Below are 41060 nucleotides of genomic sequence, written 5' to 3'. Positions count from 1 at the left end.
TCCTTGAAAAAGAAAAGTCCTGCGGTGGAGATTCTTCTCTCCATCCGCAGGACTCGACCTTGTCAGGGCAGATTGGCTGCCGTTGTACATTTGCACGATAAGAAACGGCATCAGGGGCTTTGCATAAGTATGGCTTACGAAGTGTACGAAGAAAAATGTTGGGGTTATCCACCTGTCTGACCGATTATTGGCAAATGATTGCTCTCGATGAGCAGCACTATCGTACCTGTGAGTTCGGTGTAAAGACGGCCGTATTGCTCGTCAGAAGCAAATGTGTCCGTCAAACCGAATTTGTCGAATGTGGCTTGAATAGCCTTATTCGACAACAATATGGTTGCGAGTCTTTCAGGAAGCGATGCAGGCAGTTCCCTTTCAAACTCGTTTTCCAACACGGATACAAGCGTATCATACTTGGAAAAGTGCAAGCCTTGATACAAGACCTCGCTTGCCATGCTTTCCGCTTCGGGGTGCGTGAAACCTTGCGCCACGGCATCGCAGTAAACTGTGAGAGCCATATCTGCCCGTGCGGTGATAAACTCCGTATCTTTCAATCTCTCGGGGTGATGTTCACTCATATAACTTCTTAATTTCAATCGAAAGTAAGAAAGTTCCTGTTTGTTGTTCTTTTTCATAATCATTTGGTTTTCAATCGTGAATAATAAATGTTTGGTAATTACTTCCTTTTTATGCTTGTTGCAATGGAACGTTCTGCCGTGCTATAGACTCACAATAACCCTCAAACATAGAATGCTCCCTGTCTGTGAGTGCAGTCATATCCTCTTGTATCTTGTGGTCGGTTATCTTTCCGTAGATTTGTGTCGTACCGATATTGCTGTGCCCGAGCATCTTGCTGAGCGTTTCCATCGAAATACCATTGGAAAGACAAATCGTGGTCGAGAATGTGTGGCGAGCCATGTGAAAGGTCAAGCCTTTCTCTATCCGGCATATCTGCCCAATGTTCACACACGCAAAGGATGCTTTTCTTATTGTGAGATTAGGGAATATCAAGTCGTCCGCTTTCTTGTTCTTGATATAGAGCGAAAGGATTTGTTTGGCAATGGGCAGAAGTGGAATAATCGCCTCTACATCCGTTTTCTGCCTTTTGATGCGTATTTCCTCCGTGCCGTCAGCATTACGGATGATATGCTTCGGTTTGAGCCGTTGCATATCCACACGAGCCAGACCAGTAAAGGCGCAGAAAAGAAAGAGTTGCCTTGCCCGTTCAAACTGCTTGTCAATGATGGGTGTTTGCAGTATCCGCTGTAGTTCTTCCGTTGTGAGATAACGCCTTGTGCGGTGTGGCTGTTCTGCCTTATAGTCCGCAAACGGATCGATGCGGATATATTTCTTTTGCTGGCCGATGCCGATGAGTTTCCTAAGGAAGATGACCGCTACCTGAATAGTGGCAAGAGAAAGATTGCGCTCTGATTTAAGGTAGAAGTCCAGCCCCTCGATAAAACCATAGTCAAGCGATGAGTAGCGGATATCCTCCAGCCCTAAGCGTTCACGCAAATAAGCCTCAATGAGTTGTGTGGCATAGATGTAGTTGGCAAAGGTCGGCTTGGCTACCGTTATTCCTACGCAAGGACGCTTTTCCTCTATGAAAAGTCGTGCTTCCTCCATAAGAAAACCTTTGGGCTTGTCTTCTTCCATGAGTTCACATTTCAGTAGCTCGGCAGTGATATAGCCACGTTGCCAAACTAATTCTTGATACTTCGCTTTGGCTTGTTCCTCTTTGGTTTGCAAGTAGCGGTTGATTTCCTTTGTCTCTTCGCCTATACCCTTGCATCGTCCCTTACGACTGTCCCAAAGTTCAGGAGCAATCTCCTTGCCCGTGCTGTATTGTACTTGTTCTCCGTCTATGGTGATACGCCCCATAATTGGGCAGCTGCCGTTCTTTTTCTCTTTGGAGCGATTGATATAAAAGAGTGTCTTGAATGTACTTCGTGCCATAATGTCAAAGTTTTAAGGTGAATGTATCTTGTATTCGCTGCTGTATCGCTTGCATATCCCGATGGATTCTTTCGGAGGAAACCGCTGCATATACCTGTGTCGTTCTCAGGTTGGTGTGTCCGAGCATACGGCTCACCGTTTCGATAGGAACGCCTGCCGAGAGCGTGATAAGCGAAGCAAAGGTATGGCGAGCCATGTGGAAGGTTAGCGGAGTTTCCATGCCGATGTTTCTCTGTATGTAGTGCATACCATTGAGGATAATGTCGGTGGTCGGCACGTCAAAGACAAAGCCTGCACGCTTTCCCCTGTACCGCTCCATTATCGCCCAAGCAGGGGGAAGTACTTGTACACGATACGGGGTCTTGGTCTTCATGCGCCTGCCCTTGATGCAGAGTTCGCCCTCTTCAGTGACGATATTCTCCTCCCGAAGATTACGGACATCTGAGATTGCCAGACCTGTGAAGCAGGAAAAGACGAACAAATCACGGACAATGCGGTAGTTTTCCCACTCAATCTCCAAGTCAATTATCTTTTGTAGTTCGTCTTGCGTAATGCTTCTCGGTTCACCCTTTGGTCGCTCGTAACTGTAGCCCAAAAAAGGATAGAAGTCCAGCACACCTTTCTTTACCGTCATACGGACGATGGTCTGCAAGGTGGATAAGGCACTCGATATGCTGCTGCGTTTCAGTCTGCGGTCGATGGTGAGATAGTACTCAAAGCCCTCGATAAAGGCTTTGTCCAGTTGTGAAAGGGGAATGTCGCATACCTTGTGCTTCTTCTGCACATACTCACGGAGCAAGGATAGCTGATAGGTACGGAGTTTGAACGTCTTTAAGGCTCGGTCGATGCCTATACGCTCCTTAGTCTGTGTAAGATACTCCCCAAAACTCTCCAAGAGCAAGGCTTGACGGTGGATTTGCCCCTGATAGGCATCCCTCACATCGGTGGCGGTAAAGGCTTCTTCTCTTTCACTGAGCTCGTGAAAGCGTGCGTGGATAAGTGCGGTGCATTCACCAAGTTTCTGATTGACGGACACAGCCATGCTGCTCTTGCCGATAAGCCTTTGCTTACGACTGTCCCAAAGAGCAAGCGGAGTTTTGCATTTGGTGGAGAAGCCTGAATGGGTTCTGCCTACGGAGATGCGCCCGATAACAGGCACAAGTCCTTTCTTGTCGGTTCGTTTCGCCTGAACGAAGAACGATACTTTGAGTTTGTTTTCTTTCATTTTTCTGTCGTTTTTTCTAAATTTCCTTTGCTTGCAAAGGTACAGATGAACAAGTATTCCTGAGCGATGCAGAAAAATGAAAGATGAAGAATAAAAACCTATGACACAGTTGTTTACCTTCAATTCGTAACCCCTTTTTGCTTTTTCCTTGATGGGTTACGATTTGGTAACGGAACTCCTGCCGTTTGATGCTTCCTTTCGCCTAACTCGATAATGGCATAAAAATGCTAAATGATGATATTTCAAATAGTTACATTCCTTGCGTTTCCCCCTATTTCCCTTAATTCTTAATGACTGATTATGCCCGCAAGATGAGCTTAGATTTACGCATGATTGATGAAAATGGGTACTCAGACCATATCGACAACAAGGCAAGCCATTGTGCAAAGTTGCTCAACGACTATTATCAAAAGTACGATGCGCAAAAAGGAACACAGTTCGTTTTCTCTGATTTGGGGACTTACAAGCCTGGCGAATGGAACGTCTATTCTGAGATAAAGCGTAAGTTGGTAGAGGACTATCATATCCCGGCATACGAGATACGTTTTATTCAGGAGTGCAAGAACGAGAAAGCAAAGAAAGCAATGGTCGATGCCATGAACCGTGGCGACATTCGCATTATCTTCGGTTCTACCTCTATGTTGGGAACAGGTGTGAACGCACAGCAACGTGCCGTGGCGGTCCATCATTTGGACACTCCTTGGCGACCTTCGGACTTAGAGCAGCGCAACGGACGAGCTGTGCGCAAGGGAAACCTTATCGCCAAGGAGCTTGCGGACAACAAGGTCGATGTGATTATCTATGCCGTGGAACGATCGCTGGACAGCTACAAGTTCAACCTGCTGCACAACAAGCAGCTTTTCATCAACCAACTAAAGACAAACACGCTTGGTAGTCGTACCATTGATGAGGGTTCGATGGACGAGGACAGCGGTATGAACTTCTCAGAATATGTAGCAGTGCTTTCGGGCAATACCGACCTTTTGGAAAAAGCAAGACTTGACAAGAAGATTACCACCTTGGAATCCGAGCGCAAGAACTTTCTCCGTGAGCGTGATGCCGCAACGGGCAAGCTGGCAGAGATTGAGAGTTCCGTGTCCTTCCATTCCGACAAGATTAAGGAAGCTAAAGCTGACTTGGCTTGCTTTGAGCAGCGTGTGGAACGGGACAAGGAGGGACTGCCCGTCAATAAACTGACAATCAAAGGTGTAGAGGACAGCACCGACATAAAGGTCATCGCCGCCCGTCTGCATGAGATAGAGGAAAAGGCTCGTACCAAGAGCGAGTACAACAAGATTGGCGAGGTTTACGGCTTTTCCATCATGGTCAAGACGGAGAGCACTTCCAAGGACTTGTTCGACTGCTCGGTGAACCGCTTCTTTGTCAAGGGACAGGAAAGCATCTACTATACCTATAATAACGGTAAGTTAGCGGCAGACCCGAAACTTGCCTGCGAGAACTTCGTAAATGCCTTGGAGCGTATCCCTAAAGTGATAGAGTCGCATGAGAAGGAAATGGCAAAGGCAGCAGCCAACAAAGACGTTTACACCAATATTGCCAAGGGCTCATGGAAGAAAGAGAGCGAACTGCGTGTGCTCAAGGGGGAGGCAGCAGAATTGGACAGAAAGATTGCGCTTACGCTTGCACCGCCAGAGGAGGAAAAAGAAGAGACGGAGAAAGTAAACCAAGGAGAGAATTTGTCTAACAACAATCACTCAGCTGGAGTAAAGAACGAGAGTTATCCTACTCATGACAAGGAAGAAGACAATCGTTCACAAAACTTCAGACCCAAATGGAGACACTAAACGCATGTTTATTATCCAATGGAAGCAAAAATGTCTTACTTTCATTTTTTTTAGTAGACATAAATAAAGTACGGGAATATTGCAATTGAAATTCCCGTACAAAATTATTGCCAGATAGATTCCCTATTCCAATGGTCTGGAAAACCTATCTTATAAATAGGAATGTCCGGATTTTTCTCTATCAGTGAGATTGTCTTTCTCTTATATGTATCTCCAGCATTGATAGCATTGCACAAGTATAACATGGAAGTAATGATTAGAAATGGCTTCTTTTTAGAGAATTCCGAAAGAGGATGTTGCAGCCAAATGCCTCTTGGATTACTAATATCCATTGGACGTTTTACCATATTTCGACTCCATACTCTTGAATGATGGGCGACAATATTTCTCAAATAGGAGATGGCTTCAAGCCAGCTTGAGAGTTCTGTATGCATATTAAGTCCGAATTCATTGGCAATTCTTGCCTTTTCCGGTAACTGATGATTAAGATTCTTATATATCTTTGAAAGTGTTCCAAAAGTCGCAACTTCAAAAATAATCCATGCGTCAGGCTGTTGGGTAAGAGATATACATTTTCTGTCCTCCCACACTCCATATTTGCATTTGTAGTCTTTTATGAAAATCTCACTGCTACGCATAAACTCGCCCATCAGATCATGTATATGTTGCTGTTGGAGCTCTTCATTGTTGAAAAGTCCCTTATCCATATAGTACAGCCCACCGTATGATTGTGAAAGATGATAAATCATCTTCGTCCGCAACGCAATCTCTATGGCTTCAATGGCATCGAACAAGATAAGACGCAACTCCTTATCAAAGAAATATCGTGCGATAACGTCCTTAAAATTGGCGTCATTCTTGAATATATGCCGTTCTTTGTCTGTTTGCATATCCCACCAATACCCCTTCAAACGGTAGTAGCTGATATGACTTAAATGAAGATGGGCAAACTCCTCATCTTCTATAATCATGCCTCTATGCTTCAGTAAATCGATTTGTTCCTGAATGGAACGTGATTCTTTATTCGCCATAGTATCTATAAAAAAAATGACTCGCCAGCAGATCTTACGGTATGCCAAGCGAGTACTGTTATCTTTGAGTGTGGAAATCCACAACTAACTTTCTGATTGCAAAGGTAAGTATTTTTTTTGTTTCTGCAAAATAATTGCAGATATTTTTTTAAGTGATAAAAATTACCAATCATCTCGCTTCCGTACCATTTTATCTATCTCTTCCCGAAGAAAAAGTAACCTGCCATTGGCTTTAAGATAGGGAATTTTTCCTGCCCACACCCAATTATAGATGGTCTTTTGTTCTACTTTGAGTATCTTGGATACATCTATGATATCCAGATATTCCGGTTTCAGGGGAGGATGGACAGTTGTATCAACAGATTGCTCTTGCAGGATCAGCAGGCGGTCGAGTTTATCCTCGACGCTTATCAGCTTGTCGAACAGACGTTTTTGCCAAGTGTCTTCGGTTTTATAATCTATGTACGGCATAGTTCTCCTTTTTGATAGTTACCATTGGTATCCTGTATCAAGATGCGTTGTTCTTTCATATAGGCGATGTATTTCTTCGCGGTCCTGTCCTTAATTTCCATTGCTTGCATCAGAACCTCACAAAGTTCTTGATAAGTGAGCTTGAGGGAATTTCTGAAAGCCTCTCTGACGACGGCAATAAGTTCATCGGTCTTACGCTTTTCCTTGTCCTCCTTGGACTTCTCACCACGATAGACGTGCATATCCTCTGCCTTGTCCCATCCAAAAAGCATCATCGGCACATCCAATGGGCTGCCGTCACGGACTTTCAGGGCTTTCACCACAGAGTATTCAGGATTGTCATCTTTCTCTATGGAGAGAATGCCTGCCGCCTTGCGTTGAAGTTCGGAGCCAATATGCCCACGGAGTTTGATACCATTCGGCACGAAGTGCAGTACGCAGATGATGCAGGTGTTGTAAATCCCTGCCAGACGGTAAAGCTCATCCACAATGGCAATACTTTCCGTTTCATCGTTGGCGGAACGTATCAAGTCAGCTATGCCGTCAATCACCACAAGATGGATGCCCCCATGCTTGTGATGAAACAGGTCCATACTCTCACGGATAAGTTTCAACCGGTCTTTACGGGAAAGCGAAGCAAGATACAGAGAATGATAATATTCAGGTACTGCTGTCAGAGAAGCCCTGCGTAATGTCTTGCCCAAATTCTTGTGGAGTTGTGCCTCGGACTGTTCCGTGTCATAGTGTAGGACCGCCAAGCCTTTGGGATTGGGAGTAATCTCTAATCCCAAGGTCTTCTCTATCGGCAATCGTTTTTCTCCCAACGCTCCGGCAAGGATGGCACCCACATAGTTGCTCTTGCCTGTCCCCTCACCTCCAGTAATGCAGAACAGGTTATCCTGTGTGCCGAGTGGCACACCGTTTACTGCTACTACTGATTTGGAAATGTCTGGTGGATTCTCATAATCAATCTCACAGGAACGTAACATCATCATGGTTTGGCTATATAGATCTGAGAACATCTTGGCAAGCAACTCTTTCAGTTCCTTTGCCCCGTTGCCTAAGGCAAAGAAATCAGAAATGTCTTTTTCAGACTTCGTACCACTTAGCGGAAGTGAAAGGTTCAAGACCTTGTATTCCACCAGATGTTCAGACTGTTTATGTGCCTCCCGTACACCTGTTTCATCCGCATCATATAAGAGTATTATATGCCTAAAACGAAGCTGAAGGCTCGCAATGATACTTGTCGGTATCTGTGCGGTTTCACTGTTGAAACAAATTGCATTGAAGCCGTGTGCATACAATGAGAGTACATCCTTTTCTCCACCTGTAATGAAAAGCATATCTCCTTTGGCAGGAATCTGCTCCATTCCGAAGCAATATGTGGCAGGCATCCGTCCACCATAAAGAAAGCGGATTTTTGGACTGTGAGGTCGGTATATCTTTACATAGCCGTTTCCGATATAGGCAAACATAGGTTCCGTAGGTGAGCTATAAAGTTCAAACTTCTTGCCTTCAGCAGATACACTTTCATAGCGTTTAAGACTCCGTACACGAAAGCGACGGAGTGTATCCTCATGGATGCCATAATGTCCCCAATAGTTCAGCAGCCCATCGTCAAATGGCTGTATCTCAAAACTATATGGACGTTCTTCCGTCCACTTGGTTATATCAGCCTTAGGAGTGGGAACAATAGTTTTTTTATATGCTGACGTGATATGGCTGCTATGCTTTTCACCATCACATAAAGAATACAATCCAAGTTCTTGTACAATCGTTTCCAATACTTCGGGAAAACTTGTTTTCAGGTTCAAATTACGGAGGGTTGCCACAAACCAGAAGCAATCCCCAGAATAGGTGGTATCTCCATGATCATAGAATTTGTAAGAAGAAGTTTTCCTGTCGTAGTAGATATGGCAGGAAGCCCGCCTATCGTCATAGAAAGGGCTTCGGAAGTTGCGATGAAGGTTTACCTCAAAGCCAAGGAAATGTGAAAACACATTCAAACCTCCTTGTGTAAGTAAAAGAATCTGTTCCTTTTCTATCATAGTTGTCGGTTTTTAGGATTAATACATGAACTCATGATGAGATTGTCCTTGAAACGGTTGAGCCGACCAAGAATCTCGTCGTTTCTCATACCTGATACGCGGAGCCGGTTACACTTCGTGGCTATCACGATAGACTTGAAGAAGTAGCGTACATCGCCACCCTCCGTGTAGCGATACCGTACCAACTGCTTCTTGCGCCAGCGGTAAAGGGTGGACTCTGAAACATTCAGAGTCCCGATAAGGTCTTTCGTGGTCATCTCCAGCTCGTCGTCAATGTCTTGAATAAGACGGGAGGTGCGCTCAACATACTGCTCAATACGATTGAGCCTGTCTATCAGTTCTTGATAGGCTTGGCTTTCTACTGCTATTATTTCCATCAGCCTTTATAATTTGGTTTGTAAGATAATGTGCTGCGGTCCCAATTCCTTGGCGAGATCCATTATCTTTCCATAAGTCTCTTCGTCAAACACGTCTATGCCCAGTCGGATAAATGGGGGTGGTATTTCTCTTCTTCTCCTTGCAATAGATGCAAGCAGATCACTCTCATCCATTTCCAAAACTTTGGCATAACTGCAAATTTGTACTATACTCATGGATACGGATCCTGTTTCCCATCTTGAGATGGTACTTGAGCTAACTTTCAGTTTTTCAGCGATATACTCCTGTGAGTATCCTTCATGCTCTCGCTTTTCCTTTAGGGTTTTGTGCAACTGTTTCATATGTATAAAGTTACAAAGACACCTAAATTTGAGCAACCCGCCACATTCAAATGTTTGCATCCCATGCAAGGTGGCTTGCATTAGGTGCAGATGAATATGATGAGCGATGTCAACATGGGATGATTTAATTGGTTTGTTTTCTAGAATTCATAAACGAAAATACATTGTAATAACAATCATTCCAGAACAAAATCAAATAATTTTGAGAAAATCCCTCCAGTGCAAGGTGCAAGTCCCCTTATATATAGGGGCTTGCACCTTGCACTGGAAAGTGTAGCAGTAAAATATCTAAATCTTTATGGTACAAAGATTTGTAGGTTAGTACAATTTTATATACTTTTGTACCCAAGAAAAGAGAGCAGTTGTGCTTTCAACAGGTAGTCAGAATGGTAGTCATCAAGCGGTCAAAATACTGCTACAAAAATGCTACACTACCGATTTGTCAAAATTGATAGAACATTTAATTACAACGAGTTAGCAGAGTTTGGTTCATAAACCTCTCTCTCCGCTTTAAGTACTCTGGCAGCACCGCCAGAGAGCACTACCGAAAAGTATAAGTATCGTAATTCCAACGAGTTACGATACTTTTGTTTTATAGTCCTCTACCTCTTCAGAGTAGTTACAGAGATAGCCGAAACGCCCAAAATACTCTCCAATGGCTACAATCTGGCTACACTTTTTTCTCGCAAAAAATAATTGTAGCCAAGAGTACGTAGAGAGTCTGTTTAGAGTACTTGTACATTGCTGTAGTTCAAACAATTATGTGCAACTTTGTAGGCGAGTTGTAGAGAGTTATTAGCACCGTAAATGTGTAGCTTTTCTGGTCGTAAACTTTCTATGCTTGGCTACAATAAAAACAGACAATGTATGCAATCAATTTTCAGAACAGCATTCTACCTTCGCAGCAACTATGTGAACAAGGAAGGAAAAACGCCAGTAATGCTACGCATCTATCTCAACAATGAGCGGATGTCACTAGGCTCCACTGGCATCACCATCGTGCAGTCCCAATGGGATCGCGAAAAAGAGCGAGTAAAAGGGCGTTACACAGAAGCTCTGAATACCAACTTGCAACTGGATAACATCCAAAGTGGTTTACAAGCCATCTTTCGCAAGTTAGAAATGACAGATGAGCTTTCGTTAGAGCGTATCAAGTCAGAACATCTTGGCAAAAAACAAGATATAGATACCATCATGCAACTCTTCGACAAACACAATGAAGATGTTGCAGCTTGAGTTGGTATCTCAGTCTCTGCGCCCACTCTTCAAAAGTATAAGGTCTGCAAAAGACGCTTTTCTGAGTTCCTTAAAGATAAACTCAGACGCAGCGACCTCAAGCTCACGGAGCTAACCTATATGATTATACATGATTTTGACCTATACCTACGCACAGTGGTGGGGCAAAATCCTAATACCGCCACTAAGACGATGAAGACCTTCAAGACTATCGTCATTTTGGGACAAAAGTTGGGCGTACTACATCACGACCCATTTGTCAACTTCCGATTTCACTTAGAGCCAGTGAATAGAGGGTTCTTGACTGACGAAGAGGTCTTACAGATTGTCAACAAGGAGTTGAATATTCCGAGATTGGAGCTGGTACGAGACATCTTCATCTTTTCCTGCTTTACCGGTTTAGCCTACATTGATGTGGCTAATCTTACACCCGACAATATCGTGATGCTTGGTGGCAAAGAGTGGATTATGACTAAGCGACAGAAGACAAGCGTGGAGACCAATGTGCTGCTCCTCGACATCCCTAAGCGCATCATCAGTAAATATAGCCACCAAACTTATCGTGATGGCAAGCTCTTCCCTATCCTTAGCAATCAGAAGACCAATTCATACCTCAAAGAGATTGCAGATATATGTGGTATCAAGAAGAACTTGACTTTCCACCTATCCAGGCATATTGAATTGCCTTTGTCGCTGAATTTGAATAGATTGCAAAGATTAGTTTCTTGATAAGTAACGATTTGGAAACGAGTGAAGTTCTGTATTTTACCTCGTCTTGCATTAAATCAAAAGAACGCCTTTTTGCAATGCAATGATAGTGATTAGAATTGATTTACAATAAACTTCATCTTGCAAAATCGTGCAAAATCGCAGATTTCTGTGCATTTTTATTGTTCAAATACTGCTAACTTCACTAAAAATGAGTAACTTTACAAACTAACAAGTATTGGTTTTGCCATGGATATAAGAACGATAAAATTGACATCACTATTTGTCAATACGGAAAATTATAGATTTGAGCCTTTGTCATCACAAAAAGAAGCAATAGATAAGATGATAGAGGATCAAGGGGATAAATTATATTCTCTTGTGGACGATATTGTAACCAATGGTCTTAGCCCCGTTGATTTGATTATTGTAACACCCAACGAAGATAGCAATAAGTATGTTGTACTTGAAGGAAATAGGCGAATAACGTCATTAAAACTATTAAATAATCCGACACTAATAGATGACAAATACTCTCCTTTAAGGAAGAAATTTCAGAAATTACAAAAAGAAAAACCTAATGCTATTTCTGAATTGAAGAATATTGCTTGTGCTGTTTTTGAAACCCCTACTGAAGCTGATATATGGATAAAACGTAAACACTCTGGAGAACTTAATGGTATCGGAACTGTCACTTGGAACGCTCAACAAAAGCAAAGATTCGAGGAGAAGACAGAAGGAAAATCATCAATTCCATTGCAAATTATCACTTTGCTGAAATCACAAGAAGAGGTTTCTGATACGATTAAGGATTCATTATCTAAATTAAACATTACCAACTTGCAACGTTTGATGTCGGATCCATATGTTAGAGAACACCTTGGCTTGGAAATTAACAATGGAATTTTAGTTTCAAAGGTTAAAGTGTCCGAAGTCATTAAGGGGCTTTTAAAAGTTGTTACAGACATTCTGAATCCGGATTTCAAAGTTTCTGATATCTATAACAGAGAAAAAAGAAAGCAATATATTGATAATTTTGACAAGAGTCAAAAGCCAGATTTGTCTAATGAAGCATCTGAACAATGGAGTGTTCAAGATATAGAAAACAATAAAGAACAAGCATCAAGAAATAGCGAGAAACAAGAAATAAAAGGGGATAAAAACAGGAAAACAAAAAACAGAGGAGCTTTAGTGCCCAAGTCTTTGAATTTACATATCAGCAACCCGAAAATTAATAAAATTTTCGAGGAGCTAAAACATGTTCAGGTCAAGACATGCCCCAATGCATCTTCAGTCCTTTTAAGAGTATTTTTAGAACTATCTGTTGATGCCTATTTGGAGAAATTTAATATAGTAAGAAACGATGCTATTACAGCTTGTTCTTCTGGTGAAAGTTTGCAAGGGAAAGTTGGTAAAGTCTTAAATCATATGACCCAATTAGGAACAATGAGTAAAGACTTATCAAAGGGCATAAGGTCTGAAATATATGATAAAAATTCAGTTCTTTCAATCGAATCATTGAATGCATATGTTCATAACGAGTTTTTCTACCCTAAAGCAGATAATTTGATTACTGGATGGGACAACATAGAAAGTTTTTTTATCCAATTGTGGGAATCAATAAAGAATAAAGAATAATATTATGGAATTTCTATCACCTTTAAGATACCCTGGCGGTAAGGCTAAAGTTGCTGATTTCGTACAATGCTTAATCAAAGAAAACGCATTGCTCGATGGCACTTATGTTGAACCATATGTTGGAGGTGGTTCCGTTGCATTATCTTTGCTCTTTAATGAATATGTCAGCGACATACATATAAATGATAAGGATATATCTATTTATGCCTTTTGGTATAGTGCCTTAAATAACGTGGATGCTCTCTGCAAGATGATAAAGGATACCCCTTTAAATGTTGAAACTTGGTTTGAACAAAAAGAAATTCAATCCAATAAAGAGAATTCTGACTTGTTAGAATTAGGCTTTTCTACATTCTTCTTGAATAGGACTAATCGCTCAGGAATCTTGAAAGCAGGAGTCATTGGCGGTTATGACCAAACTGGAAATTATAAGATTGATGCAAGATTCAACAAAGAAGATTTGATAAAAAGGATTCAACGTATAGCAGATTATGCAGATAGAATCCATTTAACAAATGAAGATGCTGTTTCTTTAGTACAACGGTTAAAAAATGAATTACCGTATAATACATTATTTTATTTAGACCCACCATACTATGTAAAAGGTAAAGGACTTTATCTGAATTACTATAATGATACAGATCATCAAAATATAGCTAACACTATAAGTGAGATTGCAAATTGTAAGTGGATTGTCTCTTATGATGATGTACCATTCATAACCAGCCTATATTCAAAATATAGACAGCAATGTTTTGAATTGAATTATAGTGCGAGTAATTCCGGGAAAGGTAAAGAGATAATGGTATTTTGCGATGGCATAGTTATCCCCAAACACAAACTATTTAACCATTCTACAAAGCGAAAATAACGCACATTCATATCGAAAGATTTCGAGGATTTCAAAATGAAGATTTTGAAGTAGGCTCTTTGTTAACAGCAATTGCAGGGCAAAACGGAACTCAAAAGTCAACATTACTTGGTATTATAACACAAACTTTCACTCTTAACCCAAGTTTGACCCCTATATAGGGCACAGAACGAAACGTATAAAATGAGTTTAGGATAAAAACGGCTTATTGATTTATGTTTCAAAGAGTTATGCTGTAATAAGCAAATTTTAAATCATCATTTTTCGGTAAAGTTAAATCATCATCTAATAATTGAGACTATCGGTTTATATTATTGATTACATTTTAATGTTGGTCATCTTCAAAAATGGATTTTCGATTTCCCATCCGGTAGCTTTGCCCGGCGAGTTTTATGACCTCGCAGTGATATAACAACCTGTCCAGGATTGCTGAAGCCAGCACCTCGTCATCCAGCGTTTTGGCCCATTCGGTGGGTGCCTTGTTTGTGGTGATTATCAGTGAGGCTTTCTCATGAAGCGTGTTGACCAGATTGAAGAATCCTGCGGCATCCTCTTTTTTCACTGGGAAGAGCATGATATCATCGATGGCCACCAGGTCGGCTTTGAGCAGACGGTTGTATGCACTCATGGCTGAAGGCATCAGCGTTTTCATCTTGATGGTGTTTATGACATCCTCCATCGTGACCATGTAAGCCTTGTATCCTTGCCCCACAGCTTCGTACACGAGTCCTGCGGCGATAAAGGTCTTGCCTGTTCCGGAGGGTCCCATGAGTATCAGGTTGTAATTCTGTTCGAGCCACCCCAGCCGGCGCAGTTCACGCAGTCTTGGTGCGGTTATACCTTGCGAGTAGTTATGGTCGAAAAGGGTGTTAAAGGTGGATATGTCTGTTTTATCGGGGATCATGGCGGATGTATCGGCTTCGGGAACCGGATCGGGTTTGGTCCGCACCTCGATGGGGCTTCTCCCTTACGGATCCTGAGACTCTCGGCTACCTCCATCAGGTTGCATCCGTTGAAGACACCTGCCTTGAAGCACTCGGCAAAAGCTTCGATAAGCGTGATGTCTGAGTATGCCGCGTGGCGCCGAGCTATAAACTGGAGGTTGTCGCGATAATGACGGGCCTTATGTACGCGTAGTTGTGACAGATATGTGTCTTGCGACAGAACACGGGCTCAAATCCATGTTCACGGACAAGAGTGCGGAAACCTCGGGTAAGCACCAGGTCACCAAGGTTCTCGTTGACAAGAAACACCTTGTCCTGATCATAAACTATTTTTCGGGGTAATCCCCCGAAAAACTCGAAGGCCAGTTCATGGGCATAAACCGCAAGAGCGGTCGTAAACGGTGTACGGCTAAAGTAGACAAACTTATACCTGCTGCGGCTCAGGCACATCGCAAGGAAATACACTTTTAATGACTGCCCCAAAGGTGTTCTCATCCACCGTTCACCGAAGTCGCATTGGGCGTATTCGCCATAGCCCGTCTCGGGCTGTTTTTCGTAGGGGCGGTAGCCTTTTTCAACCTCCTTGGGAAGATCGTGCGTTAAACGCAGGCGATTGACGAAGTTGAAAACCGTTTTTGGAGTTACGCGGGGAAGATCCGGAAAATGCTCCTTCAAGCGGTCATGGAGTTGTGGAGCGGACAAAAAAGGCCACTTGCGCAACTTGTTGACTACATAAGATTCATAGCCGTCAAGTTTATGACCGTAATGACGGTCATAGCTTTGGCTGCAGACGAACTCTTCTTCTGTCATGGAAAGATACTTGGCCACCGTTTGACGGTGAAGCCCTAAACTCTGGCCTATCTGACTCTTGTTTGGGCCATCTGAAAATAATTCTTTAACTTTGTACCACATCAGATACTTCTTTAATTGGGAAGTCTCGGTCATAGCATTGTAATGAGTAGTTAGCACCACAAAAGTACAATGCTATTTTTATGTCGATTTTACTTTTCCGATTTTTGACGATTCAAAGTTACCGATTACACCTATACTCTTTCAAAAATAGTAAAATAAAATTACCGTTTTTTGACTATGATTCTCGAGACATTTAGCGAGAAAAGCGCCATCTTTTTTCGACATAGTCGAGCCAGGCATTTTCCAAATGCGTAAGTTTGTTGCGATTGCAACCTTCTCATCGGGCGGTTAGGCCTTTGTGGGTGCGCGGAAAAGCCTCAGTCGCACGGCGGCTGAGGCTTTCCCGTCATGCCGTCCGATACTCAATCGCAGGTGAAAAAATAGGAAGAAAAAGGGCTGTCTTTCTAAAATAACTGACAGTCAAGCGTTTGCGAAACTCCGCCTGTTTTTCGTATTTCGAGTGAAGTCAATCTTATTTTCAAATCAGCGAAAATTTGAAGACATTTTGTAAACATGATTAACCTTTCATGATGACGCATGACTGTAATCCGAGATAAAGGCAAACTTGTCAAGACAATCCCAATGTGCGTGGACATATCCTTTTTTCGTAAAAAATGAGTTTTTCTATATATCGAGGAAAACGAATAAGTTAGATGTGATGAATATTATTGAAAACTCTAAGAACCATGTGCAAGAATACTATCTGAAATTCAAGATCTCCTAAGGATGATAGCAACTTTATATACATAAAATACCCAATAATAGGTATTGCGTGATATTTTTTAACATTGTAATTTTGCATCCGAAAATACCTAATATAAGAAATAAATCTCACATATCATTTATATACAGGTATTTGAAGAGGAAAATTAGTATAATAAAAGTTTAGATTTATCCCCACATGTATGTTAAAATAAAAATGCTGTCTCTGCTGCTTGTCACACTGACTCCATGGATTGGGTATGCCCAAAAAGACGAAGGCACACCTAAAACGTCTAATGCCATGACTGACTCTTTACATCAGATCAACGAAGTAGTAGTAAGAGCCAACCAGATGTTAGGCAGTCAGTTTGAAGCACGTAACCGTACTGGTTCGGCTTATTACCTTTCACCCAAGGAATTGGGCAAATTTGATTATACCGATATAAATCGTATGCTGAAAAGCGTACCTGGCGTAAATATTTATGAAGAAGATGGTTTTGGATTGCGCCCCAATATCAGTTTACGTGGAACACAAGCTGAGCGTAGTGAACGTATCACGCTAATGGAAGATGGCATATTGGCTGCTCCTGCACCATACGCAGCCCCAGCAGCCTATTACTTTCCTAATGCGGCACGTATGTATGCCATAGAAGTATTAAAAGGTAGCAGTCAGGTACAATATGGGCCATTTACAACAGGAGGTGCCATCAACTTAGTGTCAACCCCCATTCCTCAGGACCGATTGATAAAGTGCAGCATGTCGGCAGGTAGTTTTGGTAGTCTAAAACTACAAACGGCTATAGGTAAAAGCTTTAAGCATACGGGCTTTCTCATAGAATATTTGCGCTATCAGGCTCGCGGTTTCAGACATGATGACCCCGACGAGCGTACAGGATTTAAGCGCAATGACGTAATAGCTAAGTGGATGGTACGCACAAACAAAGAAGATGGCATAAATCACAGAATAGAATTAAAGTATGGATTTGCTAACGAAACTTCCGACGAAACATATCTTGGGCTTACTGATCAGGACTTTAACGCTAAACCATATTTTAGATATGCAGGAGCGCAAAAAGATAATTTGGTGACACGCCACTCCCAGTTTTCTGCTACATACATCATGAAAGGTGTTCGCTCATGGGATATAACCACGCAAGCCTATTACAATTATTTTTTCAGAAACTGGTACAAGCTTAACGAGGTGCGTACCGGCTACACCAAGGCTGAACGTCGTTCGATAGGCGATGTACTTGCCGACCCTATGACCAATCAATCGTACTTCGATATTGTTTCAGGTAAGGCTAACTATATAGGAGAGGCACTAATGCTGCGTGCTAACCACCGTAAGTACCATTCGCGTGGTATTCAGATAAAAGGGGAATATAAAACAATGCTATACGGTGGATACTTCACTGCAGAGGCTGGCATGCGTTACCATGCCGACAGCGAGGATCGCTACCAGCAGGACGATGGATACTCTATGAATAATGGTCGCATGGAGCTTTTTTCAAGAGGACTCCCAGGCAGTCAGGCCAACCGCATTACTACAGCGCATGCCTTATCGGCTTATACTTTGGCAAAATGGGCAAAAGGTATGTTTACCTTTACTGCAGGAATGCGTTATGAAGATGTAAAGCTATTAAATCGCGATTATACTAAAGCTGATTGGCGACGTACGGGTATGGTGCGTATAGAAGTGCCAAATAGTGCAAGAGCAATTATGCCAGGAATAGGGATCAACTGTAAGTTGATGCCCCAGCTGTCATTATTCTCAGGAATACATAAAGGTTTTGCACCGCCCAGTGCTTCCCTTGGACAAAAAGCCGAGAGCAGTATCAATATAGAGGCTGGTTTGCGCTATGCTAATCAATGGTTCAAAGGAGAACTGATAGGTTTCAACAACAACTATTCAAACATGTTGGGCAGCGACCTTGCCGCACAAGGCGGATTAGGCACCTTAGACCAGTTTAACGTAGGACGGGCATTGGTACGAGGTGTAGAACTGCTTTTACAATGCCAGCCATTACCTACCCATTGGAAAATCCAACTTCCCATGCAACTATCTTATACCTTTACAGATACAAAGATGAAAAACTCGTTTACAAGTGCATCGTGGGGACATGTTTTATATGGCGATGAAATCCCTTATATCTTTCGTCATGCACTTAATGGTCAGATAGGTGTGGAAAGCAAATGGGCTGACATAAACTTTAACATGCGATATAATGGCAACATGCGTACGGTTCCGGGACAAGGCAAGATAGCTCAACGCGAAAAAATTCCAGCCAACTTTATTATAGATGTTACCACCAAGGTGCATGTAATTAAAAATGTAGACCTTACTATGAATATTGTTAACCTTACCAACAAAGTGTATATGGTTTCACGGCACCCATCTGGTGTCAGAGCAGGCTTACCTTTTGGTATTTATGGGGGGATACAGTGGAAACTTTGATAAAATGGCATATCGCTAATAATATATAATATGAAAATGAGAAAATCTGTATATATACAATCCATAGCTGTCAAGAGAATACTATGCCTATTGATCATGCTATGCACTTTATCAAGTCTCATGGCACAAGAAAATGGGTGGATAACAGGCTCTGTTACAGATACACAAGGTGAACCCATTGTAGGGGCAGTTGTTGGTATTGTAGAAAACAAGCAAAAGACGGTTACGGACATAGATGGTAATTTTAAGATAGAGGGCACCAAGGGGCAAACCATTACTGTCTCGTTTATAGGCATGCATGACTATAGGGGAAGTATTAAGGCAACATCCTTAAAAATAGAGTTGCAGAGTAATAGCAGCATGATTGACGAAGTTGTCGTAACAGGATACCAAAACATAAGAAACCGTGTTTACACGGGTGCTGCCACAGCTGTGAAAATGACCGACATCAAACTTGAAGGTATTGGCGATGTTTCGCGTATGCTGGAGGGTCGCGTGCCTGGATTGTCTATTCAAAACATATCCGGAACATTTGGTGCTGCACCACGCATCAATATTCGCGGGGGTGCTTCCATCATGGGAAATGTTCAGCCATTGTGGGTAATAGACGGTGCTGTTTACGAGGACATGGTACATGTTTCTCCTGAAGCCTTGGCGTCTGGTGATGCCGTTACGCTCATTAGTTCGGCAGTAGCAGGGCTTAATCCTGCTGACATACAAGATATTCAAGTACTAAAAGATGCCTCAGCCACATCAGTATACGGCGCACGGGCTGCCAATGGTGTTATTGTCATTACGACAAAAAGTGGTAAAAGGGAAACGCCATTGCAAATTAATTATACAACAGAAAACACATGGCGCCCACGTCCAGATTACAGTCACTTCGACTTGCTGAACTCTCAAGAGACGATGGCTCTGTATCAGGAAATGCAAGAGAAAGGATATTTTGATCCAGCTACATCGTTATATGGACGTAGAGGCGGGGTTTATCATCAAATGTACAAACAGCTCACCACTTATGATGACAAATCACACAACTGGATGTTGCCAAATACTTATGAGGCCCGACAAGACTTCTTACGACAAAGAGAATATGCCAATACGGATTGGTTTAGGCTTTTGTTTACAAACAACCTGATGACAAACCATACAGTAAGTTTGTCGGCAGGTGGAAAGAATGTAGCATCTTATGCCTCAATAGGCTATTATCACGATGCTGGTTGGACTATTGCCGATCAGGTACAGCGACTGACAACCAACATTAAGAACACATTTTACATCACCAACCGCCTTACTGCCAAATTATCGTTACAGGCCAATATGCGCATGCAAAATGCGCCAGGCACCTTGCCACAGAAAAAGAACACCATATCGGGAGCATTTGAACGTGATTTTGACATCAACCCGTTTGCATACGCTTTAGGAACAAGCCGAACGCTTCGCCCCTATGATGAGCATGGGCAACGCGAATATTATCGTAACAACTGGGCTCCTTTTAACATATTGAACGAGTATGATAACAATCAATTAAAAATACAGGTGGTCGACTTTAAGTTGCAAACCGAAGCGACCTATAAGTTTACTGATGCTCTTAACCTTAAAGCAATGTTTTCATACAGAAGAGCACATACAAGTAGACGACATGAAATAGGTGAAAAATCCAACATGATAGGAGCTTACCGTGCTTGTGAAACACCATGGGTAGCAAAACAAAATATATACCTTGTAAAAGACATCTATCATCCAGAACTCCTGCCTAAACCTGGCATACAACAAGGTGGTGTACTTTTCCTAAACAATGCCAACATGCAAAGTATGCTGGCACGCATAGCTGTTGATTACGACAAGCAAATAGGAGCACATGATTTGAAAGGATTTGCTTTTGGTGAAATAAGGACTCTGCAGCAAACTACAAATTCTTTTCAGGGATATGGCATTAGTTATCAACGCGGTAATGAGGTGCAAAGCGCACCTGGTATTTTTGAGAAAATGTTTCAAGAAAACACCCCTTACTTTGCATTGCGTAATAGAAACGAAAGAGGCATAACGTTCTCAGGCAATGCCACCTATGGCTATCAGGGCAAGTACATTTTTAATACAGTGGTGAATATTGAAGGCTCTAACGCCGCAGGAAAGGGATCTACTGCTTTATGGTTGCCAACATGGAATGTTGGAGCCAAATGGAACGTGGATAAGGAGAATTTTATGCAAGGTAATGATGTCATTTCAAAATTGGCATTTCGTATAAGTTATGGATTAACAGCCAAAATGAACGAAGCGGCAGCTAATGCATCGGCTATCTACAGAGGTGGTATAGTCCATAGGTTAAATCTAAATGACAGAGAAAACAAATTAAATTTGCTTTCGTTGGAAAACAGAGATCTTACCTGGGAAAAAATGTACGAGCTGAATATTGGTGCAGAGGTGGCGTTTCTGAAAAATCGCATTTCGGCCACAGTAGATGTATACCAACGCAACACATTCGATTTGATAGACTTGGTGCGCACATCTGGAGTTGGTGGGCAATATTATAAATACGCCAACTTTGGCGACATGGTTGCTCGAGGTATTGAATTCGGATTGCATACCATCAACGTGAATACCAATGCATGGAAATGGACAACAGATCTTACATTCAGTGCCGTCCATCAACAAATAACCCGCATGCTCAATTCACCAAACGCATTTGACATGGTGGCAGGTAGAGGTCGTGGCAACGTAGTTGGTTATCCTAAAGGCTCGCTGTTCTCGTTTAATTTCCAACGATTGGACAAAAATGGGCTACCAAACTTTAATTTTGGACGATATCCATTACCACAAAACGAGTTGAAAGATATCGTGGGAGCTGACTTCAACGATACACAATACACTAAAACTTATTTATTGTATCACGGTCCTATTGAGCCTAATATAATGGGCGGACTGGCAAATACCGTGAAATGGCGCAACTGGGAATTTTCTTGCTTCATAACCATGCAGGCAGGCAACAAGATTAGGCTAAATCCAACATTTGACACCCAGTTTGCCGATTTGAATGTATTTTCCAAAAATTATCTCAATCGTTGGCTAAATCCCGGCGATGAATATCATACTGACGTACCCACACTGCCTTCGAAGGAGATAATAGACGTGATAGGAATGGAAAATATAGAAAAAGCATACAACACCTACAACTACTCGCAATTGCGTGTGGCCGACGGAAGCTTTGTCAGACTAAAAAATATTGCTCTATCCTATTATTTGAAACCAAGTTGGATGAAAGCAGTAGGCCTAAAAAGTGGAAGTGTTCGCTTAAATGTTACAAATCCACTGTTGATTTATGCCGATTCCAAACTACATGGACAAGATCCTGAATATTATCAAACTGGAGGCGTTTCACTGCCTACGCCTCGACAATATACTTTTACTTTAAATGTGGGCTTTTAATATGAAATACTATCTATATAAATATGTCTTGGTCTTTGCCACTTTAGCTCTATGTGGCTGTAACGACTATTTGGACAAAATTCCCGATTCGGACATTGATGTAAACATAGACAATGAAGAAGGAATTGCCCAATTACTTGCAGGAGCTTATCCAGAGGCAAGCTACATTCCTTTTTTAGAGCCTCGCACTGATAATGTAGACATCAGAGCAAATGGCACACATACACAACTGAACGAAGAAATGTTTTATTGGGAGGATGATAACCAAGAAGACATTGACACGCCCTTAAATTATTGGAATAGTTGTTATAAAGGGATTGCGCAGGCCAACAAGGCTTTGGAGCTGCTCAAAAAATATCCGAAGACTGAACGTGTCAAGGCTTTATATGGCGAGGCATTTTTGCTAAGGGCTTACCTCCACTTCATGCTGGTCAATATCTGGGCAGAGCCTTATGGCAATGCAGAGCAATCTCTTGGTATACCTTATGTTACCAAACCCGAGAAACATGCGTTGACAAATTATAACAGAGGTACTGTCAACGAAGTATACGATAGCATTGAAAGCGACTTGAAGCGTGGTATCACCTTAGTCACTGACAGATATTATAAGCAACCTAAATATCACTTCAACAAAAAAGCGGCTTACACGTTCGCCTCACGTTTTTATCTGATGAAAGGTGAATGGCAACAAGTAGTGGAATATGCTAATTATGTGTTAGGTGCTGACCCCAAAACTATGCTAAGGAATTGGATAGGATATTCACGGCAATTTGAGTTTAAACGTCAGCGTTTGTCTACACGCTACACATCTCCAGACGAGCCCGCCAACTTATTGATTTGTACCACCGAGTCTCGGTGGGCGAGACAAATGCCTACAGATCGTTATGGGGCTACCAAACAAACTGTTGACGAAATATTCAATAAAAGGGGCATCGAAGGTGGAGGCGATTTCTCTAAAATGACTTTTGACGGTACATATCCTTTTGTTTATTCACCATCACCTATAGTAAATGGTAAGTATATCGCTAAGTTTGACGAGTTGTCTACCACTGAAAGCATTGGATTAAGACCTCGAGGAATTTACGTGAGCAATGTGTTGTTTACTGCAGATGAAGCTTTGCTTAATCGAATGGAAGCCTATGCTATGCTAAAACAATATGATAAAGCCATTAATGATTACCTGCAATATATGCAGGGTAAGTTTGGCTTTATGCCCACTGTTGAAAGGGATATTTATATGCGTACAAGTGAGAATAATTATGATGTATACACCCCCTTCTATGGCATGACATTAAAACAGCTTGCATTGGTAAAGTTGTTTGCCGATTTCAGGCAAAAAGAGTTTTTTGCTGAGGGGCTACGCTGGTTAGACATTAGAAGGTTTCATTTGAGTGTGAAGCGTAACACAAAGTCTAAATATTATTTCCCCTTAGAGAAAGACGACCCACGAAAAGTATTGCAAATTCCCATAGAAGCACAAAACAGAGGACTGGCTCCTAATCCCCGTGAACGCAAAGAACCCATTAGATAAAACATGGTAGGTAATTTATAACGCAACAAAATGAACATACAGAAATATTTCTTAGCATATATAGGCCTATGGGCATTACTGGCAACGTCTTGCCAACATGACACGCTATCAGATGACAGTGTTGTGGATAGCAATGCCACTCAAACGCAAACGGCACAATGGATAGAACAGCATTTTACCAAGGTGTATGGGCCAGAGGTGGTATATCAGTGGCAAAAAAATAATAGTCAGAAAGGAGTCTATGTGTATCCTCCTGACACTACAAACATAAAACAAGTGCTTAACGCTATTAGCTCTCTATGCTTTGATACCTTTAGGGATATTCAAATAGAAGGCAAAGGCAGCCTGCTTAACTACTGTTTGCCAGTACGCATTACATTATATGGTGGTGGAAACCCAGACAAGAATGGTGTTGAGCGCATGTACAACATTGCGTCACAGCCGGTAGAGATGAGTATATACCATGTTAATGATTTTGATGCAAACGACAAGCAGAAAGTTCATAGACTTGTTCGCAGCGTATATCACCAGATGATGAAACGAGTGTTAGAGCAGATGCCATACAATAGAGCTAAATTTGCTACCATCAGTGAAGGAAAATATATCACCGACACTCAACTCCTCTCCGAGATAAATGGTGCGAACAACGATATTGGGTTAGTGGGTTATGCCAACAAGCGTGGATTCTATACCTATCTTTCCATGCTAAATCCTGAGGACGACATGGCAGAGATGTTAAGCGTTATCTTGACATCTACACCTGCAAGACTTAAACAAGCAGAAGATGAAGCACGTACGCCAGACGAAGACTCTGACCCCGAGGTGAATAAACGCTACGAACAAGAGGCCGATCGTGCCTATCATGATTTTATGGCAAAAAAAATGTTTGTCGAGCAGTATGCTTGGAATAACTGGCACGTTAAATTGCTCACATTGCAACTTAAGAGTGTCAGGACCTTGAATAAATATCTAAATACAAAATAAGATGAAGTATCTTTCATACATACTCCTCACTATACTTGGTTGCTTTTTCTACAGCTGCCATGATGAAGAACGAGAATTTGTGAACACACCTACCCAGCGCAAGAGGCAAGCCATTGAGGCGTTGAACACTGAGCTGGTTAACAACAAAGCTGGATGGTTGGTTATGTATTTCCCTAAAACAGACTCTTTGCTGTTTTCTAACATCAGTGATAAAATAAAAGCCGAATACCAATACAGTACTGACAGATATGGTTATGGAGGTGTTTGTTTTACCATGCGTTTTTTACAACATGGGAAAGTAGAGATGCGTGCCGACTTTGACCCCCAAAGTGTTACTACTTCCATAATGGGCGAATACAAAATAGGGGCGAACAGTTGCACCCAACTTACTTTTCTTACCACAAACTATATACACAAGCTGGTTAATGATAGTTATGGAGGCGCATGCGACTGGTTATACCAAGGACGTGATGAAGATGGATTACTGGTATTCAAAACAGCCTCGTACCTTAAGCCAGCATGCGAATATATTTTGATGAAGCCCTTGCAAGATGTGCATGAGTTTACCGATGCAGTAAAACAAGCATACGATAATAGACGGGTGTTTGAGCAAATGAAAAATCCACAGTTGTATATACACAGAGGCGGCCGTGTTTATTTTCAGAGCGATTACTATCTTGGCAGAAACGGTGGACGCGTGGCCACTACCGAGAAACAGAGATATTATCTGTTTATGGAGGTGACGAAACCTAATCCTATCCCAGACTATCCACCTAAAGAATTTTCCGTGTTGGGTTCTGGATATTGTGGCACGCCTAAAGGTATTACTTTTAGAGCAGGTCTGCGATTGAACAACAAACAGGTGTTTGCCGATTTTCAGCGTGTTGACAACCATTTCGAAGCCGAATTGGTAGAAGTGTATCATCCCGAATGGAGAAGCATTAGGTTAGTAAGTAAGCATTTGCACCCAGAAGGAAAAATAACAGGCTTAAAAGCGGTTATTCAAGACGTTCCTACCAATGAATAAAATATAAACAGATAACAACAAGCAGTATGAAAATGAAATTATATATAACACTCTCTGCCTTTGCCATGATATTATTCTCAGCATGTTCGCCTGCCGTAAACGACGATGCCGATGAAGACTACGACAAATTATTTCCATTTAAGGGAATAGAAAAGCCAATGATATCGTACGATGATCAAGCCTTACAATTGGCAAGCATCGATATGAATGAGCATAGCTACGTCTACCCGGGAGTTGAGATTAGCGGTGAGAAGCGTACTTATACGGTAACCCTGATCTGTTCTTTTTTTGAAAAGGAATTACAAGGCAGCTTAGTGCCTGATGGTGAACTTTCCTCAACTTATACTATCAGATACATTGATGCTGACAAGACTTTGAAAACCATTTTCACCAAAAGCTATGGTTTTGATGATAGCGAGGTAAAATTGCTTAAAAATGGAGAGGAACAAAAAATTACTTTTCAAGCCATGTCAGGTTTCCCCATGTTTTTGCAAGTAAAGGGCGGAGGTCCAAGCAACTCATCTGTGCGCGCCACTATTTCGGCAGTATCCAATGATGGACTTACCATTGTGCGTCCTTTGCATGTAGAGCAATTTCAAAATGAAGAGGGTATCAATTTAATTAAAAATCCATTTTGTGGATATATCATATTGCCATAAAGAAAAAGGGATAAAATGATGAAGAATAAACGTAACAAACCTTTTTGTATGCTCATGCTGTGGTTGGCACTGTGTTCCTCCATAACATCATGCACAACATGGCAAGACGAAACCATTGAGTCATCGTACATCATGCCTACATGGCCCGACCCTGAATATAAGTTTGTCAGGAATGATGAAAGCAGTGTTAATACATTAGAGTGTGAGCTGTTAAAAGAGCCTGCTGATATTGTATATCACTTGTTCATGAAAGAAGCTCGTATATCAAGTGTCGTACAGCAAGAGCGGATGAACGAATATTTCAAGCAAGGAGTGTATGGTAAAGCGCCATTTGATGAAATAGCTACATCTACGGTTCACCGTGTTGACAGGGAGCGCATACTCGCAGTCTTTCAACAATTATTCGATGAGTCGAGAGCATTGAGTGGTTATGGCTACCCTCGTCCTGCCGATATTCGCAACACCAAGGCACAAATGGGCAAAGGAGGATATTTAGGCTATAATATTGGCGATGAAAACTTAGCGTTTGTTAATGCCAAAGGTGTAGCTGTGGCCGAAGTGTACAATGAGATGATTAGGGGAAGCATTTATTTGGATAAAATCCTGAATGTACACCTTAACCCTGAGTTATACAGCGACCAACAGCTTTTGAAAGATCAAGCAGCTTCTAATCTGGTAAACGGACATAATTACACAGAACTGGAACATCATTGGGACTTGGCTTATGGTTATTACCAATACTGGTTGCCCATTGTGCAAAAAAATGAACGCAGTGCGCTAAAGGGAAGTCGTATTAAACTTTACAACGCCTTTGCGGCAGGACGATTGGCCATGACCGAGTATAGGTTTGACGAGATGAGAACATGTCTTCATACCATTAGACAAGAACTGTCTAAGGTGGTCGCCGTGCATGCCATACAGTTATTGTCAGGCGAAGTGACAAATGCGAATTTACACGAGGACATAAGCAATGCCCTGGTATTCCTGTCACGTGCCTATGGTGCCGTGTTCTCGTTGCAGTTTGCCGTGAATACAGAAGGAAAACCATTATATACCTTTGATGAGGTTCAAACGCTTTTAGATGCACTTACCCAAAACCCCGGATTATGGGATAAGCAGCGTCTGGAAGGCGATTCCACTACCCCTGGCTCCATTGCCTATACTGTAGCACAAATCAAGCAGCGCATAAAATGATAAGCATATATGCGATAACTTTTAAAAGAAAAAAAGGAAACTATGAATTTATATAAACTATTATTGTTGGCGTTCCTATGTTGTACGTTAGACGTAACAGCTCAAACACATCCCAACTTGATATTGAACGGTGGGTTTGAAGAGTGGCGCACCGCCGGTATCTATGAGAAACCTGTGTGTTGGTATTTTTCAGTGGGTAGTATTGAAAAATCTAATCAATCGCATAGTGGCAGCCACGCTGTCAAGTTAGTAGCAATCCCGCATACGCTATCTATAACTGACCGAGCAAATAACTATTATTATATGAACATTGAGGGCGGAGCAACTTATCGCCTTACCTATTGGTATAAAGGGACGTTACAGCGTGCCAATTGTGTTTCCACCGTGATATGGTGCAAAGAAAAGCGCAAAGTTAAAACGACTGCAAAGAGAACTTCAAGGGATATGGTCACAGATGCCTCCCCTACTGAATGGAAACAAAAAACTATAGATTTTGTCGCTCCGCAAGGAGTGGATTGTGCGGGATTTTATTTTGAAATGAAAGAAGAAAATACCGATGCCAATAACTATCTATTGATTGACGATGTGGTTTTTAAGAAAATAAAAAGTAGTACTATTACCGAGGATGTACCGATGCCTTATGATGTGAAAGTTTCTGCACAACAACGCGAAATTTTTATGTCGTGGCATCCTGTGCAAGGCAGTGGCATCAAATACAATGTTTTGCTCAATGGAAGACAGGTGTCTACAATAACCACTACCGACTATATCTTGCAAAAACTGCAGCCTAACACTACCTACGAAATAGGCGTGCAGACGATTATGCCTGACGGAAAGAAGTCGAAAGTGGCTAAAAAAAACATTACCACAGAATTAATGATGACAGGCAGGGAGGATGAAAATCGCATTCCTTACATCTATCAAATCAAGAACTATGGTGATTGTCCACGAAGCATAGAAATGTTTTTCAACGATTTGTATGATGTCAACGCTCAAATTAAATATACGCTTGACGGCATTCCCTTCGTCCCTGTCGACGGATATAAATTAGATTTCAACAAAACGGGTAAACATATATTGGTTGTGGACATCATTGAGAGTGATGGCAAGGCTTGGACCTTGGAATATAACTTAAATGTGAAATAAGCTAATCAACATGAAGCATATATATATTTGGCTATCAGTCATAATATTTGGCATGTCGTTAACCGCCTGCCACAATGAGTCGGATTTAGAACCGTCTAAAATATTGATAGGGGATAACAATTTATCATCTATTGATGTGTTTACGCACACGACCCGCATATTAATCTTAAAGGGTGGGACTGGTAAATACAAGTGCAATGTCAACAACTCGAAATTGGCTACCGTCAGCATCAACGAAGATACATTACGTGTTACAGGTATATTGGAGGGTGAAACGTATGCCTCTGTTTGGTCGGGCGATGAGTGTCGCAAGTTGGATATCAATGTTACAGTGCCCAACATTACCTCTACCGAGGATGTCATACGATTGTTCCCTCGGGACGAGAGCCGATCAGTAAGCGTCAATGGTGGAGGCGGCATGGCACAAATGAGCGTGAAAGACCCTATGCATGTTCTGAAGAAGGTTAAGTGGAACGCCAAGACCAACATCATAGAAATAGATACCTATTGCGAGGGCGACGCTTATCTCCACATCACAGGGCAGGATCATCAAACCAAAACGATTAAAGTAGAAGTGCGATGCAAGGGCGAGGCTGATGAGTCGGGAGTATATAGCACCACGTCGAGAAGTCTAAGCGTTTTGATGCGCAACACGTTGGTGGTACATCGCAAAGGTGTGGGTGTATGGATATTTAATGAGGCCAACCCAACAGCCTCCAAGAAAACCATCAAGATTACGCCTGCTATCATAAATCCCCAGCAAGGTACCTATGTTGATGTTGAGCTCGGTTTTCGCTATCCAGACGAGTTCAGCTCTCTAAAAGAGGGCAAGTGCAAATTATACGTCCAGGAAGTCAGGGCGAACCATGTAGTACTTGCCGGGCGTGGATTTAAATTTGTAATACCTTACGAGAAAAAATAATATATCTAATTTTCAATATATGTTTGCCATCTATCCTATATAACTGTTGGCAATAGAAAGACGTATTCAAATTATTAATTAAATATAACAATACAACATGCAAATCTCAACAATTAGAAAAAGCATAACAACCTTGGCGTTGTTACTGGTGTTTAGTGTGTCTCATGCACAGAAAGTGGTAAAAGTTGAAAAGCCCGGTGAACTTTCAAAACAAATCACCTCGTCCGAAAAGTTCTCCATTACAGATCTTACCATATCGGGTAGTATTAATGGTGCCGATATCTTGTGTCTTCGCGAGATGGCTGGCAGGGACATAGAGGGGAAACCTACAGAGGGGAAACTTTCCACACTTGACCTCTCTGGGGCTAAAATTGTTGCCAACGGTGGCAATTATTATCAGGTAAAGAGAGGTATGTTTACCAAATACTACGCACCTGCCTATGATGACGAGGTGAGTGCCTATATGTTCTACCAATGCCAGGCACTGATAACACTAAAATTGCCTACAACGACAAAGAGCATTGAGCAAAACGCTTTCAGCGGTTGCACTTCGCTTACGGAATGCATCATTCCGCAAAGCGTTGCTATCATGAGGGAGAATGCCTTTAAGGATTGTGGCAAATTAGCGTCAATTGCACTTCCCAACTCGCTCAAGGAAATAAGTAAGTGTGCCTTTGCTGGATGCAAATCACTTACTTCGGTGACTTTTCCATCACAGTTGGAGAAAATTGACGCACAAGCTTTCGAGAATTGTACCTCGCTTGCTACGCTTTCCGAGCTTCCATCATCATTGTTAGAAATAGAGGAAAAAGCTTTTTACAATACTGCTGTTACGGCGTACACGGTGGCAGAAGATAATGACTATTATTGTGCTAGCAATGGAGTGCTTTACGATGCCGATAAAATATCAATACAACTGTATCCTTCAGGCAGCAGTGCGACTTCGTTTGAGATACCTGGAAGTGTTGGAGAAATAGACGAGTATGCCTTTGCTTATGCCAAAAACCTGAAGAATATCTGTCTTCCGGAAGGACTCACCAACGTAAGCAAATATGCTTTTGAGCATGCTGGACTTGAGCAATTTACTTCACTTGCCTCTAATCTTTCTATTGGAGAGTCGGCATTCAGCGACTGTGTCGAGTTGCAAACTGTTGACTTCAAAGGGGCAATTGGTGGAATAGGAAATTATGCATTCAAAAACAATAAGAAACTTTCTATCGTGCGGTTTACTGGTTCAGCCATGCCTGAGTTTGGCCAGTACGTATTTACACCTAAGGCCGTAAAACTTAAAGTCTATGTAGAAAAAAACTTGATTGACAAATTTAAAGATGCTTTTACCTCAAAAAAAGTGGCATTAGGTGCAATGTACGAAATCCTTGACATTACAACCTCTGGAATTGCGAAGCAGTCTGTCCATGAGTCGAACATAGATAAAGTACACTTCGACGTGTGTGGTAGAAAGATAAGCAAGCATGACAAGGGACTTCACATTATTCAGTATTCTGATGGACGTGTTGTCAAGCGTATGGTAAAATAAATTTAGGACCCGAACGCTGCCACTCATGGTTCTTTCAATTAAGAATGATATTTTTACAACGAAAAATACGAATGGACCAAAATTCTTTTACGTATATGAGTGTAACGAAAGAGCTTATACTCTGACAAAACAGTTGAAAGCGAGATGAAAAAGTAGTAGTCAACCTAAATCAGGAAACTACACCTTGTCTATGCTCATCTTAATCTCTGAGACTTCAACATACGCTCCAATTCCTTGTATACTTTCAAAGCCACGAAACAGATGGATAGTCGACTCTCAAAAATGCTATGTCGCTTTTTGAGGGTCGATTATTTATTGAATAATACGGACAAAACGTCTCTCAGAATTCGCGTATTTCAAAATCAAAAACCGATGGTGAGCTACACGCCCAAAATAACGCATTTTTGTAAACCGCTGTATGTAAGCGGCTTGCTTTGCTATGCGCCGTAATGCTGAAAAGAACACCTTCGTTTCTTCTGCGATTCCATATGTCATGGCGGTGTGGTTAAGGCCGAATCGGGTGACGGATGAGGCTTTGTCGCCTGATGAACGAACCTCTAACGCGGTGTGATCAGGCTTTTGTCGCATCGTGGTCTCTTTTTTTTGCGTTCCGGGAAATAAGAGGATCTTACAAATCCGAACGAATTTTTGTCTGGAAAGACGAGTCGGGACGACCCTGTTTTTGTGATGTTATTTTGACATCGGCAGAATCTGGCTCCTGGAAAACGCTCTATATTTATATCCAATCATATTACTCCCTTATTCATCTTGATTTACTATTTTAGTCAATTCTTCCTCCACTTCTTCAACCGTAGGCAAAGCTGATTTCAGTTTATTAGGAATAGCCTTTGTTAGTTGATAGTCGCTGACACCAATTGGTTGATTGAGTCTGGAGAGAGCATATGATGTCCCTCTATTTTACTGATGTCACAGTGATAGATTGCTGACAATGTTTCAGTGACTTCTTCTAATTGTGCAACAGGTTGTTGCGTAATTATATTGGGCTGATTATCTGTGGCTTGAATTAGTGCAAGAGGTTCTTGCACAATTTGATTTAGTTCATTTGTCAGGCTCAATATATCCTCTAAGATAGGAGTTTTAGGCAAGCCATCAATCTCAGCCATCTTGTTCAGTACTTCCAGCGGATAAGCACTGGCAAACTGACACATGTAGAAGATATTTCTGCGAGAATATCCCTTCTTGTCAGGATATTTAGAACGTATCGCCTTGGAGAGGTTGCCAATGACTTTGCTTCCCCAACCTTCTTTCTTTTGGAGGTAGAGGATGAAGTGACCTACTTTCCAATAGTGGAAAAGCATGTCCGCATTTGCAGAGGCTATCATGCGTATTTGAGTATGCTCAAGGTCAGGTTTATCATACTTTATTTGTTTTTTTATTTTCTCTATCTGCTATTTTTTCCGATATGGGTGTCTGCAGGATGCTCCTCGTCATCATCCGCAAACTTCAGTACAATTTCCACAAAACCAGCGCTTTTTTTGATGTTGTGAAAAGTTTATGAACATTTCTGAAACGTTATCAAATCTCGATGGCAAGATATTTTATTAAATTTGCATCGCAAATAGACCTATTCAAGGCAGGAGATGAAACGAAACGGTGAAACATGACAACGGGCCTACTATTAAAAAATGTAGTCAATTGTTATTTCCACCCGAAGGACGCATGATTTAAACAACTTTTGTGTATCTTTGCTGTAGAAAGCAGTCTATTAAAACCAGGTATATCCTATAAACTATATAAACTATATTATATGAACAGACAATATCTATTAGGTTTCGATGTAGGTTCGAGTAGTGTGAAGGCCTCTCTGGTCGATGTCGAGACCGGTGGTATGGCTGCTACGGCATTTTTCCCCGAACGCGAGGCACCCATCAAGGCTTTGAAGGCCGGTTGGGCTGAGCAGGACCCTGATATGTGGTGGAACAATGCCAAACTCGCCTTGCAGAAGATTATGGCAGATACGGGTGCCAAGGGCGACGACATCAAGGCCATCGGTATTTCCTATCAGATGCATGGTTTGGTGTGTGTCGACAAGCAAGGACAGGCTCTGCGCGATGCCATTATTTGGTGCGATTCGCGTGCGGTGCCCTACGGAGAACAGGCGTTCGACGACCTTGGCCATGACCTCTGCCTGAGCAAGTTGCTCAATTCGCCGGGAAATTTCACTGCGGCCAAGTTGGCTTGGGTGAAGGAAAACGAGCCTCAGATTTATGAAAAGATTCACAAGGTCATGTTGCCGGGCGACTATATCGCCCTGAAACTCAGTGGTGAGGCCACGACAACCATTGGTGGACTGAGCGAGGGGATGTTCTATGATTTTGACAAGAAAGCCCCGGCCGACTTCCTATTGGACTATTTCGGATTGTCGAAGGATATTTTGTCTGATGTGGTGCCCACCTTTGCTGTTCAATGTCGTGTGAGCGAAACAGCAGCCCAGGAACTTGGACTCAAAGCCGGTACGCCCATCAGCTATCGTGCCGGAGATCAGCCTAATAATGCCCTTAGCCTCAACGTGTTCAATCCGGGAGAAATTGCATCGACCGCCGGCACATCGGGTGTGGTCTATGGTGTGCTGGGTGAAACGGGATACGACCCCAGAAGTCGTGTCAACACCTTTGCCCATGTGAACTATACCCCTGAGCAGACACGCTTGGGCGTGTTGCTGTGCATCAATGGCACGGGTATTCTCAATGCCTGGATGCGTCGCAACGTGGCTCCTGAGAATATGGGGTATGCGGAAATGAACAACCTCTGTGCGTCTGTACCCGTGGGCAGTGAGGGTGTCGCCGTGATACCGTTTGGCAATGGTGCCGAACGCGTGTTGGAGAATCGGGAAACGGGTTGCTCGGTTCATGGACTCGACTTCAATCGTCACAGCCGCGCTCATGTCATGCGTGCAGCTCAGGAGGGCATCGTGTTCTCGTTCTGCTATGGCATGGAAATCATGGAGAAAATGGGTATGGACGTTCACAAAATCCATGCGGGCAGGGCCAACATGTTTCTCAGCGAGACTTTCCGCGAGGCACTGGCATCGACCAGTGGTGCAACCATCGAACTGTACGAAACCGACGGTTCTGTGGGTGCGGCCAAGGGCGCTGGTATGGGGTGTGGCATCTACAAGAGCCACGACGAGGCCTTTGCCACCCTGAAGCAACTAATGGTGGTGGAGCCTGACAGCAAGAAGGAATCGGCCTACAAGGCTGCGTATGAACACTGGAAACGCGTGTTGGAGAATGAGATGTCGTTGCCGCGGTGAGACACTGTTTCCAATTCAATCACTCCAAAAGGATCAATAAGATAACAATAATATCAATAACTTAAACAATTAAGATTATGGCAAAAGAGTATTTCCCCTCGGTAGGTAAAATTCCGTTCGAGGGATCAGAGAGTAAAAACCCCATGGCATTTCACTATTATGACCCAGAGCGCGAAGTGATGGGGAAGAAGATGAAGGACTGGTTGAGGTTCGCTATGGCTTGGTGGCACACACTGGGTGCAGCGAGCGGCGACCAGTTTGGCGGTGGCACCCGTGACTATGGGTGGGACAATTCGGCCGACGCCGTGCAGCGTGCCAAGGATAAGGTGGATGCCGGCTTTGAGATTATGAGCAAGCTCGGTATCGAATATTTCTGCTTCCACGATGTGGACCTTGTGGATCCCGATGACGACATCGATAAATATGAGGCTAACCTCGCTGCAGTTACCGACTATCTGAAGGAAAAGATGGCTGCAGACCCCAGCAAGAAACTGCTTTGGGGTACGGCTAACGTGTTCAGCCACAGGCGCTACATGAATGGTGCTGCCACAAACCCCAACTTTGACGTTGTGGCTCGTGCTGCCGTGCAGATTAAGAATGCCATCGATGCTACCATCAAGCTCGGCGGTGAGAACTATGTGTTCTGGGGCGGTCGCGAGGGCTATATGTCACTGCTCAACACCCAGATGCAGCGCGAGAAGAATCATTTGGCCAACATGCTGGCTGCTGCTCGCGACTATGCTCGTGGCAAGGGATTCAAGGGTACGTTCCTCATCGAGCCGAAGCCCATGGAGCCGACCAAGCACCAGTATGACGTGGACACGGAAACGGTGATCGGATTCCTCCGCGCACACGGATTGGACAAGGATTTCAAGGTGAATATCGAGGTGAACCATGCCACATTGGCCGGTCACACCTTTGAGCACGAGCTGGCTGTAGCTGTGGACAATGACATGCTCGGCAGCATCGATGCCAACCGTGGCGATGCGCAGAATGGCTGGGATACCGACCAGTTCCCCATCGACAACTTCGACCTGACTCAGGCTATGATGCAGGTTATCCGCAACGGTGGACTGGGTACGGGTGGCTCCAACTTCGATGCCAAACTGCGTCGCAATTCCACCGATCCGGAGGATATCTTCATTGCCCACATCAGTGGTATGGATGCCATGGCACGCGCGCTGCTCAATGCTGCCGCTATCATGGAAGAGAGTCCGCTGCCGGGCATGCTCAAAGAGCGCTATGCAAGTTTCGACTCCGGTGAGGGCAAGTGCTTCGAAGAGGGCAAGATGAGTCTGGAAGACCTCGTGGCATACGCCAAGAAGGCCGGTGAGCCCAAGCAGATCAGTGGCAAGCAGGAACTGTACGAGACGATCGTAGCACTTTACTGCAAGTAAAAATAACACAACCAAGCCTTCCTTGCTACCGAGTGTTCGGGGGTGGGGGAGGCTTTTCCCTTATGCTAAAACAACTACTTTTAACTTTGATCTTGGCAATGCCTGCGGTGGCATTTGCCCAATACAAATCTCAGGTGTGGAGTCCCGATAATGGTGACGGCACCTATACCAATCCGGTGATTAATGCCGATTACAGCGACCCCGACGTGATTGCCGTCGGCGACGACTATTACATGACGGCCAGTTCGTTCAACTGCATACCCGGCCTGCCTATTCTTCACTCCAAAGACTTGGTGAACTGGGAGTTGGTCGGACACGGCGTGAAACGCTTGGTGCCCGACAGTTTGTTTTCGGGAAGACCCGCTCATGGCAATGGTGTGTGGGCGCCCTGCATCCGCTATCACAATGGCGAATATTACATCTATTGGGGCGATCCCGACAACGGCGTGTTCATGGTGAAGACCAAGGATCCTGCCGGAGACTGGGAGGAACCGGTGCTGGTGATAGAGGGCAAAGGCATGATTGATACCACGCCGCTTTGGGACGACGATGGAAGATGCTATCTGGCCAATGGCTGGGCCAACAGCCGTAACCGTTTTGCATCGGTCATCACCGTTCGTGAACTCAATAAGGAGGGCACAAAGGCCATCGGCGACCCGGTTATTGTGTTCGACGGCAACGGCACAGAATATCGCACGGCCGAAGGCCCCAAGTTCTACAAACGCGATGGATGGTACTGGATAATGTTCCCGGCAGGCGGAGTGGCTACCGGATTCCAGGTGGCCATGCGGTCGAAGTCGCCCTATGGCCCCTACGAATACAAGAAAGTGATGGACCAAGGCTCTACCAACGTGAACGGTCCACACCAAGGTGGATGGGTGCACACGGCGCAGGGCGAGGACTGGTTTGTGCATTTCCAGGACAAGGGCGTGTATGGGCGTGTGGTGCATTTGCAGCCCGTGACGTGGAAGGACAATTGGCCCGTAATAGGACGCGTGCCCAAGAAGGGCTATTGTGGTGAGCCATACCTGACATATAGAAAGCCCAAATCGGCTTCGAGGGTGATAGTCAACCCGGTGGAAAGCGACGAATTCAATTCTCCCGCGCTGGGAAAGCAATGGCAATGGCATGCCAATTATCACCAGGCTTACGGCATGCCTACCTCCTTGGGATATTTCCGGCTGTATACTTGGAAGAGCGATGAGACGATATGGAACACTCCCAACCTTTTGCTCCAAAAGACGCCGGCAGACAACTTTACGGCTACTACAAAGCTCAAACTGATCAGTAAGGCCGAGAATCAACATGGTGGTATTATCATGATGGGGCTGGATTATTCTGCGCTGGTCGTGAAACGCGTTGGCGACAAGTTTGAGTTGCAGCAGATAACATGCAACAAGGCTGACAAGAACGGTAAGGAAGCCGTGAAGACCCTGGCCACGCTCACCCGAACCGGACAGGACGAGAACGACTATCAGTTTGCCATTCACGAGGAGATTTATCTCCAAATGAAAGTGAACAATGGCAAGGTAAACTTCGCTTACAGCATGAATGGGAAGACCTTCAAGTCTGTCGGCGATACCTTTACGATGCGTGAGGGTAAATGGATTGGTGCAAAGATAGGGTTTGTTGCTCAGGAGCCAGCTGGTACCACCAACCGTGGGTGGATCGACATAGACTGGTTCAGAGTGACGAAATAACCATTCTAAAACATCTTGAGCTTATCATTTGCCGTCTCCTCTCTATATGTGTGAGACGGCATTTCTTGGAATTCGTGCGTTTACCCAATGCTGACATTTTTTATTCTCTCCCTCTATATTTTGCGTATTTAAGAACAAAAGCCCCTCGGTCCGAAATTCGTAAAATTTGCGGTAATTTGTAGTTCGCAAAGTTCATGTAATAATAAAAAATGATTATCTTTGAAGATGTTTCTACGATCTTGCTATGAACCAGTACCAGAAAGAACAATGTTTCGAGGAGTTGTTTCAGAAGAACTATTCCAAGATGTACTATTTGGCTTTGTACATATTGAAGAACACAGATGATGCGCAGGATGTGGTGCATGAAGTTTTTGCCAAACTTTGGGAGGAGTATAATCCTGAGGAAACTATTTACAAAACATCTTACTTTACGACCATTACTCGCAACAGATGTCTTGATATCATCAAGCATGATGCGGTAAAGATGCGCTATGCCCGATTGTACATTGAGATGTACAGGCAAGGACTTCTGGACGACGATACGGATGGCAATGAGCAGATGGATGTTATTTATAAGACTATGGAGAAAATGTCACCCCGTACCCGACTGGTGGTGGAGCAATGCTATTTTGAAAACATGAAATATGCAGAGGTGGCGGACTTGTTAGGATTGAGCAAAGACGGTGTAAGAAAGCATATTATCAAGGCATTGGCTATGTTGAGGAAGGCTTTTCCAAATGATTTCAAAAAAAAGTAGTACCCTAAAATGCAACCAAGTCGTTAAATAATATACAGTGGAACATCATGAAGATTTGTAAGAGGAATTGTAATACCATAGGAGAAGATGATTGCAAGATAGTCGATATTATGGATAATCTTGATAGTATTCAAGATGACGACTTGCGGGTTTTGCTTTCCGATCAGGAAACAGCAGAAGACGCACGACTTGTCCTGAAACTACAGGAAGCCGTGGCTCGCAAGAAGTTTGGCGACGTAGATACAAAGAGGGCTTGGAATCGTTTTAAGAGACTTCATATTGATGTATCGGATCATAAGAGACGTTCCACGCCTTGGATTGTTGCGGCTTTATCCGTGGCTGCTATGGCCTTGTTTGTCATCTTCATGTATCCTCAGCATGATTGCAAGCGAGAAAGTGAGGAGTTTGTCGCTTTTGCCGCTGTCGACGGACCGCAGGATGTGTTGCTGGGCGAAGCTTCAGGCAAAGGCAAAACCGCTAAGGATAATATCTCGGAAAACGATGTGACAGTCAATGAGCAGCTGGCGGACTTTTCCAAAGCAGAGGAGAGTAGCCGGAAAACCATGTTTGTGCAGACCCCTCGTGGAAAAGATTACCAGGTCATTTTGTCGGACGGTACGGTTGTTACCATGAATGCGGACAGTAAACTGATTTTCCCCAAGCATTTTGAAGGCAATGAACGTGTTGTTCAATTATCCGGCGAAGCCTATTTTAAGGTCAAGCATGACCCCTCGCATCCTTTTATTGTCCGTACGAAAAACATGACCACCCGAGTGCTCGGCACAGAGTTTAATTTGAAGGCATATCCGAAGTCGGATGCCCATGTTACCCTGATCAAAGGCAGTGTGGAGGTGCACGACAAATCGGGTAAAGAAGCCGTCCGTCTGAAACCGGGCGAAGATTTACTCGTGCAGGACGGCCAGGGTTTCAGTGTCTCTTCCGTCGATACCGAATATTACATTCAGTGGCAAGAGGGCTATTTCTACTTTGATAACGTTCCACTAATAGATGTGGTGCGGGAATTAGGCCGTTGGTACAATGTGAATATAGAGATACGTGACAACTCACTGATGAGTTATAGGCTGCATTTTATAGCGGAACGTAACAACTCGGTAGACGAAGTGGTAGAAAACCTCAACGCGTTCAGTTATATAAATGTGGTGAAACAAGGTAATAAAATTATGATATCCAGAAAAAAGTAGCATTTGTAGGGACTTAATCTGTATCATGCTCGTTTTATATTATAAAGAACTTAAACCTAAACAAAACGAGAATGAAAATTAAAAGCAGGAAAAGGCAATTTCTGTTCCATTATCATTGCCACTGGATTATGTTAGTGCTGCTTTTCTGTTGCAGCAGTTACACCTCCCAAGTTTCAGCTCAGTCCCTACAAAAGGAGATAAGTCTGGAAAGCCGTAATGAAGCTTTGTCTTCTGTGTTGAAGAAGGTAGAGAAGGCTTCAGGATTCAAGATTCTGTTTACTTATGATGAGGTGCAGGATTATAAGATTACGGCATCGTTGAAATCGAAGCCTGTCAGCACTGTACTGAAAACAATCTTCAACAACACTCCTTTTAAATATTCGGTAAAGGGCAAATTCATTTATGTTACCCGTAATCAGGCTTCTGTGTCACAGAGCCATGGCGGCAAGAAGTCGCTCACCGGCCGAGTGCTCGACGAGGAGGGTGTTCCGCTCATAGGCGTTACCGTGCGGGTCAAGGGGACAGGAACGGGAACCGTAACCAATTATGATGGAGAGTTTGAAATACCCTATGAAGAGAGCTCTGCCATGCTGACCTTTTCTTACTTAGGCAAAGAGGATACGGAGACTCGCGTGACAGCAGGCAATCCTGCAAAGATCATGCTTGCTGATTCGGAGGCGGCAACACGGGTCAATGAGGTTGTTGTGATAGGTTATGGCAGCATGAAAAAACGTGACCTCACGGGGTCGGTCATATCGATATCGGATAAGGTGATAGAGAACAAGACGGCAACGAGTGTGTTCGATGCCCTGCAGGGTAGTGCTCCCGGTGTGCAGGTTGTGAGTGGCTCGGGCCAGCCCGGAGAGTCGGCTTCGATCAAGATTCGTGGAACATCGACTTTCTCTGCCGAAGGAGTCACACCTTTATATATTGTGGATGGTGCGCCGTTGGAGTCTCTCGATGGCATCAATACCAATGATATTGTGTCGATGGAGGTGCTCAAGGATGCAGCTTCTGCCGCCATTTATGGTTCGCGTTCCGCTAATGGTGTTATCATTATTACAACCAAGAGTGGACAAGAGGGCAAGCCCGTGATTGATATCAAGTACAATCATTCATGGGGAACACTTTCCCATAAAGTTCCACAAGCCAACAGGATGGAGCGGCTTCTCTACGACCAGTTCCGCAAAAGCTATTTTGAATCGTACGGAGGTGGCAATCCCAATGAGAGTAGTGATGTGCTGGACGATCCGTATAACTATTTCTATAACGTGGATAACGACTACTTAGACATGATTACCAAGACGGGCAATAAAGACCAGATAGATGTAAGCCTGAGCGGCGGAACAAGCAAGTTGAAATATTTCATCAACACGGGCTACTATAATGAGAATGGTATAATTGACAACACCGGCTTCCGGCGCATCAGCACTCGCGTCAACTCAGACTACGCTCCCAACAAATGGTTGAATATTGGTAGCAGGATTTCACTTACCTACTCAAAGAAGAACGGCCTGAATGAGGGACGGCTGTTGAGCTCTGTTTTGAGCAGGCGCCCTTACTTCAACACCTATTATTCAGATGGT

At 43.2% G+C, this 41060-nt stretch carries 29 protein-coding genes and 4 pseudogenes (1 of these 33 only partly in view); 21 read left to right on the top strand and 12 right to left on the bottom strand.

Annotation, left to right across the window (positions count from 1 at the left end; all coding sequences use genetic code 11):
* Positions 1-164: 164 nt before the first annotated feature.
* Genes HMPREF0645_RS02455 through HMPREF0645_RS02445 form a run of 3 tightly spaced genes read right to left on the bottom strand, consistent with a single transcriptional unit; the run spans position 165 to position 3178 of the window.
* Positions 165-632, bottom strand: coding sequence for a DUF1896 domain-containing protein (locus tag HMPREF0645_RS02455; protein ID WP_036865070.1), 468 nt, complete (start codon positions 630-632; stop codon positions 165-167).
* Between the two features lie 52 nt (positions 633-684).
* Positions 685-1953 (bottom strand): site-specific integrase, encoded by a 1269-nt coding sequence (locus tag HMPREF0645_RS02450; protein ID WP_007173251.1) that lies wholly within the window; start codon positions 1951-1953, stop codon positions 685-687.
* A gap of 4 nt (positions 1954-1957) precedes the next feature.
* Positions 1958-3178, bottom strand: coding sequence for a site-specific integrase (locus HMPREF0645_RS02445; protein WP_007173250.1), 1221 nt, complete (start codon positions 3176-3178; stop codon positions 1958-1960).
* A 287-nt stretch (positions 3179-3465) separates the two neighbouring features.
* On the opposite strand from HMPREF0645_RS02445, the pseudogene HMPREF0645_RS02440 reads away from it, so the two are divergent.
* Positions 3466-4983, top strand: a pseudogene (locus HMPREF0645_RS02440) (helicase-related protein); the annotation flags it as partial.
* Between the two features lie 104 nt (positions 4984-5087).
* On the opposite strand, the gene HMPREF0645_RS02435 reads toward HMPREF0645_RS02440, so the two are convergent.
* The 5 genes from HMPREF0645_RS02435 to HMPREF0645_RS02415 all read right to left on the bottom strand — a co-directional run bounded on the left by HMPREF0645_RS02435 (position 5088) and on the right by HMPREF0645_RS02415 (position 9252).
* Positions 5088-6014 carry an Abi family protein gene (locus tag HMPREF0645_RS02435; RefSeq protein WP_007173248.1) on the bottom strand — a complete coding sequence of 309 codons (927 nt, stop codon included), beginning with the start codon at positions 6012-6014 and terminating at the stop codon, positions 5088-5090.
* Between the two features lie 162 nt (positions 6015-6176).
* Complete coding sequence (locus HMPREF0645_RS02430; RefSeq protein ID WP_007173247.1) at positions 6177-6485, bottom strand: helix-turn-helix domain-containing protein; 309 nt, start codon at positions 6483-6485, stop codon at positions 6177-6179.
* Positions 6473-8533 carry a bifunctional DNA primase/helicase gene (locus tag HMPREF0645_RS02425; protein WP_007173246.1) on the bottom strand — a complete coding sequence of 687 codons (2061 nt, stop codon included), beginning with the start codon at positions 8531-8533 and terminating at the stop codon, positions 6473-6475. The genes HMPREF0645_RS02430 and HMPREF0645_RS02425 overlap by 13 nt, the downstream gene beginning before the upstream one ends.
* Positions 8530-8910, bottom strand: a complete 381-nt coding sequence (locus HMPREF0645_RS02420; protein ID WP_007173245.1) for a MerR family transcriptional regulator — start codon at positions 8908-8910, stop codon at positions 8530-8532. The genes HMPREF0645_RS02425 and HMPREF0645_RS02420 overlap by 4 nt, the downstream gene beginning before the upstream one ends.
* Positions 8911-8916: 6 nt before the next feature.
* On the bottom strand, positions 8917-9252 hold the full coding sequence (locus HMPREF0645_RS02415; RefSeq protein WP_024992793.1) for a helix-turn-helix domain-containing protein: 336 nt from the start codon (positions 9250-9252) through the stop codon (positions 8917-8919).
* Between the two features lie 867 nt (positions 9253-10119).
* Here HMPREF0645_RS02415 and HMPREF0645_RS02410 point away from each other — a divergent pair.
* From HMPREF0645_RS02410 to HMPREF0645_RS14115, 4 genes and pseudogenes are all read left to right on the top strand, one after another.
* Positions 10120-11187, top strand: a pseudogene (locus HMPREF0645_RS02410) (site-specific integrase); the annotation flags it as partial.
* 258 nt (positions 11188-11445) lie between these two features.
* Positions 11446-12834 carry a hypothetical protein gene (locus tag HMPREF0645_RS02405; protein ID WP_007173241.1) on the top strand — a complete coding sequence of 463 codons (1389 nt, stop codon included), beginning with the start codon at positions 11446-11448 and terminating at the stop codon, positions 12832-12834.
* A 4-nt stretch (positions 12835-12838) separates the two neighbouring features.
* Complete coding sequence (locus HMPREF0645_RS02400) at positions 12839-13705, top strand: DNA adenine methylase (protein ID WP_007173240.1); 867 nt, start codon at positions 12839-12841, stop codon at positions 13703-13705.
* Entirely contained in the window at positions 13702-13866 is a 165-nt protein-coding gene (locus tag HMPREF0645_RS14115; RefSeq protein ID WP_336433161.1) for an ATP-binding protein, read from the top strand. The genes HMPREF0645_RS02400 and HMPREF0645_RS14115 overlap by 4 nt, the downstream gene beginning before the upstream one ends.
* A 164-nt stretch (positions 13867-14030) precedes the next feature.
* Here HMPREF0645_RS14115 and HMPREF0645_RS02395 read toward each other — a convergent pair.
* Together HMPREF0645_RS02395 and HMPREF0645_RS02390 are read right to left on the bottom strand one after the other, a co-directional pair.
* A pseudogene (locus tag HMPREF0645_RS02395) lies at positions 14031-14570 on the bottom strand (ATP-binding protein); the annotation flags it as partial.
* Between the two features lie 223 nt (positions 14571-14793).
* Positions 14794-15561 (bottom strand): DDE-type integrase/transposase/recombinase, encoded by a 768-nt coding sequence (locus tag HMPREF0645_RS02390; protein WP_169305447.1) that lies wholly within the window; start codon positions 15559-15561, stop codon positions 14794-14796.
* A 901-nt stretch (positions 15562-16462) separates the two neighbouring features.
* On the opposite strand from HMPREF0645_RS02390, the gene HMPREF0645_RS02385 reads away from it, so the two are divergent.
* The 10 genes from HMPREF0645_RS02385 (at position 16463) to HMPREF0645_RS02340 (ending at position 31144) form a co-directional block, all read left to right on the top strand.
* A complete protein-coding gene (locus tag HMPREF0645_RS02385) occupies positions 16463-18718 on the top strand; it encodes a TonB-dependent receptor family protein (protein ID WP_007173236.1) in 2256 nt (751 codons plus the stop codon).
* Positions 18719-18754: 36 nt separating this feature from the next.
* The gene (locus HMPREF0645_RS02380) at positions 18755-22144 is read left to right on the top strand and encodes a SusC/RagA family TonB-linked outer membrane protein (RefSeq protein ID WP_044123239.1); all 3390 of its coding nucleotides are present in this window, start codon (positions 18755-18757) and stop codon (positions 22142-22144) included.
* Between the two features lies 1 nt (position 22145).
* On the top strand, positions 22146-23675 hold the full coding sequence (locus HMPREF0645_RS02375; protein WP_044123148.1) for a RagB/SusD family nutrient uptake outer membrane protein: 1530 nt from the start codon (positions 22146-22148) through the stop codon (positions 23673-23675).
* A 30-nt stretch (positions 23676-23705) separates the two neighbouring features.
* Positions 23706-24659 (top strand): putative zinc-binding metallopeptidase, encoded by a 954-nt coding sequence (locus HMPREF0645_RS02370; protein WP_007173233.1) that lies wholly within the window; start codon positions 23706-23708, stop codon positions 24657-24659.
* 1 nt (position 24660) lies between these two features.
* Positions 24661-25686: a DUF4302 domain-containing protein gene (locus HMPREF0645_RS02365; protein WP_007173232.1), complete on the top strand. Its 1026-nt coding sequence runs from the start codon at positions 24661-24663 to the stop codon at positions 25684-25686.
* A gap of 26 nt (positions 25687-25712) precedes the next feature.
* The gene (locus HMPREF0645_RS02360; RefSeq protein WP_007173231.1) at positions 25713-26345 is read left to right on the top strand and encodes a hypothetical protein; all 633 of its coding nucleotides are present in this window, start codon (positions 25713-25715) and stop codon (positions 26343-26345) included.
* 18 nt (positions 26346-26363) lie between these two features.
* A complete protein-coding gene (locus tag HMPREF0645_RS02355; protein ID WP_044123238.1) occupies positions 26364-27539 on the top strand; it encodes a DUF4856 domain-containing protein in 1176 nt (391 codons plus the stop codon).
* A gap of 42 nt (positions 27540-27581) precedes the next feature.
* The gene (locus HMPREF0645_RS02350) at positions 27582-28685 is read left to right on the top strand and encodes a fibronectin type III domain-containing protein (protein ID WP_007173229.1); all 1104 of its coding nucleotides are present in this window, start codon (positions 27582-27584) and stop codon (positions 28683-28685) included.
* A 10-nt stretch (positions 28686-28695) separates the two neighbouring features.
* Complete coding sequence (locus HMPREF0645_RS02345) at positions 28696-29607, top strand: hypothetical protein (RefSeq protein ID WP_007173228.1); 912 nt, start codon at positions 28696-28698, stop codon at positions 29605-29607.
* Positions 29608-29704: 97 nt separating this feature from the next.
* Positions 29705-31144, top strand: coding sequence for a leucine-rich repeat domain-containing protein (locus HMPREF0645_RS02340; RefSeq protein WP_007173227.1), 1440 nt, complete (start codon positions 29705-29707; stop codon positions 31142-31144).
* 312 nt (positions 31145-31456) lie between these two features.
* Here HMPREF0645_RS02340 and HMPREF0645_RS13600 read toward each other — a convergent pair whose 3' ends face one another.
* Complete coding sequence (locus HMPREF0645_RS13600) at positions 31457-31732, bottom strand: hypothetical protein (protein ID WP_007173226.1); 276 nt, start codon at positions 31730-31732, stop codon at positions 31457-31459.
* Positions 31733-32055: 323 nt separating this feature from the next.
* Positions 32056-32550, bottom strand: a pseudogene (locus HMPREF0645_RS02335) (DUF1016 N-terminal domain-containing protein); the annotation flags it as partial.
* Between the two features lie 362 nt (positions 32551-32912).
* Here HMPREF0645_RS02335 and HMPREF0645_RS02330 point away from each other — a divergent pair.
* The 6 genes from HMPREF0645_RS02330 to HMPREF0645_RS02305 form a co-directional block, all read left to right on the top strand.
* Positions 32913-34418 carry a xylulokinase gene (locus HMPREF0645_RS02330; protein WP_007173224.1) on the top strand — a complete coding sequence of 502 codons (1506 nt, stop codon included), beginning with the start codon at positions 32913-32915 and terminating at the stop codon, positions 34416-34418.
* Between the two features lie 74 nt (positions 34419-34492).
* Positions 34493-35815, top strand: coding sequence for a xylose isomerase (gene xylA, locus HMPREF0645_RS02325; RefSeq protein WP_156777822.1), 1323 nt, complete (start codon positions 34493-34495; stop codon positions 35813-35815).
* Between the two features lie 62 nt (positions 35816-35877).
* Positions 35878-37515 carry a glycoside hydrolase family 43 protein gene (locus HMPREF0645_RS02320; protein ID WP_007173222.1) on the top strand — a complete coding sequence of 546 codons (1638 nt, stop codon included), beginning with the start codon at positions 35878-35880 and terminating at the stop codon, positions 37513-37515.
* A gap of 244 nt (positions 37516-37759) precedes the next feature.
* Entirely contained in the window at positions 37760-38272 is a 513-nt protein-coding gene (locus HMPREF0645_RS02315) for a sigma-70 family RNA polymerase sigma factor (protein ID WP_007173221.1), read from the top strand.
* Positions 38273-38382: 110 nt separating this feature from the next.
* Positions 38383-39474, top strand: coding sequence for a FecR family protein (locus tag HMPREF0645_RS12945; protein ID WP_052300821.1), 1092 nt, complete (start codon positions 38383-38385; stop codon positions 39472-39474).
* A gap of 71 nt (positions 39475-39545) precedes the next feature.
* On the top strand, positions 39546-41060 hold the beginning of the coding sequence (locus HMPREF0645_RS02305) for a SusC/RagA family TonB-linked outer membrane protein (RefSeq protein WP_007173219.1). 1905 nt of this gene lie beyond the right edge of the window; the window shows 1515 of its 3420 coding nt (coding positions 1-1515); the start codon lies at positions 39546-39548; its stop codon lies beyond the right edge, outside the window.

Origin of the sequence: Hallella bergensis DSM 17361 (genome assembly GCF_000160535.1) — a bacterium.
Lineage (GTDB): Bacteria > Bacteroidota > Bacteroidia > Bacteroidales > Bacteroidaceae > Prevotella > Prevotella bergensis.
Note: the sequence above shows the minus strand (reverse complement) of the source record. Positions and strands in the feature narration are given on the sequence as shown.

Excerpts from the sequence above, each read along its gene's own strand:
- HMPREF0645_RS02390 (WP_169305447.1), bottom strand. The coding sequence starts at position 15,561 with ATGTGGTACAAAGTTAAAGAATTATTTTCAGATGGCCCAAACAAGAGT.
- HMPREF0645_RS02375 (WP_044123148.1), top strand. The coding sequence starts at position 22,146 with ATGAAATACTATCTATATAAATATGTCTTGGTCTTTGCCACTTTAGCT.
- HMPREF0645_RS02340 (WP_007173227.1), top strand. The coding sequence starts at position 29,705 with ATGCAAATCTCAACAATTAGAAAAAGCATAACAACCTTGGCGTTGTTA.
- HMPREF0645_RS02425 (WP_007173246.1), bottom strand. The coding sequence starts at position 8,533 with ATGATAGAAAAGGAACAGATTCTTTTACTTACACAAGGAGGTTTGAAT.
- HMPREF0645_RS02320 (WP_007173222.1), top strand. The coding sequence starts at position 35,878 with ATGCTAAAACAACTACTTTTAACTTTGATCTTGGCAATGCCTGCGGTG.
- HMPREF0645_RS02415 (WP_024992793.1), bottom strand. The coding sequence starts at position 9,252 with ATGAAACAGTTGCACAAAACCCTAAAGGAAAAGCGAGAGCATGAAGGA.
- HMPREF0645_RS02430 (WP_007173247.1), bottom strand. The coding sequence starts at position 6,485 with ATGCCGTACATAGATTATAAAACCGAAGACACTTGGCAAAAACGTCTG.
- HMPREF0645_RS02400 (WP_007173240.1), top strand. The coding sequence starts at position 12,839 with ATGGAATTTCTATCACCTTTAAGATACCCTGGCGGTAAGGCTAAAGTT.
- HMPREF0645_RS02350 (WP_007173229.1), top strand. The coding sequence starts at position 27,582 with ATGAATTTATATAAACTATTATTGTTGGCGTTCCTATGTTGTACGTTA.
- HMPREF0645_RS02435 (WP_007173248.1), bottom strand. The coding sequence starts at position 6,014 with ATGGCGAATAAAGAATCACGTTCCATTCAGGAACAAATCGATTTACTG.
- HMPREF0645_RS02330 (WP_007173224.1), top strand. The coding sequence starts at position 32,913 with ATGAACAGACAATATCTATTAGGTTTCGATGTAGGTTCGAGTAGTGTG.
- HMPREF0645_RS02420 (WP_007173245.1), bottom strand. The coding sequence starts at position 8,910 with ATGGAAATAATAGCAGTAGAAAGCCAAGCCTATCAAGAACTGATAGAC.
- HMPREF0645_RS02355 (WP_044123238.1), top strand. The coding sequence starts at position 26,364 with ATGAAGAATAAACGTAACAAACCTTTTTGTATGCTCATGCTGTGGTTG.
- HMPREF0645_RS02445 (WP_007173250.1), bottom strand. The coding sequence starts at position 3,178 with ATGAAAGAAAACAAACTCAAAGTATCGTTCTTCGTTCAGGCGAAACGA.
- HMPREF0645_RS13600 (WP_007173226.1), bottom strand. The coding sequence starts at position 31,732 with ATGCGACAAAAGCCTGATCACACCGCGTTAGAGGTTCGTTCATCAGGC.
- HMPREF0645_RS02365 (WP_007173232.1), top strand. The coding sequence starts at position 24,661 with ATGAAGTATCTTTCATACATACTCCTCACTATACTTGGTTGCTTTTTC.
- HMPREF0645_RS02370 (WP_007173233.1), top strand. The coding sequence starts at position 23,706 with ATGAACATACAGAAATATTTCTTAGCATATATAGGCCTATGGGCATTA.
- HMPREF0645_RS02380 (WP_044123239.1), top strand. The coding sequence starts at position 18,755 with ATGAGAAAATCTGTATATATACAATCCATAGCTGTCAAGAGAATACTA.
- HMPREF0645_RS02455 (WP_036865070.1), bottom strand. The coding sequence starts at position 632 with ATGAAAAAGAACAACAAACAGGAACTTTCTTACTTTCGATTGAAATTA.
- HMPREF0645_RS02345 (WP_007173228.1), top strand. The coding sequence starts at position 28,696 with ATGAAGCATATATATATTTGGCTATCAGTCATAATATTTGGCATGTCG.
- HMPREF0645_RS02450 (WP_007173251.1), bottom strand. The coding sequence starts at position 1,953 with ATGGCACGAAGTACATTCAAGACACTCTTTTATATCAATCGCTCCAAA.
- HMPREF0645_RS02360 (WP_007173231.1), top strand. The coding sequence starts at position 25,713 with ATGAAAATGAAATTATATATAACACTCTCTGCCTTTGCCATGATATTA.
- HMPREF0645_RS02315 (WP_007173221.1), top strand. The coding sequence starts at position 37,760 with ATGAACCAGTACCAGAAAGAACAATGTTTCGAGGAGTTGTTTCAGAAG.
- HMPREF0645_RS02405 (WP_007173241.1), top strand. The coding sequence starts at position 11,446 with ATGGATATAAGAACGATAAAATTGACATCACTATTTGTCAATACGGAA.
- HMPREF0645_RS02385 (WP_007173236.1), top strand. The coding sequence starts at position 16,463 with ATGTATGTTAAAATAAAAATGCTGTCTCTGCTGCTTGTCACACTGACT.
- HMPREF0645_RS12945 (WP_052300821.1), top strand. The coding sequence starts at position 38,383 with ATGGATAATCTTGATAGTATTCAAGATGACGACTTGCGGGTTTTGCTT.